Source organism: Propionivibrio pelophilus DSM 12018 (assembly GCF_059569095.1).
On the sequence record NZ_JCANUT010000027.1, the window covers coordinates 1 to 47,630 of the forward strand.

General features: G+C 61.6%; 49 protein-coding genes. 22 read left to right on the forward strand and 27 right to left on the reverse strand.

What is annotated here, in order from left to right:
• The 18 genes from BO74_RS11970 to BO74_RS12055 form a co-directional block, all read right to left on the reverse strand.
• Nucleotides 1-264 (reverse strand): TRAP transporter small permease (locus BO74_RS11970; protein WP_496442600.1); only part of this gene is annotated, 264 nt, incomplete at its 3' end.
• 70 nt (nucleotides 265-334) lie between these two features.
• On the reverse strand, nucleotides 335-1,156 hold the full coding sequence (locus tag BO74_RS11975; protein ID WP_496442601.1) for a sugar phosphate isomerase/epimerase family protein: 822 nt from the start codon (nucleotides 1,154-1,156) through the stop codon (nucleotides 335-337).
• Nucleotides 1,157-1,325: 169 nt separating this feature from the next.
• Nucleotides 1,326-3,089 carry a thiamine pyrophosphate-binding protein gene (locus BO74_RS11980; protein WP_496442602.1) on the reverse strand — a complete coding sequence of 588 codons (1,764 nt, stop codon included), beginning with the start codon at nucleotides 3,087-3,089 and terminating at the stop codon, nucleotides 1,326-1,328.
• Nucleotides 3,090-3,234: 145 nt separating this feature from the next.
• A complete protein-coding gene (aroD, locus tag BO74_RS11985; RefSeq protein WP_496442603.1) occupies nucleotides 3,235-4,008 on the reverse strand; it encodes a type I 3-dehydroquinate dehydratase in 774 nt (257 codons plus the stop codon).
• Between the two features lie 427 nt (nucleotides 4,009-4,435).
• A complete protein-coding gene (locus tag BO74_RS11990) occupies nucleotides 4,436-5,764 on the reverse strand; it encodes a hemolysin family protein (protein WP_496442604.1) in 1,329 nt (442 codons plus the stop codon).
• A 33-nt stretch (nucleotides 5,765-5,797) separates the two neighbouring features.
• Nucleotides 5,798-6,562, reverse strand: coding sequence for a TerC family protein (locus BO74_RS11995; protein WP_496442605.1), 765 nt, complete (start codon nucleotides 6,560-6,562; stop codon nucleotides 5,798-5,800).
• Nucleotides 6,563-6,710: 148 nt separating this feature from the next.
• Complete coding sequence (ybiB, locus tag BO74_RS12000; RefSeq protein ID WP_496442606.1) at nucleotides 6,711-7,694, reverse strand: DNA-binding protein YbiB; 984 nt, start codon at nucleotides 7,692-7,694, stop codon at nucleotides 6,711-6,713.
• A 202-nt stretch (nucleotides 7,695-7,896) separates the two neighbouring features.
• Nucleotides 7,897-8,334: a ClpXP protease specificity-enhancing factor gene (locus BO74_RS12005; RefSeq protein WP_496442607.1), complete on the reverse strand. Its 438-nt coding sequence runs from the start codon at nucleotides 8,332-8,334 to the stop codon at nucleotides 7,897-7,899.
• Nucleotides 8,335-8,413: 79 nt separating this feature from the next.
• Nucleotides 8,414-9,010 (reverse strand): glutathione S-transferase N-terminal domain-containing protein, encoded by a 597-nt coding sequence (locus BO74_RS12010; protein ID WP_496442608.1) that lies wholly within the window; start codon nucleotides 9,008-9,010, stop codon nucleotides 8,414-8,416.
• Between the two features lie 84 nt (nucleotides 9,011-9,094).
• A complete protein-coding gene (locus BO74_RS12015) occupies nucleotides 9,095-9,829 on the reverse strand; it encodes a cytochrome c1 (RefSeq protein WP_496442609.1) in 735 nt (244 codons plus the stop codon).
• Entirely contained in the window at nucleotides 9,826-11,130 is a 1,305-nt protein-coding gene (locus tag BO74_RS12020; protein ID WP_496442610.1) for a cytochrome b, read from the reverse strand. The genes BO74_RS12015 and BO74_RS12020 overlap by 4 nt, the downstream gene beginning before the upstream one ends.
• A 3-nt stretch (nucleotides 11,131-11,133) precedes the next feature.
• Entirely contained in the window at nucleotides 11,134-11,730 is a 597-nt protein-coding gene (gene petA, locus BO74_RS12025) for a ubiquinol-cytochrome c reductase iron-sulfur subunit (protein WP_496442611.1), read from the reverse strand.
• A 96-nt stretch (nucleotides 11,731-11,826) separates the two neighbouring features.
• Nucleotides 11,827-12,429, reverse strand: coding sequence for a recombination mediator RecR (gene recR, locus BO74_RS12030; protein ID WP_496442612.1), 603 nt, complete (start codon nucleotides 12,427-12,429; stop codon nucleotides 11,827-11,829).
• A complete protein-coding gene (locus BO74_RS12035) occupies nucleotides 12,429-12,752 on the reverse strand; it encodes a YbaB/EbfC family nucleoid-associated protein (protein ID WP_496442613.1) in 324 nt (107 codons plus the stop codon). Before BO74_RS12035 ends, recR begins: the two co-directional genes overlap by 1 nt.
• A gap of 26 nt (nucleotides 12,753-12,778) precedes the next feature.
• Nucleotides 12,779-14,500: a DNA polymerase III subunit gamma/tau gene (dnaX, locus tag BO74_RS12040; RefSeq protein ID WP_496442614.1), complete on the reverse strand. Its 1,722-nt coding sequence runs from the start codon at nucleotides 14,498-14,500 to the stop codon at nucleotides 12,779-12,781.
• A 44-nt stretch (nucleotides 14,501-14,544) separates the two neighbouring features.
• Nucleotides 14,545-15,855, reverse strand: a complete 1,311-nt coding sequence (locus tag BO74_RS12045; protein ID WP_496442615.1) for a homoserine dehydrogenase — start codon at nucleotides 15,853-15,855, stop codon at nucleotides 14,545-14,547.
• The gene (locus BO74_RS12050; RefSeq protein WP_496442616.1) at nucleotides 15,855-16,292 is read right to left on the reverse strand and encodes a GNAT family N-acetyltransferase; all 438 of its coding nucleotides are present in this window, start codon (nucleotides 16,290-16,292) and stop codon (nucleotides 15,855-15,857) included. Before BO74_RS12050 ends, BO74_RS12045 begins: the two co-directional genes overlap by 1 nt.
• Before the next feature lies 1 nt (nucleotide 16,293).
• Nucleotides 16,294-17,520, reverse strand: coding sequence for a pyridoxal phosphate-dependent aminotransferase (locus BO74_RS12055; RefSeq protein ID WP_496442617.1), 1,227 nt, complete (start codon nucleotides 17,518-17,520; stop codon nucleotides 16,294-16,296).
• Between the two features lie 141 nt (nucleotides 17,521-17,661).
• Here BO74_RS12055 and BO74_RS12060 point away from each other — a divergent pair, with 141 nt between their 5' ends.
• The 5 genes from BO74_RS12060 to BO74_RS12080 all read left to right on the forward strand — a co-directional run bounded on the left by BO74_RS12060 (nucleotide 17,662) and on the right by BO74_RS12080 (nucleotide 22,311).
• A complete protein-coding gene (locus tag BO74_RS12060; RefSeq protein ID WP_496442618.1) occupies nucleotides 17,662-18,033 on the forward strand; it encodes an Mth938-like domain-containing protein in 372 nt (123 codons plus the stop codon).
• A gap of 53 nt (nucleotides 18,034-18,086) precedes the next feature.
• Nucleotides 18,087-18,965 carry a polysaccharide deacetylase family protein gene (locus tag BO74_RS12065; protein WP_496442619.1) on the forward strand — a complete coding sequence of 293 codons (879 nt, stop codon included), beginning with the start codon at nucleotides 18,087-18,089 and terminating at the stop codon, nucleotides 18,963-18,965.
• Between the two features lie 69 nt (nucleotides 18,966-19,034).
• A complete protein-coding gene (locus tag BO74_RS12070; protein ID WP_496442620.1) occupies nucleotides 19,035-19,490 on the forward strand; it encodes a peroxiredoxin in 456 nt (151 codons plus the stop codon).
• Nucleotides 19,491-19,533: 43 nt separating this feature from the next.
• Nucleotides 19,534-20,967, forward strand: coding sequence for a PhoH family protein (locus BO74_RS12075; protein WP_496442621.1), 1,434 nt, complete (start codon nucleotides 19,534-19,536; stop codon nucleotides 20,965-20,967).
• Between the two features lie 120 nt (nucleotides 20,968-21,087).
• The gene (locus tag BO74_RS12080) at nucleotides 21,088-22,311 is read left to right on the forward strand and encodes a transglutaminase-like domain-containing protein (protein WP_496442622.1); all 1,224 of its coding nucleotides are present in this window, start codon (nucleotides 21,088-21,090) and stop codon (nucleotides 22,309-22,311) included.
• 1 nt (nucleotide 22,312) lies between these two features.
• Here BO74_RS12080 and dnaB read toward each other — a convergent pair whose 3' ends face one another.
• From dnaB to BO74_RS12110, 6 genes are all read right to left on the reverse strand, one after another.
• Nucleotides 22,313-23,719 (reverse strand): replicative DNA helicase, encoded by a 1,407-nt coding sequence (gene dnaB / locus BO74_RS12085; RefSeq protein ID WP_496442623.1) that lies wholly within the window; start codon nucleotides 23,717-23,719, stop codon nucleotides 22,313-22,315.
• Nucleotides 23,720-23,853: 134 nt separating this feature from the next.
• Nucleotides 23,854-24,303, reverse strand: coding sequence for a 50S ribosomal protein L9 (gene rplI, locus BO74_RS12090; protein ID WP_496442624.1), 450 nt, complete (start codon nucleotides 24,301-24,303; stop codon nucleotides 23,854-23,856).
• A 15-nt stretch (nucleotides 24,304-24,318) separates the two neighbouring features.
• On the reverse strand, nucleotides 24,319-24,594 hold the full coding sequence (rpsR, locus tag BO74_RS12095; RefSeq protein ID WP_305073228.1) for a 30S ribosomal protein S18: 276 nt from the start codon (nucleotides 24,592-24,594) through the stop codon (nucleotides 24,319-24,321).
• On the reverse strand, nucleotides 24,587-24,913 hold the full coding sequence (gene priB / locus BO74_RS12100; RefSeq protein ID WP_496442644.1) for a primosomal replication protein N: 327 nt from the start codon (nucleotides 24,911-24,913) through the stop codon (nucleotides 24,587-24,589). Before priB ends, rpsR begins: the two co-directional genes overlap by 8 nt.
• Complete coding sequence (rpsF, locus tag BO74_RS12105) at nucleotides 24,910-25,302, reverse strand: 30S ribosomal protein S6 (protein ID WP_496442625.1); 393 nt, start codon at nucleotides 25,300-25,302, stop codon at nucleotides 24,910-24,912. Before rpsF ends, priB begins: the two co-directional genes overlap by 4 nt.
• Nucleotides 25,303-25,387: 85 nt before the next feature.
• Nucleotides 25,388-26,578 (reverse strand): diguanylate cyclase, encoded by a 1,191-nt coding sequence (locus BO74_RS12110; RefSeq protein ID WP_496442626.1) that lies wholly within the window; start codon nucleotides 26,576-26,578, stop codon nucleotides 25,388-25,390.
• A 253-nt stretch (nucleotides 26,579-26,831) separates the two neighbouring features.
• Here BO74_RS12110 and BO74_RS12115 point away from each other — a divergent pair, with 253 nt between their 5' ends.
• Nucleotides 26,832-27,341: a C40 family peptidase gene (locus BO74_RS12115; RefSeq protein WP_496442645.1), complete on the forward strand. Its 510-nt coding sequence runs from the start codon at nucleotides 26,832-26,834 to the stop codon at nucleotides 27,339-27,341.
• Between the two features lie 147 nt (nucleotides 27,342-27,488).
• The gene (locus BO74_RS12120) at nucleotides 27,489-28,514 is read left to right on the forward strand and encodes a Fe(3+) ABC transporter substrate-binding protein (RefSeq protein ID WP_496442627.1); all 1,026 of its coding nucleotides are present in this window, start codon (nucleotides 27,489-27,491) and stop codon (nucleotides 28,512-28,514) included.
• A 46-nt stretch (nucleotides 28,515-28,560) separates the two neighbouring features.
• On the opposite strand, the gene BO74_RS12125 is transcribed toward BO74_RS12120, so the two are convergent.
• The gene (locus BO74_RS12125) at nucleotides 28,561-30,204 is read right to left on the reverse strand and encodes an ABC transporter permease (protein WP_496442628.1); all 1,644 of its coding nucleotides are present in this window, start codon (nucleotides 30,202-30,204) and stop codon (nucleotides 28,561-28,563) included.
• Nucleotides 30,205-30,219: 15 nt separating this feature from the next.
• Nucleotides 30,220-31,164, reverse strand: coding sequence for a sugar kinase (locus BO74_RS12130; protein WP_496442629.1), 945 nt, complete (start codon nucleotides 31,162-31,164; stop codon nucleotides 30,220-30,222).
• Nucleotides 31,165-31,303: 139 nt separating this feature from the next.
• Here BO74_RS12130 and BO74_RS12135 point away from each other — a divergent pair, with 139 nt between their 5' ends.
• Genes BO74_RS12135 through BO74_RS12145 form a run of 3 tightly spaced genes read left to right on the forward strand, consistent with a single transcriptional unit; the run spans nucleotide 31,304 to nucleotide 33,853 of the window.
• Nucleotides 31,304-32,383: an ABC transporter ATP-binding protein gene (locus tag BO74_RS12135; RefSeq protein ID WP_496442630.1), complete on the forward strand. Its 1,080-nt coding sequence runs from the start codon at nucleotides 31,304-31,306 to the stop codon at nucleotides 32,381-32,383.
• The gene (gene aat / locus BO74_RS12140) at nucleotides 32,380-33,087 is read left to right on the forward strand and encodes a leucyl/phenylalanyl-tRNA--protein transferase (protein WP_496442631.1); all 708 of its coding nucleotides are present in this window, start codon (nucleotides 32,380-32,382) and stop codon (nucleotides 33,085-33,087) included. Before BO74_RS12135 ends, aat begins: the two co-directional genes overlap by 4 nt.
• A gap of 10 nt (nucleotides 33,088-33,097) precedes the next feature.
• Nucleotides 33,098-33,853, forward strand: coding sequence for an arginyltransferase (locus BO74_RS12145; protein ID WP_496442632.1), 756 nt, complete (start codon nucleotides 33,098-33,100; stop codon nucleotides 33,851-33,853).
• On the opposite strand, the gene BO74_RS12150 is transcribed toward BO74_RS12145, so the two are convergent.
• The gene (locus BO74_RS12150) at nucleotides 33,831-34,796 is read right to left on the reverse strand and encodes a magnesium and cobalt transport protein CorA (protein ID WP_496442633.1); all 966 of its coding nucleotides are present in this window, start codon (nucleotides 34,794-34,796) and stop codon (nucleotides 33,831-33,833) included. The two genes, BO74_RS12145 and BO74_RS12150, sit on opposite strands and share 23 nt — an antisense overlap.
• A 128-nt stretch (nucleotides 34,797-34,924) precedes the next feature.
• Here BO74_RS12150 and BO74_RS12155 point away from each other — a divergent pair, with 128 nt between their 5' ends.
• The 12 genes from BO74_RS12155 (at nucleotide 34,925) to BO74_RS12210 (ending at nucleotide 47,122) form a co-directional block, all read left to right on the forward strand.
• The gene (locus BO74_RS12155; protein ID WP_496442634.1) at nucleotides 34,925-38,023 is read left to right on the forward strand and encodes a PAS domain S-box protein; all 3,099 of its coding nucleotides are present in this window, start codon (nucleotides 34,925-34,927) and stop codon (nucleotides 38,021-38,023) included.
• A 17-nt stretch (nucleotides 38,024-38,040) separates the two neighbouring features.
• The gene (locus tag BO74_RS12160) at nucleotides 38,041-39,069 is read left to right on the forward strand and encodes a quinone-dependent dihydroorotate dehydrogenase (protein WP_496442635.1); all 1,029 of its coding nucleotides are present in this window, start codon (nucleotides 38,041-38,043) and stop codon (nucleotides 39,067-39,069) included.
• 100 nt (nucleotides 39,070-39,169) lie between these two features.
• Complete coding sequence (rsxA, locus tag BO74_RS12165; protein ID WP_496442636.1) at nucleotides 39,170-39,754, forward strand: electron transport complex subunit RsxA; 585 nt, start codon at nucleotides 39,170-39,172, stop codon at nucleotides 39,752-39,754.
• Entirely contained in the window at nucleotides 39,754-40,305 is a 552-nt protein-coding gene (gene rsxB / locus BO74_RS12170) for an electron transport complex subunit RsxB (RefSeq protein WP_496442637.1), read from the forward strand. Before rsxA ends, rsxB begins: the two co-directional genes overlap by 1 nt.
• A 16-nt stretch (nucleotides 40,306-40,321) precedes the next feature.
• Nucleotides 40,322-42,028, forward strand: coding sequence for an electron transport complex subunit RsxC (gene rsxC / locus BO74_RS12175; RefSeq protein ID WP_496442646.1), 1,707 nt, complete (start codon nucleotides 40,322-40,324; stop codon nucleotides 42,026-42,028).
• A 124-nt stretch (nucleotides 42,029-42,152) separates the two neighbouring features.
• Nucleotides 42,153-43,181 carry an RnfABCDGE type electron transport complex subunit D gene (locus tag BO74_RS12180; protein ID WP_496442638.1) on the forward strand — a complete coding sequence of 343 codons (1,029 nt, stop codon included), beginning with the start codon at nucleotides 42,153-42,155 and terminating at the stop codon, nucleotides 43,179-43,181.
• Complete coding sequence (rsxG, locus tag BO74_RS12185; RefSeq protein WP_496442639.1) at nucleotides 43,178-43,834, forward strand: electron transport complex subunit RsxG; 657 nt, start codon at nucleotides 43,178-43,180, stop codon at nucleotides 43,832-43,834. The genes BO74_RS12180 and rsxG overlap by 4 nt, the downstream gene beginning before the upstream one ends.
• Nucleotides 43,835-43,864: 30 nt before the next feature.
• Nucleotides 43,865-44,551, forward strand: a complete 687-nt coding sequence (locus BO74_RS12190) for an electron transport complex subunit E (RefSeq protein WP_496442640.1) — start codon at nucleotides 43,865-43,867, stop codon at nucleotides 44,549-44,551.
• 17 nt (nucleotides 44,552-44,568) lie between these two features.
• Nucleotides 44,569-45,210 (forward strand): endonuclease III, encoded by a 642-nt coding sequence (gene nth, locus BO74_RS12195; RefSeq protein WP_496442641.1) that lies wholly within the window; start codon nucleotides 44,569-44,571, stop codon nucleotides 45,208-45,210.
• 24 nt (nucleotides 45,211-45,234) lie between these two features.
• Nucleotides 45,235-46,365: an FIST C-terminal domain-containing protein gene (locus BO74_RS12200; protein ID WP_496442642.1), complete on the forward strand. Its 1,131-nt coding sequence runs from the start codon at nucleotides 45,235-45,237 to the stop codon at nucleotides 46,363-46,365.
• The gene (locus tag BO74_RS12205) at nucleotides 46,358-46,780 is read left to right on the forward strand and encodes a DUF1841 family protein (protein WP_496442647.1); all 423 of its coding nucleotides are present in this window, start codon (nucleotides 46,358-46,360) and stop codon (nucleotides 46,778-46,780) included. Before BO74_RS12200 ends, BO74_RS12205 begins: the two co-directional genes overlap by 8 nt.
• 75 nt (nucleotides 46,781-46,855) lie before the next feature.
• Nucleotides 46,856-47,122, forward strand: a complete 267-nt coding sequence (locus BO74_RS12210) for a YlcI/YnfO family protein (RefSeq protein WP_496442643.1) — start codon at nucleotides 46,856-46,858, stop codon at nucleotides 47,120-47,122.
• Nucleotides 47,123-47,630: the final 508 nt, after the last annotated feature.

Genomic DNA, 47,630 nt, shown 5'->3' on the forward strand with positions numbered 1-47,630 from the left:
CAGCAGGACACGCTGGACGAGCGGCGGGAACTTGGTGAGCACGGCATCGAAGCCCAGATGGCCGTGCTCGCGCAGGGCGATCAGGCCCGCCGTGTAGGTCATCCACGTCAGGCCCCACGAGGACAGCTCTTCCGAGACGGTGATGCCGCTGTTGAAGGCGTAGCGCAACACCACGTTGCCGAACACCATGATGATCATCGCCACCAGACAGCCGGCAGCGAAGAGCTTGAGTACTACGAACAACCAGTCAAACAGTCTTTTCATGATTTTGGGACCCTAACCCTGATTTCCTCTTGAAGTAACACGTAGAACGCAGCGTTGCGACGTCCGGCGCCTACTTGTGAACGCAGTTCTGCGCCATGTAGATCTTGGCCGATTCGAGGCAACGGAAGGCGTGCTCGGCGTAGCCGAATTCCTTCGCCCGCGCCAGGTGCGGCAGTTCGATCGAATAGACGACCTTGGGCAGCTTGTTGAGAATCTCCGCCACCGGCACGCCGCCTTCGCCTACATAAAGCCGCTCTTCGCGCAAGATCCGCGTCATCTCGGCACGATCCGCCGGAATCTCGCCCTGCGCATCGCACAGATGGGCGAAGTGGAACCATTCCTGCGGCAGACCTTCCAGCGCTTCGGGCTTGTCCAGCGCGCGGTGAAAATGGTGCACGTCGATCATCAGGCCGGCATTCGGACGGTTCGCCGTGCGCAGCACATCGACGGCGCCTGCCAGCGTGTTGACCGCGGCGATCGGGACGAACTCCAGGTCAACGGTCATGCCGAACTGCCGAGCCAGATCACAGATCTGCCCGAACTTTTCGATGGCGTATTCACGCTTCGGCGTCCAGATGCTCGACAGCACCGCCTTCGCGCCCAGTTCCGCGGCGACTTCCATGGCCGGCAGGTACTTGGTCGGGTACATGTCGTCGTAGACACGGGCCAGTTCGATATCGTGAACCTTGACCCCGGTATCGGCCAGCGCGCGCTTGGTGGCGCGCAGCATTTCGGGGTTGTCCGCCAGCGCATAGTTGGGCTCGCCAGGCAGCCCCATGTAGATCGGGCGGATGCTGACGTAGTCGTAACCGGCACGCGCCGCGACGTACACCATTTCGGGTGGCGCACAACCGAGAACCGTCAGATGCGCCAGTGAAAACTCCAGAGCCATTCATTTTCTCCAAAACTCGGTAGCCGCCGGTGCGATGCACCGGCGCCACTACCTGAATTACGTTAATTCGTCATCGTTGCGGTCCCGGCTTTCCCCGGAGCCAGCGCTCCGGGGTGCCATAAAGCCGGGACCGGTCCCCCAACGAAGCAATCTTTACTGCCGGGAAAGCTCAGTCGGTCGAGACGTGATGAACCTTCTTGCCCGGGGAGTAGATATCCATGATGTTCCAGTGGCCGGCGGTCGGCGTCGGGATGTTCTTCATGTAAACATCGATGACGACCGGCTTGTTCATGGCAACCGCCTTCTGCAACGCGGGCAGCAGTTCGTCCGCCGCATTGACGGTGATGCCGTCGATGCCGTAGGCGCGGGCGATCGCGGCGTAATCCGGCGAGTAACTCTCTCCGTCAACTTCGAAGACGGTGCCGAACGTCGTGTCGTAGTGCGCCTTTTCCAGACCGGCGATGGTGCCGAAGGCGCGGTTGTTCATGATCACCCAGATCACCGGGATGTTGCTTTCCTTCGCCGTGGCCAGCACCGCCGGGTTCTGGCCCCAGCCGCCGTCGCCGACCAGCGCGACGACAACCTTGTCCTTCAGGGCCACCTTGGCGCCCATCGCCGCCGGCGAACCGAAGCCCATGGTGGCAAAGCCGCCCGGAGTGAAGATGGTGCCGGGCTCATACACCGGATACTGCTGGGCCAGACCGTTCTTGTTCCAGCCGACGTCGGTGCAGATGTAGGAGTCGCGCGGCAGCGCCGTGCGCAGGTCGGCGAGGATGCGTTGCGGCGTCATCGGGAAGTCGTTGCTCTCGACCCATTCCGTGTTGCTGGCCACGAACGACTGGCGGTTGGCTGCCATCTCGGCGACCAGTTCGGGACGCTTGACGCCTTCCGGGCACAGCCGCTTGGCCACGCGCAGCAGGACGGTCAATGCCTGCTTGAGGTCGGCCACGGCGCCGATCGCCACCGGGTAGTTGCGCCCGATTTCGGCCGGATCGATATCGATGTGGATCAACTGCGTCGGCGGGAAATTGAAGGTGTATTCGGCCTCCCAGGAGCTGCAGTCCGCTTCCGAGAAGCGCGTGCCGAGACCGATGATCCAGTCGGCGCCCTTGCATTTCTCGTTGATGAACTTGGTGCCCCAGAAGCCGGTCATGCCGAGGATCAGCGGATGGTCATCGGGCAGAGCGCCCTTGCCCATCAGCGTGTGGGCGACCGGCAGTTGCAGGTGCTCGGCGAACTCGCGCATTTCGGTCATCGCATCGGCGAGCATGATGCCGCCACCGAGGTACATCAGCGGGGTCTTGGCGGCAAGCAACTGCTTGACGATCTTCTCGGCGGTCTCGTCGTCCATTGACGGCTTGGCCAGCGTGCGGGAATTGGTCATGACGCGATCGAACAGCGCAACGTCGATTTCCTTGGAGAAGATGTCCATCGGCACATCGATGAGAACCGGGCCGGGACGGCCGCTTTCCGCCAGGATGAACGCCTTTTCCAGGATTTCCGGGAACAGATGAACAGAATCGACACGCCAGACGCGCTTGCAGAACGGGCGATAAATTTCGCACTGCGACGCGTCGGCATGGAGGTTGACCTCCTGGTGCGGATGCTTGCCGTAGTAGTGCGTCGGCACGTCGCCGGCGATGACGACCATCGGGATCGAATCGAGCGAGGCGTTGGCCACGCCGGTACAGGCGTTGGTCAGGCCCGGACTCAGGTGCGAGAGAAGGACCGACGCCTTCTTCGTGGCGCGGGCGTAGCCGTCGGCCATGTGCGCGGCGATTTGCTCGTGCCGGGTATTGACGAACTTGATCTTCGTGCTCTTCGAGAGCGCCGCCAGCACGGCAATGTTGGTGTGTCCGCAAAGTCCGAAAATATGCTCGACGCCACGCTCTTCAAGATAACGCACCAGTTGATTCGATATCAGGTCTTTCATCTGTCACTCCTTCAATTGTTGAACAACGACGGTGTTTGTCTTGCCACCACGGAAGCCTCCCGAACCGTCTTTCACTGCCGACCCCTCCAGCCTGCAGACGCCTCGTCTGCAAACACCTGCCACTTTGATTTCCCTTATCAGCCCTTTATCCGCCCAGAACCGCGTGCTGCACCGACGCCAGAACGGGCCGCAATTCCTCGATCGACATCTGCCCCGGCGCGGAACAGTGCTTGCCGAAGCCAAACGTCATCGACGAACCGAAAACCCAACCAAAAACCCTGGCCACCGTCCCCAACCCGCCCATCGACATGCTGACCAATGGAATGCCGCATACCTTGCTGGCCTTGAGCGTGGCGGAAAGCAGCGCGAGGACGTCCTCTTCCCCTTTGGGCATGACCACCACCTTGGCGATATCAGCACCAAGTCCTTCCGCCTCGACAAACCGCCCGGACAACTCCTCGTCACTCGGAGTGAATTCGTGGTTGTGATACGACATGATCATCGCCACACCGTTTTCCCTCGACACTGCCCGCAGCATCGCCACGTTGTCTAGCGAGTTGCTCATTTCGTAGTCGATGATGTCGATGCAGCGGCTAACGCACGCAGCCACGTAGAGCTTTAGGACATCCGACTCGTTGAGTGCACTGAAGCCACCGCCCTCGCCGATCGTCCGGCAGGCAAAGATGACCGGGACGCCTTCCGCCGCCGCCTTGATCTCCCGTGCCAAATCGATAACGGCGGCAATGTCGCCGAACCCCTCGAAGAAATCGACACGCCACTCGATCAGATCAGGCGCCTTCGGCAACAGTGCAGCCAGTTCATCGAGCACGGCCGCCCGACTGCGACCGACGACGGGGGTACAAATCAGCGGCTGGCCGGAACGACCAATCGCTTTTCCCCCAATCTGGATCCGTTTCATGACTGTTCGGGGCTCAGGCGACGTCGCCGGACGAAACGCGGAATTGGGTGGGTAGCGGCGCGAACGACAGATATCCTTGCCGGTGTTGAACCGACCTTGGCAAAGAAAACACATCAGTAAAAATAGTCATCCCCTGCTCCCATTCCAGCCAATCAAGCGCGAAACGATGAAGGCACGCGTTATTGTTTTTTGGGAATACTAGGCGCAGTCAAAGAGGGAGTCGATCGAGAAAAGCCGCTTTTGCGCGATAAACAAACGCACGAGCGCGATTATCGCGCCAAATACTCGACCAAAGACCGGGTGGAACTTGGTTTGATGTCCCTGTCTGCTACACCCGGCGAATGGCCGCCGAATAGCCGCCTTCGGCCACCCGAAAACCCGGCGCCGCAAGCGAAACGAAGAAAAACGGGAATTACAACAGGCCGTCTTACGACTCGGGCCGCGGGGAGCCTTTTGCAACCGTGGCGTCGTCCGGCAAGCGGGAAAGCAGCACCTTGTCGACACGGTTCCTGTCCATGTCGACCACCTCGAAGCGGCACCCCGTCGTCTCGAAGTTATCGGCGACAGCGGGAATCCTGCCGAGCACGTACATGACCAGACCGCCCAAGGTGTTATAGGCGTTCTCGTCTTCGCCGGGGAACTCGTCCTCGACGTCGATTGCCGTCTTGAGGCGCTCGATCGAGACACTGCCGTCGATCAGCCATGAGCCGTCGTCTCGCATGACGATATCCTCGTCTACCTCGCCGTCGGACGAGGGAACGTCGCCGACGATCGATGACAACACGTCGGTCAGGGTAACCAGGCCTTGCAATTCGCCGTATTCATCGACGATCAAGGCACATTGCTGACGCGCGCGGCGGAAGCTCTCCAGCAGATGCGTGGTGGTCATCCCCTCGGGCACGAACAGCGGCGAACGCAACGTACGTTCGATATCCAGCGACTCGCCGGCCAAAGCCGCCTTGAGCAGATCCGCCGTACGCAGGATGCCAACAATGTGCTCAAGCCCGTCGCGGCATACCACGACACGCGTATACGGGCTCTCGGAAAGGCGCGACCTGATTTCCTCCGCTGGCGCATCGAGATCGAGCTGGTAAATATCGTTGCGGTGGGTCATGATCGCGCCGATACGCTGCTCGTCGAGTCGCAGCACGTTGGACACGATCGCCTGCTCACTCTCATGGAACACGCCGGCTTCGGCGCCCTGCTCCATCAGCACATTGATCTCGTCGTCCGTTACCGGCGCTCCGCTGCCTTTACGCGCGCCAATAACCTTCAGCACCAGCGTCGATGACGAGGAAAGCAACCACACAAGTGGGCGGGCGGCACGCGCGAGAAAGGTCATCGGGGTTGCAACGATCGCGGCAACCGTTTCGGGGGCCAGCAAGCCAAGGCGCTTGGGTACCAGTTCGCCCACAACCACGGAAAAATAGGTCAGCACGACCACAACCACCGACAGGGCCAAACCATGGGCATAGGGCTGCAGCAACGGAATTTCCCTGAGCCACGCCTTCAGCGGCTCAGCCAGCGCATTGTCGCCGATCGCCCCGCTGAGGATGCCGACGGTGGTAATTCCCACCTGGATCGTCGACAAGAAGGCCGACGGTTCCTCGTTCAACTCCAGAGCGGTTTTCGCGCCGGGAGAACCGTCATCAGCCAGATTCTGCAAGCGCGATCTGCGCGAAGAGACAACGGCGATTTCCGACATGGCCAGAACGCCGTTGAGCAGAATCAGAAAAATCAGCAGGACAAAGTCCATTCAATAACTCCAGGTGCTCCTGGACAATGCCGGTCAATCCAGCAGTTCATGCTCCAGTGACTCATGCAACTTGACCGGCTTGGCGAGATTTTTTCGCATGCGCAGATTAAGCATTTCCACCGCCAGAGAGAACGCCATGGCGAAATAGATGTAGCCCTTCGGCACATGGTGCCCCAACCCCTCGGCAGCCAGCGCCATGCCGACGATCAGAAGGAAAGAAAGGGCGAGCATCTTGATCGATGGATGTGCCGAGACGAACTCCCCGATATAGCGCGCGAAAAGCATCATCAGTCCGACGGAGGCAACAACAGCAGCAATCATGACGGCCACATCCCGGGCCATGCCGACCGCGGTGATGATCGAATCAAGCGAAAACACGAGGTCGATGACCATGATCTGCATGACGACGGCCGCGAAACTCGCCTTGACCTGTTTGCGGGTATGCGTCCCTTCTTCACCTTCGAGCAGCTCATGGATTTCCTGCGTACTCTTCCACAGAAGGAACAACCCGCCGAGGAACAGGATGATCTCTCGTGGCGAAAACGGTTGCCCCAGAAGACTGAACAGAGGCTCGGTTGCACCGACCATCCACGATAGAAGGAGCAACAGGGCGATCCGCATGAACATCGCGAAAAAGAGGCCGATGCGCCGGGTCTTCTCGCGCGACTCCTTGGGCAGGCGATCGACGAGAATCGAGATGAAAATGATGTTGTCGATTCCGAGCACCAACTCCAGCGCGGTCAACGTAAAAAAGGCAATCCAGGCTTCCGGGCTCAACAACAACGACAGCAAATCCATATCGATTCAGTTCCAAGAAAGAAATAGTCCGGCAGGGATTATACCGGTCAGAGATCACTCTCTCCGGAAAAACAGGAAAGTCCGGAACAACGGATGACCGGTGGCGAGGCCTCTCGCCCCCCTGACTGCCTGACGCGAGCCTCCTGCGTCAGAGAACGGATTGCCCAGAGCCTTCCACCGCCACGATGGCCTTGGCCTGATTGAAGTCATCGGCGTAGCCCGATGCATACAAACAGCATGCCAGCTGGTTGGCAATCGGCGAAGGAAGCATCACTTCGCCAGTCAGTACGCGCCGGGTCCAGCCTGCCGAGGTCTTTGCATCGCACGATTCAGGGAGGTTCGGCAGCGTTTTCAGACTGTCGTGTTCGGCATCGAAAAGAATATCGCAGCAGCCCTCATGCAAATACTCGATGCGCGGCCGCCGCTTCGGGTTGGCGTATGGCTCCCCCTCCGTGGCCCGCGCCAGCAACGCATGGCTGCCCAGCGAAGCGATGACTTCGCGCATCGTTTCGATGTAGTCGGGATGGGTCGCCGCGGCCAGCAACAGCCCTTCGCCCCGGAATGGATCAAGCATCTTGACGAGACTGTGCGCGCTGTTGCGCACGCCAAGACGACTGCGCAACAGCAGCAGGTTGTTCAGCCCGGGGGAGATGGCCGATAGCGGCACGAAGGCCATGCCGTTCTCATCCAATGCTTGCTGTGCCTGCAGAATGCTCGCGCATGGCATCAACCCGAATTCACGAAAAACCTGAGCCGTGGTAACCCGCCCGTACCCCTCGATCAAGCCGTGCACCAGCACCGGAATGCCATAGCGTTTTAAAAGGAACGCGAGCAAGGGCGTCAGATTGACCCCTTTTCGTGCGCCGTTGTACGACGGAATCACGACCGGCCTGAAACGGCCAGCCGGGCGCGGCAACGCGTAGTGGCGTTCATTCAGCGCGGTCAGGAAACCGATCATTTCGTCGATGCTTTCGCCTTTGAGGCGCAGAGCGATCGTGATCGCCCCCAGTTCGAGTTCGGGAACACCACCGTCGAGCATGGCACCGTAAAGCTGCTGCGCCTCCTCGAGCGAGAGATCGCGTGCCCCCTCGCTGCCGCGTCCAAGTTCCCGAATAAAGTGCGCGTAGTTCATGCTGGTCCCGAAATGCGTTACGACGTAGTGAAATCAATGGTCAGACGAGCCTGTAAAGGGCGACTCGACCTGCATGGAACTTAGCAACAGTTATGCCAGAAGAGAAACGACGGCACTCAGCGAATGGCCAGGGGGAAACTCCAGTGGAACCGCATTATGTTGGTGCAGCGAAAAGCGAGAAACGCATCAAGACGGAGCAGAACTACTTGATGCGCTGCAGCTTCGGCCGCCCGGCGGGAGGCGTCGGCTCGTGATCGTCGCCCGCTCCTCCCGTTCCTTCTCCGCGCCCAGCCGTCCGCGGCGCCGATTCCGCTTCTTCCGGCGATTCGGCTTCAAACGCCATCCCTGCACCATTCTCCCGTGCATAGATGGCCGTCACGTTTCCCACCGGGAAATAGATGTCACGCGCGACGCCGCCGAATCGGGCCTGGAAGCTGACCGCATCATTGGCGATCTGTAGATTGCCGGTCGCTTCATAGCCGATATTCAGGACGATTTGCCCATCCCTGACGAATTCGCGGGGGACGCGAGCCCATTCATCGGCCTTGACTGCGATGTAAGGCGTGAACCCGTTATCGGTGCACCATTCGTGAATGGCACGGATCATGTACGGTTTGGTCGAAGGCAGATTCTTGGACATGTGCTTGCCGAGGAGTCAAGTCAGAACCCCGGAAACGCAGCACCGGGGATTCCAGAAGAACAATTGTCTACAACGCGCCTCAGCGGCGCATTGCCTTTTCCGACGGGGTCAGCGCATCGATATACCCCTGCCGGCTGAAGATGCGCTCAGCGTACTTCATCAATGGCGCCGCCGACTTCGGCAACTCGATTCCATAGTGGTCGAGACGCCACAGCAAAGGCGCGATGGCCACGTCAAGCATCGAGAAATCGTCACCCAGCATGTGCTTCTGCTTGACGAACACCGGCGCCATTTCCGTCAGTCTGTCGCGAATCGTCTGCCGCGCCTTGTCCGCCGTTTTCAGATTCTTCTCCAGCGCCTCGATATGGGAAAACACTTCGCGCTCCATGGTCACCAGCAACTGGCGGGCGCGGGCGCGCATGATCGGATCGGGCGGCATCAACTGCGGATGGGGGAAGCGCTCGTCGATGTATTCATTGATGATGTTCGGTTCATAGAGGATCAGATCGCGCTCGACCAGCACCGGCACGCGCCCATAGGGATTGACCATGGCAATGTCCTCCTGCTTGGCGAAGAGGTCCACGTCGATCACCTGGAAATCCATCCCCTTTTCGTAGAGGACGATACGGCAACGCTGGCTGAACGGACAGGTCGTGCCCGAGTAGAGATTCATCATGTTCAATACCCCTATAAAACAAAACCGGCACCGGGACGGCGAATGCTCATGCCGACGATGCCGAAGCCTGAATCAGGCGGTTACTCAATTCTTTTTGACGTCTTTCCAGTATTCCTTCTTCAGCGCGTACGACACGCCGAACAGGACCAGCAGGAACACCAGCACCCCTACGCCGAGCTGCTTGCGGTACCCCGCGGCAGGCTCTCCCGCCCAAACCAGAAAGCCGACAAGATCGGCGATCTGCTTGTCGAATTCCGCCGGCGAAAGTTGGCCGGGCGACGCGAGACTCAGCTTGCGGGCTTCCCGGTCGAAAAGTTGCTGCCCCTGCAGCTGCCACAAGACATGCGGCATTCCCACATTCTCGAAAAGCACGTTGTTCCAGCCGGTTGGCCGCTTCTCGTCGATATAGAAGGAACGCAGGTAAGTGTAAAGCCAATCGGCACCGCTGCCGTCCGCAGAGGCACGCGCCCGCGCCACCAGGGATAGGTCGGGAGGCATCACGCCGAACCATTGCTTCTGCTCTCCGGCCCGGGCAGCCACGCGCATCGGCTCGCCGATCTTTTCCGCAGTGAACATCAAGTTATCCTTGATCTGCTGCTCCGTCAGACCAATCTCCATCAGGCGGTTGTAGCGCACGAAACTCATTCCGTGACAGTTCAGGCAGTAATTGACGAAGGTCCGCGCACCGCCCTGCAACGCCGCTTTGTCGCCCTGCACATCGGGCGCCTTGTCAAGCACCACGCCACCGACTGCCGCGAGAACGGTGAGCGGAACGAATAACACGCCCAACAGGAGCTTCTTCACGATGTCCGCTCTCATTTGTAGGTCACCCTTTCCGGCTCCGGCTTGCACTTGTCGATCTTCGAATACCAGGGCATCAACAGGAAAAAGCCGAAGTACACGACGGTACAGATCTGCGAAACAATCTCGCTGACCGGCGAAGGCGGCTGCGTGCCAAGGTAGCCAAGTGTCAGGAAGGCCACGACGAAAACCGAGAGGAAGGTCTTGAAGATCGGCCCGCGATAACGGATCGATTTGACCGGACTGCGATCGAGCCAGGGCAGGAAGGCGATGATCACCACCGATGCGCCCATCGCGACGACCCCCCAGAATTTCGCTTCAAGTCCGAAGATCGGCCAGACGACGGCACGCAGGATCGAGTAGAACGGGGTGAAGTACCACACTGGCGCGATGTGCGGCGGCGTCTTCAACGGGTCAGCCGGGAAGAAGTTGTTGTACTCGAGGAAGTAGCCACCGCCCTCGGGTGCGAAAAAGACCACGGCGAAAAACGCCATCAGAAAAACCACCACGCCGACGATATCCTTCACGGTGTAGTAGGGATGGAAAGGTATTCCGTCCAGGGGAATTCCGTCGGGGCCGAGGTGCTTCTTGATCTCGATGCCGTCGGGATTATTCGACCCGACCTCGTGCAAGGCGATGATGTGCGCCGCAACCAACCCGAGCAACGCCAGCGGAACAGCGATCACATGGAACGAGAAAAAACGGTTGAGCGTCGCATCGCCGATCACATAATCGCCACGTATCCAGATCGACAGCGGCTCACCGATCAACGGGATGGCAGAGAACAGATTGACGATCACCTGCGCGCCCCAGAAGGACATCTGCCCCCATGGCAACAGGTAGCCCATGAACGCTTCAGCCATCAGCACCAGGAAAATCAGCATGCCGAAAACCCAGATAAGTTCGCGCGGCTTGCGATAGGAGCCATAGAGCATCCCGCGGAACATGTGCAGATAGACGACGACGAAGAACGCGGACGCGCCGGTCGAGTGCATGTAGCGGATCAGCCAGCCCCAGTTGACGTCGCGCATGATGTACTCGACGCTGGCGAAAGCCACCGGGACGCCACTGGCGTTGAGCGACGCATCCGGCTTGTAGAACATCACCAGGAAGATGCCGGTGAGGAGTTGAATAGCCAGGACAACGATTGCCAATGAGCCGAAGAAATACCAGAAATTGAAATTCTTCGGTGCGTAATACTCGGAGAGATGCCCCCGCCACAGCGAAGTCGCGGGGAAGCGCGCATCGAACCATTCAAGCAGGTTGCCTTTCAGCGTACCGTCGGACTTGTACTTCTCGTAACCGGAATTCGCAGCCATCGCTTACGCCCCTTTCTTGTCTTCGCCGATCAGGATGCGCGTATCGGACAGGTAAGTGTGCGGGGGCACCTCCAGATTGCTGGGGGCCGGCTTGTTGCGGAAGACACGCCCGGCGAAGTCGAAGGTCGACCCGTGGCACGGACAGAGGAAGCCTCCCTGCCAGTCCGCGGGCATCCCTTCCTCAACGCCCTTCTTGAACTTGGAGGTCGGCGAGCAGCCCAGATGCGTGCAGATACCGACGGCGACCATCAGGTTCGGCTTGATCGAGCGGGTCGGGGTCTTGCAGTACTCAGGCTGTTGCTTGCCGTCCGACTTCGGGTCGGCGACGGCCTCATCGAGTTTGGCGAGGGTGTCGAGCATTTCCTGGCTGCGGTTGATGATCCACACCGGCTTGCCACGCCACTCGACGGTAATCATTTGTCCCGGCGCGAGATTGGACACGTCCACTTCGACCGGCGCTCCGGCCGCCTTGGCACGCTCGGAAGGGAGCATGCTCGATACGAAAGGCACCACCGCGGTCAACGCGCCTGCGCCGCCCACCGCGGCTGTCGCCACAATCAACCGCCGTCTGCCACAATCCACTTTCCCCGCTGTGCTCATCGTGCCGATCCCCGACGGTTAGTCTGATTATTAGGAACAGGGGCGGATTATACGCAAGATTCGCCCCGCAAAAAAGCGTCCAAGGGCGCCAAATACTTAATCTGCAAGCGATTTCCGCTCACGCATGGCTTGCGCCAAGGTGCCGGAATCGACGTACTCAAGCTCCCCTCCGACCGGAACCCCCCGCGCAATGCGTGACACCCGAAGCCCCCGACTCTTGAACATCTCGCTCAGATAATGGGCCGTCACTTCGCCTTCGTTGGTGAAATTGGTCGCCAGGATCACCTCGCGCACGATACCGTCACTCGCACGTGCCAACAGACGTTCGAGTTGCAATTCGCGCGGACCAACCCCGTCGAGGGGCGACACCCGCCCCATCAAAACGTAATAGAGACCCGAATACGCCTGTGTTTGTTCCATCATGTTCATGTCGACCGGCGTCTCGACGACACAAAGCAACCCGGGATCGCGTTTCGTCGATCGGCAGCGCTCGCAGACCTCGCCTTCGGTGAAGGTATTGCAGCGCTGGCAGTGCCTGAGCACCTGCAAGGTCTGGTGCAGCGCATCGACCAGACGCTGCGCGCCAGGACGGTCGCGCTGCAGAAGGTGATACGCCATGCGCTGCGCCGACTTCGGGCCGACGCCCGGCAGGCAACGCAGCGCCTCGATCAGGTTTTCCAGGCTCGATGGCGCAGCCATCAGAAAGGAAGCTTCATCCCGGCCGGCAGGTTCATTCCGGCAGTGAATCCCGCCATGCGCTCGCGCGTCACCTCATCGACACGACGCATCGCGTCGTTGACCGCTGCAGCGACCAGGTCTTCCAGCATCTCCTTGTCGTCCATCACCGAGGTATCGATCGCCACGCGACGCACATCATGCGCGCAGGTCATCGTCACCTTGACCATCCCGGCGCCGGACTGCCCTTCGACCTCGACCTGCGCGAGCTGCTCCTGCGCCTTCTTCATGTTTTCCTGCATCATTTGCGCCTGCTTCATCAGGCCGGCGATTCCGCCTTTCATCATGGTACGTGCCTCAAAATGGTGGGTGATTAAACGGGTTTGATCGACGATTCGATCAGCGTGGCGTCGAAAACATCGATCACCTCGCGAACGAATTCGTCCTGCTCGACGGATGCCACGGCCTGCTCCTGGCGTTCCTGGCGATGCCGCTGGGCGACTGCTGCCGGCGTATCGCCGACGACGTCATCAAGCTCGATCACCACGGTGACCGGCCGACCGAGATGCTCCGACAGCACCTGCTGCAACTTGTCCTGCGCCGATTTCATCTGCAGGTGGCGGTGCGTGGTAGAGAGACGGAGGAAAACGCGATTGCCCTCGAACGCCCTCAGTTCGCAATGCTGCGCCAACTCGCGCGCCATTCCGCCGAGTTTGAGGGAGGACAGGGTTGTGTGCCAATCAAGCGGACCGGTTTCGGACGACGAGACCTGTGGCGCTTTCGCCATTTCCAGTAGTGCGTCCGCCGCAACCGGAGGCTCGCTCGCCGAGCCTTCCGTGACCGGCTTTTTCGCAGCTTGCGCTGGAGCGGCGGCAACATCGAGCGCCGCCTTCTCCGGAACCGGCCTGGACGGCTCAACCAGCGCCACTGGCGCTGCGCCCGACACCTGCGGCGCGACAACGTACTTCGCGGCCCCTTCCTGCGCCTCCTGCGCCACTTGATCGCCCGGCACTGCCGGACGGAACGCATGCAGACGCAACAGCGACATCACGAAGCCATCGCGATCATCGGGAGCGAGATGCAGTTCGCTGCGTCCCTGAATCGCGATCTGGTAGGCCAACTGTACGTATTGCGGATCGAATCGTTCGGCGAAGCCCAGAATCCGGCCGCGCTCGGGGAGATCGTCGGCGATGGCCTGCGGCGCGAACTGGGCGACCTGGATCCGGGTCATCAGGCTCGCGAGCTCCTGCAACGCCACGGCGAACGACAGGCTGCGCGTTGACATGTCATCCACCACGCGCAGCATTGCAGCGACATCCGCCGCCAGCAGCGCGTCGAGGATCGAGAACAGGTAGTCGAGGTCGACCGTTCCCAGCATGTCGCGCACCTGCGCCTCTTCGACCTTGCCGGCACCATGGGCGATGGCCTGATCGAGCAGGGACAAGGCATCGCGCATGCTCCCCGCGGCCGAACGTGACAGCAACGCCAGCGCCCCAGGCTCGGCAGGAATCGACTCGACGTCGAGAATATGCCGGAGATGCGCGGCGATCAGCGGCGGCGTCATCTGCTTCAGGTTGAACTGCAGGCAACGCGACAGCACCGTCACCGGAATCTTCTGCGGATCGGTCGTCGCCAGGATGAACTTCACATGCTCCGGCGGCTCTTCGAGGGTCTTCAACATCGCGTTGAACGCCGAGTTCGAGAGCATGTGTACTTCGTCGATGACGTAGACCTTGAAGCGCCCGCGCGTCGGCGCATAGACCGCATTCTCGAGCAACTGGCGCATCTCGTCGACCTTGGTGTTGGTCGCCGCGTCGACTTCGAGCAGGTCGACGAAGCGCCCCGCGTCAATTTCGGTGCAGGCCGAACAGTCACCACAGGGCGTCGCCGTTATCCCGCTTTCACAGTTGAACGACTTGGCCAGGATGCGGGCGAGCGTCGTCTTGCCGACCCCGCGCGTTCCGGTAAAGAGGTAGGCATGATGCAGCCGCTGCTCGTTCAGGGCATGGGTCAACGCCCTGACCACATGCTCCTGCCCGACCAGGCTCTCGAAAGTTTTCGGGCGCCACTTGCGCGCCAGGACTTGATAGCTCATCGAATGCGTCTACGCCGGTCCGGCAGAACCACTGGACGCTCCGGTCACAGAAGCTCCTCAAGGCGCAGGCGAGTCACGGCCCCCTTAACGACGGCAAGGCTCTCGATCTTGCCAATCGCCGCATCGATGTTCTTTTCACGCGTCTTGTGCGTGAGCATGATGATATCGGTCTGTTCCTCGCCCTCGTCCGGCTCACGCTGGATCATCGCGTCGATCGAAATCTGCTGGTCGGCCAGGATGCGCGTGATATCGGCCAGCACGCCCGGCCGGTCTTCCACACGCATGCGCAGGTAATAACTCGTTTCCACCTCGGCGAGCGGCAGTATCGGCAATTCGACGATGGCATCGGGCTGGAAGGCGAGATGCGGAACACGATGCTCGGGATCGGCAGTATGCATCCGCGCCACGTCGACGAGGTCGGCAATCACCGCCGACGCTGTCGGTTCGGCGCCCGCGCCCTTGCCGTAGTAGAGCGTCGCCCCGACGGCATCGCCCTTGACCAGCACCGCGTTCATCGCGCCTTCGACGTTGGCGATCAAACGCTTGGCCGGGATCAGCGTCGGATGGACGCGCAACTCGACCCCCTCGGGAGTCCGTTTGGTGATCCCCAGCAGCTTGATCCGGTAACCGAGTTGTTCGGCGTATTTGATGTCGGCGGACTCGAGCTTGCTGATCCCTTCGATGTAGGCCTTGTCGAACTGCATCGAGTTGCCGAAGGCGATCGCGCTCATGATGGTCAGCTTGTGCGCCGCGTCGATCCCTTCGATATCGAAGGTCGGGTCGGCCTCGGCATAGCCGAGTTGCTGCGCTTCCTTGAGGACATCCGCGAAGGGCAGCCCTTTGCTGCGCATCTCGGAAAGGATGAAGTTGGTGGTCCCGTTGATGATCCCCGCGATCCACTCGATGCGGTTTGCCGTCAGCCCCTCGCGCAGCGCCTTGATGATCGGGATGCCACCGGCCACCGCGGCCTCGAAAGCCACCGTAACGCCTTTTTTCTGGGCCGCTGCGAAGATCTCGTTGCCGTGCGTCGCCAGCAGCGCCTTGTTGGCAGTAACCACATGCTTGCCGCTCTCGATCGCCTTGAGCACCAGGTCCTTGGCCACGCCATAGCCGCCGATCAACTCGATGACGATATCGACCTCGGGATCATTCACGACGGCAAACGCGTCGTCGGTCAGCCGGCAACTGCCCTCCGTCACCTTTCGCGCCAGGTCGAGATTCTTGTCTGCCACCACGGTAATCTGGATCGGGCGACCGGCACGGCGAGCGATTTCCTCGGCGTTGCGTTTGAGTACGGAAAAGGTGCCGCCACCGACAGTGCCGATGCCGAGCAGTCCAACGTTGATCGGTTTCATTAAAGTGCCTTCTTAAAACAATACGCGGAGATGAACATCCCCTCGCGAAAATAAAATCGGTGCGCCCGGGTTCGCTGCACGCCGGAATCCAGCGCCAGCACATCGCATCCCAAGGCCCGCGCCTTTGCTTCCAGCCAGCCGAGCATCATCCGGCCGGCGCCATGGGAACGCCTGGATTCATCGCTGACCAGGTCATCGACGTACAGGCGACGCCCTTCATAGGTATTCTCGATGATTCGCCAGACTGCGACGGAAACAACATCATCACCTTGCGACACCACCGCCATGCGCGCGCCACCGGCGAGAACCTCATGCAGACGCAACGCATAATCCACCGGCAATTGCGGACGCAACTGCCGATGAACGCGCTCCGAACGCTTCAGCCAGTCCTGCTCGACGACCTCGCCCTGATCATTGGTAATCGCTATTACCCGCATATCAGGTACCGTGACGCTTGCGGTAGCCTTCGAGGAAGCGCCCGAGCCGGGTGATCGCCTCCCGGAGCAGATCCTCGTGTGGCAGGAATACGAGCCGGAAGTGATCCGGATGCGGCCAGTTGAAGCCCGTCCCCTGGACGAGAAGGACCCGCTGGTCACGCAAAAGTTCGGCAATGAATTCCTGATCGTCCTTGATCGGATAAACCTCGGGATCGAGGCGCGGGAACATGTAGAGGGTCGCCTTCGGCTTGACGCAGCTCACACCGGGAATGCTGGTAATCAGTTCGTGCGCCAAATCGCGCTGGCGTGCCAGACGCCCGCTCGGCGCCACCAGGTCGTTGATGCTCTGATACCCCCCCAGCGCGGTCTGGATGCCATACTGCCCGGGCACATTGGCGCACAGTCGCATCGAGGCGAGCATGTCCAGCCCTTCGATATAGTCACGCGCATCGCGCCGGTCGCCGGAAACAACCATCCAGCCGGCACGGTAGCCGCACGAACGGTAGTTCTTGGAAAGACCGTTGAAGCTGATGGTGAGGACGTCTTCCGACAACGAACCAATCGCCGTATGCGTCTCGCCGTCGTAGAGGACCTTGTCGTACACTTCGTCGGCGTAGATGATCAGCCCGTGCTCGCGGGCGATGGCGATGATCTCCATCAGTACGCTTTCCGGGTAGAGCGCACCGGTCGGATTGTTGGGATTGATGATCACGATGGCCCGGGTGCGCGGCGTGATCTTTGCGCGGATATCCGCGAGATCCGGTAGCCACTCGTTCGCCTCGTCGCACAGGTAATGTCTGGGAGTCCCTCCGGAAAGGCTCACCGCCGCGGTCCACAACGGATAATCCGGCGCCGGCACGAGAACTTCGTCGCCCGTGTTGAGCAGCGCGTTCATGGCCATGACGATCAATTCGGAGACGCCATTGCCGATGTAGATATCCTCCAGCGTCACACCCTTGATGCGCTTTTCCTGGGTGTAATGCATCACCGCCTTGCGCGCGGAGAAGATCCCCTTGGAATCGGAATAGCCTGCCGCATTGGGCAGGTTGCGGATCATGTCGAGCTGAATTTCCTCAGGCGAATCGAAGCCGAATGCCGCCAGGTTGCCAATGTTCAGCTTGATGATCTTTTGACCTTCGTCTTCCATTCGCTTGGCCTGCTGCAACACAGGACCGCGAATGTCGTAGCAGACGTTGGCCAGTTTGTTCGACTTATACACCGGCTTCATGGCACCCCCTTCAATGATCGAACGCCTCGCGACCATTCGCCGAAACACGGGAAACGCCTCGCAATTAAGAAGCGCACTCGCCTGCGAACATCGATCAGCAAAAGCTATAATCCTACTTTATCACCTTGAACACCGCAATTTATGAAGCTGCAACCGGTTCAGGCACAAGGATTGAACGTCGTTACGGCCTATGGCGACGACTACGTGAGCGTCAACGCCGTCAGGCACAGCGCCAACCTGATCGTTCTACCGTCGCGCATCATCGAGAACTGGACTCTGTCACGGTTCGAGGACCTCGCGCTCGATGATTGTGCACTGCTGGCTGCCCTGGAGGTGGAAGTACTGCTGCTCGGCACAGGAAACCAGCTCCGTTTCCCCCGCCCGGAACTTCTTCAGCCGCTCATCGCGGTCAACAAGGGCCTTGAGGTCATGGACCTGCAAGCGGCCTGCCGCACCTTCAACATTCTGGCCGGAGAAGGCAGAAGCGTCGCCGCGGCATTGATCTTCTCCTGAACGCCCGCCACCGGGGCAAACCGTTTCCGGCGCGCCCCACTCCAACCACAAGAATGAAACGAATAGCCCTCAAGGTCGACGTCGACACGTATCACGGGACACGAACCGGTGTCCCCCGACTCGTCGATTGCCTTCGGCAGCATGGCGCACGCGCCACCTTCTTTTTTTCCCTCGGTCCGGATCAATCCGGTCGTGGATCGGCGAGTGAATCGCTCAAGCGGTACTACTCCCCAACCACCCGCCTCTATGGGCGCATCCTGCCGGCTCCCGACATTGGCCGTCTTTGCCGGAGCATCATGACCGATGCACGCGACGCCGGATTCGAAACGGGCATCCACGCCTGGAACCGGGTGCGCTGGGAAGGCGCCGGATTCGACACCGAACCGGCGTTGGTCGAGGAAGAAATGCGCCAGGCCGTGAAGTGCCACGAGGAAATCTTCGCGACACCGGCACAGGGATTCGCCGCCCCCGGCTGGCGCATGAGCCGCCATGCGCTGCGCCTGACGCAGCGGCTCGGTTTTTCCTACGCCAGCGACTGTCGCGGAACGCACCCCTTTCTTCCGGTCATCGACGGCGAACTGGTTGACTGCATCCAGATACCGACCACTCTTCCGACACTCGACGAAGTGATGATCCTCGATGCCAACCTGACTCCCGAACAGGCGGCCGAGAGGATTTTTCAGCTGTCACGTGCCATTTCAGGCGACCATGTCTTCACGTTGCGCGCCGAACTGGAAGGAATCCGTTTTGTCAGCGCGCTCGAAACCCTTCTGGAACGCTGGACGAACGGCGGATACGAACTGGTCGCCCTTATCGACCTGCACACGACACTGAAGTCCCAAACGCTGCCGCGATGTTCGGTCGAAACCGGAATCGTGCCCGGGCGGCCGGGCAACAGGCTGATACAGGGGAAGACATTTCCTCTCGCTTGACCCCTGCGGCGGTTTCAAAGACCATCGGGCTGAATTCACGATTTTTCCACCCCGAAAGGTCGCCAGCCAATGATCGACAACATTGTTCCAGACTTTGAAATCCCGGCCACCGGCAACACCGCCTTCCGATTGACAGAGCACCGCGGCAAGATCGTCGTCCTGTACTTCTATCCCAAGGACAGCACCCCAGGGTGCACGACCGAGGCACAGCAATTCCGTGACCTCCACGGGAGTTTCTCAAAGGCGGACTGCGTCATCGCCGGTGTCTCGCGTGACAGCCTGCGCTCGCACGAGAACTTCAAAGCCAAACAGGAACTGCCTTTCGCCCTGCTCTCCGACAGCGACGAGGCACTCTGCACGCAGTTCGGCGTAATCAAGGACAAAAAGCTCTACGGGAAACCGGTGCGCGGAATCGAGCGCAGCACCTTCGTCATTGACCGTCAAGGTATCCTTCGTCATGAATGGCGAAGCGTCAAGGCCGAAGGCCACGCCCAGGAGGTTCTGGACTTCGTCAGAACCCTCTGAACGCCCGGAACACAACGGCACCATCTACGGAGAACCACAGCTCATGGCCCCCAAACCAATCGCTAAAGCCAAGACCAGGAAACCCCCTGCCCGGCAAACCAAGCTCTTCGTACTCGACACCAACGTGCTGCTGCACGATCCGACATCGGTCTATCGCTTCGAGGAACACGACGTGTTCCTGCCGATGAAAACGCTGGAAGAACTCGACAACAACAAGAAAGGCCTCTCCGACGTCTCGCGCAACGCGCGTCAGGTAACCCGCACCCTGGACGAAATCGTCAGCAGCCAGGAAGACGGCATCCAGAACGGCATCCCGCTGGCCGAACTGTCGCACAAACTGGCCAGCGGCCGCCTGCTCCTGCAGACCGAGGCCATCGCCAACGAATTGCCCGCCGGCCTGCCGACCGCCAAGTCGGACAATCAGATCCTCGCCGTCGTCATCCACCTGCAACGCCTGAACCCGACGCGCAACGTCATCCTGGTTTCGAAGGACATCAACATGCGCATCAAAGCCCGGGCGCTCGGGCTGGAAGCGCAGGACTACTTCAACGACCGGGTCCTGGAGGATATCGACCTCCTCTACAGCGGCATCCGCGAGCTGCCGCAGGACTTCTGGGACAAGCACGGCCAGGGCATGGAATCCTGGAAACAGGAAAGCCGCACGCTGTACCGCGTCAAAGGCCCTTTGTGCCCGAAACTGGTGGTCAACGAATTCCTTTTCCAGGAGACTCCCCAACCGTTCTACGCCATCGTCCGCGAAACTGCCGGAAAAACCGCCCATTTCGAGACGCTGACCGACTACACCCACCCGAAAAACAGCGTCTGGGGCATCACGGCACGCAACCGCGAGCAGAATTTCGCGCTCAACCTGCTGATGGACCCGGAAATCGATTTCGTCAGTCTGCTCGGCCAGGCCGGCACCGGCAAGACGCTGCTGACGCTGGCCGCAGGACTGACCCAGGTACTCGACAGCAAGCGCTACTCCGAAATCATCATGACCCGTGTCACCGTTCCGGTTGGCGAGGACATCGGCTTCCTTCCCGGATCGGAAGAGGAAAAAATGGGGCCGTGGATGGGCGCCCTTGAGGACAATCTGGAAGTGCTCAACAAATCCGACGGCCACTACGGCGGCGAATGGGGCCGGGCAGCCACGCAGGACCTGATCCGTAACCGGATCAAGATCAAGTCGCTCAACTTCATGCGCGGACGCACGTTCCTGAACAAGTATCTGATCATCGACGAAGCGCAGAACCTCACGCCGAAGCAGATGAAAACCCTGATCACGCGCGCCGGCCCCGGCACAAAAGTGGTCTGCATGGGCAATATTGCGCAGATCGACACCCCCTACCTGACCGAGGGCAGTTCCGGCCTGACCTACGTGGTAGACCGCCTTAAGGGGTGGCCGCACTCCGGCCACGTCACCCTGCAGCGAGGCGAGCGTTCCCGCCTCGCCGATCACGCCGCCGAAGTGCTATAGTCCGGACCGTCATCGAGCCGTGCCGTCGGGAATTCCCGATCACGGCTCGTTCGTTTCTGGCGCCCGCACCCTCTGCGCACCTTGGCGCATTTCGGATCCTGCCCCCTCCCGGAGAATCGATTGAAACGACGTGATTTCATTGCCGCCTCCGCCGTTCTGGCCATACTGAACGGGACGCAGGCACATGCAGTCAACAAGCAGCCTGTCAAGAAGCCCGCCGCGAAACCGGTGGCGAAGAAAAAGCCGACGAAACGACCAACGAAACAGTCGGCAAAAGCCGCGGCGGCGGCCCAAGCGGCCGAATCCGAGGAAATGCCGCTGACGGAACCGCCACCACGCAACGCCATCAGCCTCTCCGAGGAACCTCTGCCGCAATGGCGCAACTACGACATCCACTCAACCATTACGCTGGCTAGCTATCAGGGCCGCGCCAGAGTGTGGCTACCGCTGGTTCAATACCGCGACACACCTTGGGAGCGTTCCCTCGGCCACCAGTGGCTGGGAAACTTCGAAACCGCTGGCATTTATCGCGATCCGGTCGCAGACATGGAGGTGTTCTACGCCGACTGGCCGGAGGGCGTCGCAGAACCGAAACTGGAACTCGTCAGCCAGATCGCCACGCAGGACCGCCACTTCGACATCACCCGTCGCGGGGCGACCGCCGAAAGAACGGAAATCCTGCGTCGCTGCCTGCGGGCTACGGAACTCGTTCCCAACGACGGCATCGTGCGGCGCACCGCCGAACGCGCGATCGGGCGCGTCAAGGACCCGCTCGCGCAGGGCAAGGCGATTTATGACTGGGTCGTCGAAAACACCACGTACGATCCCCTGATGAAGCAGGTCAGCCACACGAACATCGGCAGTCTGCTCGAAAACGGCCATTTTTCTGGACGCAGCACGGAAATCTCGCTGCTCTTCGTCGGCCTGTGCCGATCCGTCGGCATCCCGGCCCGCCCGGCCTTCGGGCTTCGCATGGATACGTCCCGGCTGTTCTCCAGCCTGGGGGTGACAGGAGACCTGAACGACGCCCAGCATTGCCGTGCGGAATTTTATTCACCCGGTTACGGCTGGATCCCGGTCAACCCGTCCGATGTCCGAAAGGCCATCCAGAGCGAGGGGCTGAGCAGCTTCGACCCGAAATTCAATGTATTCAAGAAGCTATTGTTCGGTTTCTGGGAAATGAACTGGGCCAGTTTCAATGCTGCACAAGACGTCACTCTCCGCGGATCGTCCGGCAGCACCCTACCGTTCCTGGTCCTCCCCGTACTCGAAACCGGCGAAGGCCGGTTCGACACCCCGGCCTCGGAACGCTTCAGCTACAGTGTTACCGCCCAGCGGGTATGAATCAGTACCCGCCTTGCGCGGCAAAATTCTCGAACCGGGTGTATTCGCCGAGGAAGGTCAGGCGCACGGTGCCGATCGGCCCATTCCGCTGCTTGCCGATGATAATCTCCGCCGATCCCTTGTCCGGCGTATCCGGGTTATAGACCTCGTCGCGGTAGATGAACATGATCACGTCGGCGTCCTGCTCGATGGCACCGGATTCGCGCAGATCGGACATGACCGGCCGCTTGTTCGGACGCTGCTCGAGCGAGCGGTTCAACTGCGACAGCGCGATGACGGGAACACTCAGTTCCTTGGCCAGTCCCTTCAGCGACCGGGAAATTTCCGAAATCTCGGTCGCCCGGTTCTCACCGCCCCCATGGGCCGACGACATCAGCTGCAGGTAGTCGATGATGATCAGTCCCAACTTGCCGCACTGCCGGTGCAATCGCCGCGCGCGCGCGCGCAGGTCGATCGGATTGAGCGCCGGCGTCTCGTCGATGTAGAGCGGCGCCTCGTGCATCTTGCCGAGGGCGAAGGACAGGCGCGACCATTCGTCGTCGTTGAGCCGCCCGGTACGCACCCGATGCGCATCAAGCCGCCCCACCGAGGACAGCATCCGCATCGCCAGTTGCGCACCACCCATTTCCATCGAGAACACTGCCACGGGAAGCCCGACCTCGATCGCCACGTGCTCGCCCATGTTCAGGGCAAATGAGGTCTTTCCCATCGACGGACGACCCGCGACGATCAGCAGATCGCCCGGCTGCAGGCCGGACGTGCGCGCATCGAGATCATGATAGCCGGTCGGTACGCCGGTAATCTCCGACGGGTTGTCACGGTCGTGCAACTCCTGGATGCGCTCAACCACCTGCGTCAGCAACGGGTTGATGTGCTGGAATCCGCTCTGGTGACGGAAGCCCGACTCGGCAATGGCAAAGACCTTGGCTTCCGCCTCGTCGAGCAGTTGCTTCGGATCGCGGCCGAGAGGGTTGAAGGCGCTGCCGGCGATCTCGTCGCCAGCGGTCACCAACTGGCGCAGGATCGCCCGTTCACGCACAATCTCCGCATAGCGCCGGATGTTCGACGCCGACGGCGTGTTGACGGCCAACTCCCCGAGGTAGGCCAGTCCGCCGGTTTCATTGCCCTCGCCTGCGAGATCGAGGCTTTCGGCGACCGTCACCGCGTCGGCGGGTTTGGCTCGCTCAAGCAGCTTGCTGATGTGCCGATAGATCCGCTTGTGCTCGTCGCGATAGAAGTCGCCTTCGCTGATGATGTCGGCGATCTTGTCGAACGCCGCGTTATCCAGAAGAAGACCACCCAGCACCGACTGCTCCGCCTCGATCGAATGCGGCGGCACGCGCAAATGGGCCAACGCCGGATCGACGGCAGGTTTCTCCTGGTTACCTCGGGTATACGACTTGGCCATGGAAATGACTCGAAAAAGCGGAAACGCAAGAGCGCGAGTTTACCTTGCGCCAGCCCCTGCAGGAATAAAAAAGCCTTGCTTGCGCAAGGCTTTTCCTGATTCATCGGGCGGCACCGCCGCCCAGGGTGTTGCGCTTACTGCTCGCCGACCACAGTGACGGTGATGTTCGCCAGAACGTCGGTGTGCAGCGCGACTTCCAGCGTCGAATCGCCGATCGCCTTGATCGGTCCGTTCGGCATGCGGATATCGGATTTCTCGACCGTAAAACCAAGCGCGGCGAGACCATCGGCAACATCGTAGTTGGTCACGGAGCCGAACAGACGGCCATCGACGCCGGCCTTGCGGGCGATGGTGACAACCACACCTTCCAGCTTGGTGGCGAACACCTGCGCCTCGGCCAGCTTCTCGGCAGCGGCCTTTTCCAGCTCGGCGCGCTTGGCTTCGAATTCCTTCAGCGCCGCCGGCGTGGCGCGCTTGGCCTTGCCATAGGGGATCAGGAAATTGCGGGCATAGCCGTCCTTGACCTTGACGAGATCGCCAAGGTTGCCGAGATTGACGACCTTTTCCATCAGAATAATTTGCATCGTCTTATCCTCGAATTATTGGTGGTTGTCGGTGTAGGGCAGCAGAGCCAGGAAGCGCGCGCGCTTGATGGCCACCGACAGCATGCGCTGATAGCCCGCCTTGGTCCCGGTCAGACGCGCCGGCATGATCTTGGCGTTTTCAGCGATATATTCCTTGAAGAGATCGACGTCCTTGTAGTCGATCATCTCCATCTTTTCTGCGGTGAAGCGGCAGAACTTGCGACGCTTGAACAGGCCGCTGCCACGCTTCTTGACGTTCTTGTCATCCTTTTTCTTGAAAAACCTAGCCATTTTGATTTCCTTCTTCAAATTCAATCGTGGTCACATGCAGACGCGGTTGCTTGCTGTTTTTGCTCCGGGCCGCCAAAAATCCGACAAGACGGACCGACATCCCCGGTGCAACATCCTGAATCCATCTCGCCGTGTCGCCCAACGCAATAGCCGGGACTTCACATTCGACACGCCGCAGACTTCCTGCCTCGATCTGTTCCGACTGGTGTCCGATCACACATTCGATGACCGGCACGCCAGCAGGGGTATAACGTAACGCCTTGCGCTCGATCAACACCCCGGAAAGTTCGACGCGATTCAGGACAGCCCCGACAATCAGCTCGCCTGTTCCGCTTCCGGCGCTGCCGCAGCAGGCGCTTCCTCACGCGGCTCCATCATCGACTTCGACTTCTCTTCCTTCATCATCGGGGAAGGCGTCGTGATGGCTTTCTTCATCTTGATGGTCAGATGGCGCAACACGGCATCGTTGAACTTGAAGCCATGCTCAAGCTCGGCCAGGACCTCGCCATTGCACTCGATGTTCATGAGTACGTAATGGGCCTTATGCAGCTTCTGGATCGGATAGGCCAGCTGGCGGCGGCCCCAGTCTTCAAGGCGATGGATTTGACCACCCTGGGCGGTGATAATCGACTTGTAGCGATCGATCATCGCCGGGACCTGCTCGCTCTGGTCCGGGTGGACGATAAAGACAATCTCGTAATGGCGCATGAACACTCCTTTTGGCAAAAGCCCCCCGCCATGCGAACGGTGGGGCAAGGTGGAAAAGGCGGCGATTCTACAAGAAAACCGTTTGTCAATCAATGCGTTTCGGAGTGTCCTCAAACGCCTTCAAAGGAGATGCCCCGGAGTCCGAAAGCCCGGTTGCTGATGGGGATTCCAGGCGACGGCGGAGGTCATCCACAGGCAAGCCGAGCGCGAGATCCTGCTCGATCAGTGCCAGCAACGGTAACAACTGCCGGGCGAGTTCCGCCAGATGAGGCCTTAGGACGCTGTCCTCTCCTGCGCGCAGCAACGCCACAGCCCGATCAAGAGAGGGCACCGAACCGCCCGCCGGAGCCTGTTGTGGCGCGCTGCAGGCGATCACCTGGTTCCCTCCCGCCTGCTGCGCGGCCTTCAGGCGGGCACCGGCGAGCTCGATCAACCCACCTGCTGAACTGACGGCATCAACCGGGCTGTTGGCGATACCGACACTAACGGACAGCCTGAGCCGCTGCCCATGCACGGAAATATTGGCGCCCCGGATTGCCTCGCGCAGGCGGTTGCCAAAAGATTCGCAAGCGGCGGACGAGGTTCCCGGCGAAATCACTACCAACTGGCTGCCGATGTAATGCCCAAGGCTGTCTTCCTTGCGGATTTTCCCGGACAGCATCGATATGAAGCGCCGCTGCAACTGCTTCAACGCATCGACTCCATGCTCTTCACGCAGCGCCCCAACGTTGTCGAAGCCCATCACGATGGCACTGACCTCACTGTGGTGGCGCATGGCGTGGGACATTGCCTGAACCGCCTGCAGCTCGATGTACTTGCGGGTAAAAATGCCGGTTTCCGGATTCTGGACATTCTGTTCCAGATTTTCCTTGAGCTGATTACGTGCCTGTGCCAGCTTGAGCAACGAATCGATGCGCGCCAGCAACTCCGCCGAACCGGTATCGCGGTTGATGAAGTCAGAGGCCCCATGCGCCTTGGCCCGTTCGACCGCAACGTTGTCGTCGCCGGAAATCATCAACATCGGCATCTGGCACAGCCTGGACAGGCGTGAAGAGCGCACGCGCACCAGCAATCCGTCGCCGTCAAGCACCGGCAGCGAGAGCGAACAGATGACCAACTCAATGGAATGATCGAGCACCAGAACCTGCCAGGCCGCCTCGCCGTCCGCCTCTTCACGAAAATCGTACTGATCGCGGATGTGCCGGATGAGCATCGCGCGCACCATGCGCGATTCATCGACGATCAGGATGCGCGGCGGTTGATTTCGACTGTCCATCTCAACTCTGCTGGTTCGTTTGACTACAGCTTAGGCACCATTGACGCGAACATCCACCCAGCCGTTCGATCAGCTCGGGCGCGCCCTCTGGCAAGTCCAGAGGACACCATGATAACCATAAACCCCCCTCACAGCACCCCCGCCCATCAGGACGAAAAAGGTCGAATAGAAACAGTATGTTGTGTACATAATTAGCAACGACATCGACAAAAAGCGTTTACAACTCCGTGGTTTTCTTTTAGATTTCCGCCCCATGTTTTGTCACAAATCCATCACAATTTTTCTTTTCGCGACTGTCGCTGCTCTGTGCACCCCGGGCATTGGCTCGGCCGCCGAACAAACAGGCTTTGCGGAAGAAACTTCGTTTTTCGAGCGCTATACAAATAGCGCACAGGATCTGGTCCTGAAAGGTCTGGAACTCGTCGGCATCAACTATCGGCGCGGCGGAACCGATCCGGAGAAGGGGCTCGACTGCAGCGGCTTTGTTCAGGTCGTCTTCCGTGACGCAGTTGGCAAGCTTCTGCCCCGAACCGCCAAGGAGCAGAGTCAGGTCGGTGATGTAGTAGACAAGAAAGAGCTGAAGCCGGGCGATCTGGTTTTTTTCAATACCATGCGCCGGGCCTTTTCGCACGTCGGAATCTATCTGGGCGATAACCGCTTCATGCACGCGCCGCGGACGGGTGCGGAAGTTCGCGTGGAAGACATGAGCCAGAGTTACTGGGTCAAGCGCTACAACGGCGCGAGGCGGATTCTGGAACACTGAATCTGTCTTTTCAGACAAAGAAGGACGCTAACGCGTCCTTTTTTACGATCCGTCCATGATAAAGACTATCATTTACACAGCGCAAAAAAATAGATAACATGGGATTGACAACCAATATCACTCGCAACATAAAAGGAGTCAATTCCGATGAAACACCAGCACGCCACCCCACTCCTCATCGCTCTCGCCATATCGGGAGTAGCGGCGACGGCTTATGCCGAAGAAAAGGTACTCAACCTGTACAGCGCTCGGCACTATCAGACCGATGAGAAACTCTACGGCGAGTTCACCAAGAAGACAGGTATCCGCATCAACCGTATCGAAGGGAAAGAAGAGGAACTCCTCGAACGCCTGCGCAGCGAGGGTGCCAACAGCCCGGCCGATATCTTCATCACTGTTGACGCTGCGCGCCTGTCAGCCGCTCACGAACTGGGATTGTTCGCCCCGGTCCGGTCCCCGGTTCTGGAATCGCGCATTCCCGCTCACCTGCGCACAGAAGACTGGATCTCCTTTTCCACTCGGGCACGCGTCATTGTCTATGCCAAGGACACTCTGAAGGCAAACGACGTGGCGAATTACGCAGACCTTGCCGATCCGAAACTGAAAGACAAGGTCTGCACGCGCTCGGGATCGCACCCGTACAACCTGTCGCTGATGGCTTCGATCATCGCCCATCAGGGCGAACAGAAGGCGGAGGCCTGGGCGCGCGGCGTAGTGGCAAACTTTGCGCGCTCGCCGAAAGGCGGCGACACGGACCAGATCAAGGCCGTCGCGGCTGGCGAATGCGCCGTCGCGATTTCCAACTCCTATTACGTGGCCCGCCTGATGCGTTCAGACAAGGCGGACGACAAGAAAATCGTCGACAAGATCGGCATCGTCTGGCCCGATCAGAAGGCGAACGGTACGCACATCAACGTTTCCGGCGCGGGAATGCTGAAGCATGCGCCGCACAAGGAAACGGCGGTGAAATTCCTCGAATACCTCGCCAGCGACGATGCCCAGCGCTACTTTGCCGACGGCAACAACGAATGGCCGGCCGTGCCGTCGGTCAAGGTCGCCAACCCGGCACTTGAGAAACTTGGTCCGTTCAAGGCAGACACGCTCCCGGTCGGCTCGCTCGGCATGTACCGCGCCAAGGCACAGATGATCTTCGACCGCGTCGGCTATCGCTGATCCGTTTCGGGCTTCGCAGCGCGGCCGGGACATTCCCGGCCGTTTTTTATCGTTTCCTGAGCGAAATCTGCCGCGACAACGCAATCAGCGGCAGCAAACCGACAGCGACGATCGCCAGAGAGGCAGTAGACGCCTCACCCAGACGTTCATCGGACGCCAGGGTATAGGCCTGCGTCGCCAGCGTGTCGAAGTTGAACGGCCGCATCACCAGGGTTGCCGGCAACTCCTTCATCACATCGACGAAAACCAGCAGCGCGGCGGTCAGCAGGCTGCCGCGCAACAGTGGCAGGTGAACGCGGCGCAGGATGCCGCTGGCGCCCTCGCCCAGGCTGCGCGCCGATTCGTCCATGCTCGGCGTGATCTTGGACAGGCTGGCATTGACCGATTGCAGGGCAACGGCAAGGAAGCGCACCAGATAGGCATAGACCAGCGCTGAAATGCCGCCGGTCAGAAGCAAGCCGGGGTTGCTGCCGAACCAGGACAACCACTGCGCCGCCAGCCAGTTGTCCAGCCGCGCGACCGGGATCAGCACACCGACGGCGATTACGGAGCCGGGAACGGCATAGCCCAGACCGACCAGCCGGTTAAGCGCCCGGGCTGCGCCGCCACGGGCCAGACGCTCTCCGTAGGCCAACAACAACGCCAGTGCCACCGCCAGAGCAGCCGTCACGCCGGCGAGAACGAAGCTGTTGCGCGCCAGGCGGAGGAACTGCACGCCGAACTGCGCGTCGCCCTCGACAAAGGCCAGGCGCAGCAGCAAGCCAGCGGGCAACAGGAAGCCGATCACCACCGGCAGCCCACACACGCCGCAAGCCAGCGCGGCTGATAGGCCGCGTAACCTCTGCCCCGGCATCGGGCGGTTACGCCCCGTCGTATTGTGGAAACGGGCGCGCCCACGCGAGGCTTGCTCGACGATCAGCAACAGCGCGACGACGCCGAGCAGCGAGGCCGCGAGCTGTGCGGCAGCGATGCGGTCACCGAGCGAGAACCAGGCGCGATAAATACCCGTGGTGAACGTCTGCACGCCGAAATACGACACGGCGCCATAGTCGGCGAGCGTCTCCATCAGCGCCAGCGCCGTTCCAACAGCCACCGCCGGCCGCGCCAAGGGCAGCGACACGCGGAAGAAACTGCGCCACGGTCCGACGCCCAGCGTGCGCGAGGCTTCCAGCATGCCGCTGGCGCGCTCGAGAAACGCTGTTCGTGCCGTCAGATAGACATACGGATAAAGCACGAAGATGAAAAGGACGACGGCGCCACCAAGGCTGCGCACGTCGGGAAACCAGTAATCGGCGCGCGTCCACCCGAACACCTCGCGCAGAAACGTCTGCACCGGCCCGACGAACTGGAAAAAGTCGGTATAGACGTACGCCAGCACGTATGACGGCATCGCCAGCGGCAACACCAGTGCCCATTCGAAAATCCGCTGACCAGGGAAACGATGCATCGCCGTCAGCCACGCCGTCGCCACACCGACGAGCGTCACCCCGCTACCGACGCCAAGGCACAGCCACAGCGTGTTGCCAATGTATTCCGGCAGCACCGTCGACGCCAGATGCTGCCAGACCTCCGCCGTCCCGCCGCTGAGCAGGTTCGTCAGCACGCTGGCTACCGGCATGCCGATCAGGGCCGCCACCACGACGGCCAGCATGAGGAGGACGTCGGTCAGGACCGGCTTGTTCGTCTGCATACGGCGAAACATCTTTCAGGCAAAGAAAAACACCGGCATGGCCTCGCGCGGAATGATCGCGCCGGCATGCTGGATCACGATCGAGGCGATCTTGTTGCCGGAGCGCGCCGCGATTTCGGGCGACTGGCCCAGCAGACGCGTGGCGAGATAGCCGCCCGCGAAGGAGTCGCCGGCGCCAGTGGTATCGACCACCTTATCCACGCGGAAGGTCGGCACGCTGGTCAGGTCCTGGCCGGGAATGCGCACCAAGGTCGGATCGGCGCCCCGCTTGATTACGACCTCGGCCGGCGGCAACGCGCAGGCATGGCCGATGGCAGTTTCATCGTCGGGCAATTCGTAGAGCGCCCGGTTATCCTCCAGGGTGATCATCGCCAGATCGCAGGAACCAAACGCCTTGTCGTACCACGCGCGCGCATCGTCCAGCCCCGCCGGCCACAGGCGCGCGCGAAAATTGTTGTCGAAGAACACCCGCCCACCGTTGGCGCGCAGACGGTCGACGCAGGCGAACAGGCGTTCGCGCCCGTGCCGGGAGAGCACCGCCAGGCTGATGCCGCTGAAGTACAAGGCATCGAGCGAATCGAGGCTGTCTTCGAGCGGACTGCTCGAGCCGTCGAAATAATGCCGCGCCGCGCTCGAATCGCGCCAGTAATAGAAGGTCCGCTCGCCGGTTTCATCCACCTGGATTGTGTACAACCCCGGCATCCGCCCCGCCTCGCGGATCACCAGGCGGGTATCGATATGATCCTGCGCCCAGGCCCGCAACATCGCGTCGCTGAAGGCGTCAGTGCCGAGCTCGGTGGCGTAGGCGACTTCGATCGGGCTGTCGGCGGCAAGCCGGGCCAGGTAGACTGCCGTATTGAGCGTATCGCCGCCGAAATACTGCTGCATCGTGCCGAAAAGCTGCCCGCGCAGCTCGATCATGCACTCGCCCAACAGGGCGATACGGGTCTTTCGTTCCATCCTTTTCTCCGAATGTTGTTGAGCGCAAACGGCCAAGAACACACCATCGCCCGCATGGTAAGGCATCGCCGGGACACGGCCAAACGCAGCGCGACCGTATAATCGACGCGATCAAACAAGACTTGCCTATCAGACCTCCATGGCCCACCTTGAACTCGACCGCATCGTCCAGCGTTACGGCACCCATACGGTCGTAAACGACGTCAGCTTCCGCATCGAGACCGGCAGTATCGCCTGCCTGCTCGGCCCGTCGGGTTGCGGCAAAACGACCTTGCTACGCTGCATCGCCGGCTTCGAGCCGGTCGTTGCGGGCGAGATCCGTCTCGAAGGCACCTCGGTCAGCCGTCCCGGCTTCAGCCTGGCACCCGAAAAGCGGCGCATCGGCATGGTGTTTCAGGATTACGCGCTGTTCCCGCATCTGACGATAGCCGGCAACGTCGGCTTCGGACTGGCGTCGCAACCGGCATCCGAACGTACCGCGCGCGTCACGGAATTGCTGGAAACGGTCAGGCTCGCCGAGCAGGCCGCAAAATACCCGCATGAGCTCTCCGGGGGCCAGCAACAGCGCGTGGCCCTGGCACGCGCCCTGGCGCCGAAGCCGGAATTGCTGCTGCTCGACGAACCGTTCTCCAACCTCGATGTCGAGTTGCGCGAGCGACTGTCGCTGGAAGTCCGCAGCATCCTGAAAAGCGAGGGCATGACGGCGATTCTGGTAACGCACGACCAGCACGAAGCCTTCGCCATGTGCGACGAGATCGGCCTGATGGCCGAGGGACGGATCCAGCAGTGGGACACGCCCTACAACCTGTATCACCGGCCGGCCAACCGGTTTGTCGCCGACTTCATCGGCCAGGGTGTCTTTCTCCCCGGCACCGTGCGCGACGACCGGCACGTCGACGTCGAGCTGGGCCGGCTGGCACAGCTGGAATGCCATCAGGGCTGCGTGGCCGTCGGCGCTGGAGCGCCGGTACAAGTACTGTTGCGACCGGACGACGTAATCCACGACGACAGCAGCCCGCTGCGCGCCGAAGTCGTCCATCGCGCCTTTCGCGGCGCCGAATTCCTGTACACCCTGCGCTTGCCGAGCGGTGCCGAGGTGATGACCCTGGTTCCCTCGCACCACAATCACGTCATTGGCGAGACGATCGGCATCCGCCTCGCGATCGACCATGTCATCGCCTTTCCCGGCGAGACGCAACGCATCGCCAACCGGTCATGATTCCCTGGCTCGAAAACGCCGAACGCTTTCCACCACTCGAACTGGCACTGCGCGAACCGAACGGTCTACTTTGCGCCGGCGGCGACCTGACGCCGCAGCGCCTCGTCATGGCCTACCTGAAAGGCATCTTTCCGTGGTACTCCCCGGGCGAACCGATCCTCTGGTGGAGCCCCGATCCGCGCATGGTGCTGTTCCCCGCCGAGTTCAAGCTCTCGCGCTCGTTGCGCAAGACCCTGCGCAAAGCCGATTACCGCGTTCGCCTGGACACCCATTTCAAGGCCGTCATCGAGGCGTGCGCCCGGACAAGCCGCAAGGACCAGGCCGGCACCTGGATCACGCCGGAGATCCAGGCGTCCTACGTCAAGCTGCATGAACTCGGTTACGCCCACTCGGTCGAAACATGGGTCGACGACCGCCTCGTCGGCGGCCTTTACGGCATTGCCATCGGCAAGATGTTCTACGGAGAATCAATGTTCGCCCACGCCACCGACGCCTCGAAGATCGCCTTCGCGCACCTCGTGCGCTTTCTCACGGATAACGGTTTCGGCCTGATCGACTGCCAGATGAATACCGCGCACCTGGCCTCGCTCGGTGCGCGGGAAATTCCGCGTGCCGAATTCGCAGACCACCTCCGCCGACTGACCGCGACCCCTCCGCTCTGCGGCCGCTGGCTGGCCGACGCCGCCGTACGCAGCTGGGACTGACCGAACCCCGATGACCCGTCTCAACGACCCCGACCTGCCGCTCGCCTTGCTGCAGTTCTACAACACGGCAACCTATCCGTGCAGCTACCTGCCGGGGAAACAATCCGTCTCGCAGGTCGCCATCCCGCCGCAGCTGATCACGGCGGAAATCTACGGCAGCCTCGTGCGCCGGGGATTCCGGCGCAGCGGCGACTTCACCTACCGTCCGGCCTGCACCGAATGTCGCGAATGCATCCCGGTGCGCGTGTCGGTCGACCGATTCACCCCCGACCGCAGCCAGCGGCGTTGCCTGAGGACCCATGCCGGGCTGCAGGTAGTAGAACGGCCGCTGCGTTTTGACGAAGAACACTACGAGCTCTACCGCCGCTACCAGAGCGGACGCCACGCAGGCGGCGGAATGGATCTCGACGATCGGGCTCAATACACCCAGTTCCTGCTGCACAGCCAGGTCGACAGCCGGCTGGTCGAATTCCACGACGGCGACGCGCTGCGCATGGTCAGCGTCATCGACGTGCTCGATGACGGTCTCTCGTCGGTCTACACCTTCTACGACCCGGAAGTCGCCGGCCTCGGCACCTTCAACATCCTCTGGCAGATCCGCCAGTGCCAGGCCAACGACCTGCCGCATCTCTATCTTGGCTACTGGATCCGCGACTGTCGGAAGATGAATTACAAGACGCGTTTTCGCCCGACCGAGGGACGCATCGACGGCCGCTGGCAGGAACTGAATCCGGACACGACAGCTACAACCACCCCGCCCGCTTGAAGCGCAGGTAAAGAAAGACGCTGGTCGCCGCAATGACTGCGAGTGCCACCGGGTAGCCGTAAACCCAGTCCAGTTCCGGCATCGCCTTGAAGTTCATCCCCCAGATGCCGGCGAATGCGGTGGCGACGGCGAAGATCCCGGCCCAGGCGGCAAGCTTCTTGTTATCCTCGCTCTCTTCGATGGCCACCATCGAAAGATTGACCTGAATTGCCGTGCCAATCGTTTCGCGGACGTTATCGATCGAGGTATTGATCCGCGTCAGATGGTCGAAAACGTCGCGGAAATACTCGCGGCTGCTGGCGCAAACCGCAGGCGCGCGTCCCCCGAACAGTTTTCCGGTTTCCTCCAGCAGCGGCGCGACAGCGTGCTTGAGTTGCAGGACCCGCGTCTTCAGTTCATACAGGCGCTTGATGTTCGCCCGCGCCGTACCCTTGACGAAGATCTGCGCCTCGATCTCCTCCAGTTCGGCCTCGAAGCGCTCGGCGACGGGGAAATAGCGGTCGACCGTGGCGTCCATCAAGGCATAAAGGACGAAACCAGCCCCCTGTCTCAACAGATGCGGCTCCCGCTCGCAGCGCTCGCGCACGGCCAGGAAGTGCTGCCGGCTGCGGTTGCGCAACGACAGCACGTAATTGCGGCCGACAAAAATGTGCACTTCGCCGACATTGAGGCCATCGTCGGCCAGGTCAAGCAGATGCATGACGACGAACAGCGAGTTGCCGTAATCCTCGATTTTTGGCCGCTGGTGACCGTGTTGCGCGTCTTCGACAGCCAGTTCGTGCAACACGAATTCCTGCTTCATCACAGCGAGTTCGTCGGGGGTCGCGTCGCTCAACGCCACCCAGACGAAGCATCCGGGCCGGGCCAGATAGTCGCTGATTTCCTCGATCGGCAAATCGGTCAACCGGGCGCCGTCCTCATAAGCCACGCAATTGATCAGCACGTTTTTCCTCCCATGTTTCGCCCGGCGACCGCCGGAACTGGCGAACCGGCAGCTTTCCGGCATAAAAATACCAGAGTAGTATGCCTGCCGGCACCCCGATTTCCTCTCGACACGGCGCAAGGAACGGCATGGATTCGACAGTCGGCCACCGGCATTCGCTGAAGACACGCATCACGCTCGGCACCCTGGCGATCTTCCTGTTCGGCATCTGGTCCCTCTCGCTGTACGCCAGCCATATCCTCCGCGAGGACATGGAGCGGCTGCTCGGCGAACAGCAATTTTCCACCATCGGTATGGTCGCCGGCGAAATCAACGACGAACTCGAACACCGCTTTGACGCACTTCGAAAAGTCGCTACGTCAGCCGCCACCGCCATGCAGGCAGGCCCGGAAGCACTTCAGGCCGTGCTGGAAAGGCGCCGCGAATTGCACGACCTGTTCAACGTCGGCACCTTCGTCACCGGCACCGACGGCCTGTCGATTGCTTTTCATCCGTACGCCGCCGAGCGCATCGGCGTCAATTATCACGAGCGTGACTACGTGATCGCGGCACTCAGAGATGGGAAGGAATCGATCGGGCAACCGGTGGTAGGCAAAACCACGCGCACGCCGGTCGTAGTCATGGCCGTGCCGATCCGCGATTCCCGCCAGCGGATCATCGGCGTACTGGCCGGATCGATCAACCTCGCCCTCCCGAGTTTCCTCGACCGGATCACCCGTTCCCGCTACGGCAAAACCGGCGGCTACATGCTCGTCTCGCCAGCGCACCGGCTGATCGTCACCGCCACCGAGACTACGCGGATCATGGAAGCGATGCCCGCCCCCGGACGCTTCCCGGCCATCGACCGCTTCATCGAAGGCTTCGAAGGCTCGGCGGTCACCCCGAATCCGCACGGCGTGGAGGTTCTCGCCTCGGCCCGGCGCATCCCGACGGCCAACTGGTACGCCCTGGCGGCACTCCCCACCGAGGAGGCCTTCGCGCCGATCGAGCAGATGCTGCACCGCGTCCTGCTCGCAACGAGCTTACTCACGCTCCTTGCGGCCGGACTGACCTGGTGGATGCTTCGCCGCCAACTCTCGCCGCTGCTGGAGACGACGCGAACACTGATCGAAACGGCGGAATCCGGAAAACCCCTGCCGCCGCTGCCGATCAACCGGAACGACGAAATCGGCAGACTGATCGGCAGCTTCAACCGGCTGATAAAAGCGGCGGAACGGCGTGAAAACGCGTTGCGCGAAAGCGAGGAACGTTTCCGTCTGATCTTCGAGAACAGCGGAGACGCGATCCTCTTCTCCTGGCCGGATGGCCGCATCGAATCCGCCAACGCTGCCGCCTGCCGCCTGAGCGGTTACACCGAAGAGGAACTCCGTGGCCTTGGCCGCAACGGCGTCATGGACAGTGCGGACCCCCGCCTGCACAGCGCGCTCGAGGAGCGTCTGCGCAGCGGCTACTTCCAGGGCGAACTGCGCTGCATCCACAAGAGCGGCCGGGTCTTCCCGGCGGAGATCACCTCCACATACTTTTTCGACTCGAAGGGCAAGACGCGGACGATCACCCAGATTCGCGACATCACCGCCCGGCAGCAAGCAGAAAACGCCCTGCGCGAAAGCCACGCCGCGCTGCGCAGCATCCTGGATACCATGCACGACGGCTTCTGGCACCTCGATCTCAACGGGCGTCTGGTCGATACCAACCCAGCCTATTGCCAACTTTCCGGTTACACGCGCAAGGAACTCCTGCAAAAGCACATCCGCGACCTGGAAGCCCGGGAAACGCCGGCGCAGATCGCCGCACGCATCGACGACACCATCAGACTAGGTGGCGTGCGTTTCGAGACGCAGCACCGGCGGAAGAACGGCACCCTGTGGAACGTCGAGGTCAGCACCACCTATCGCAAGGACTCGGGAAAGGAATACTTCGTTTTTCTGCGCGACATCACTGCCCGCAAGCAGGCCGAACAGGAACTCGAACAGCACCGCCACAACCTGCTGCGCCTCGTTGACCAGCGCACGGCCGAACTGGCGCAAGCCAAGGACGCCGCTGAAGAGGCCAATCGGGCGAAAAGCACCTTCCTGGCCAACATGAGCCACGAGATCCGCACCCCGCTGAACGGGATCCTGGGCCTGGCCAACGTGCTGCGTCGGCAAAACCACTCGCCCGACCAGAACGAACGCCTCGACAAGATCAACACGGCAGCCGCACATCTGCTCGGGGTCATCAACGACATTCTCGACATTTCGAAGATCGAGGCCGGCAAAGTCGTCCTCGAAGAGGTGCCGCTGGACATCGGCGCGCTGCTCCGCAACATCGAGGCCATTCTCTCCGAACGCATCGAGGCCAAGGGACTCTCGCTGCGAATTGAAGCCGACGACTTCCCCGAAGGGCTGCAAGGCGATCCGACCCGTCTGCAGCAGGCGCTGCTCAACTACGCGACCAACGCCATCAAATTCACCGATAAGGGTTCCGTCACGATCCGCGCACGCATGCAACCGGACGAGGCGGGTTACGTCACGGCCCGCTTCGAGGTACGCGACACCGGCATCGGCATCCCGCCCGAAGCAAGGCAACGCCTCTTCGAGCACTTCGAACAGGCCGACAACTCGACCACGCGAAAATATGGCGGCAGCGGTCTCGGGCTGGCAATCACCCGCCGCCTGGCCGAACTGATGGGTGGAAGCGTCGGCGTCGAGAGCACGTCCGGCGAGGGCAGTACATTCTGGTTCACGGTGCGGCTGGTTTGCGGTAGAAGCGACGAATGCGCATTGACCGCATCGAGCATATCGAACATATTCGCCACGCTGACCGACAGAAACCCGGAGTTGTTGCTGCGGCAGCACCATCGCGACCGGCGCATCCTGGTCGTCGATGATGACCTGTTGAACCAGGAAGTCGCGCGTTCGCTGCTCGAAGCAGCCGACTTGGTCATCGACACCGCCGGCGATGGCATGCAGGCCGTCCAGATGGTCGGAGAAAACGACTACGCGGCCATCCTCATGGACATGCAGATGCCGCACCTCGACGGGGTCAACGCCACACGGCAATTGCGTGCCGACCCAAGGCTCGATCGTGTTCCGATCCTCGCCATGACTGCCAACGCTTTCGCCGAGGACCGCCAGCTTTGTCTGGAAGCGGGCATGAACGATTTCATCGCCAAGCCGTTCGACCCGGAACTGCTGTACTCGGTCGTGCTGTACTGGCTCGACTCGCCGCCGGCGCCCCGGGCGTAATGCGGTAAAATCGCCGGATGATTTATCCTCTCCTGCGCAAAATATTCTTTTCTCTTGACCCCGAAACGGCCCACGGTCTGGCCATGTCGGGCATCGAGCTCACGCACCGTGCCGGCATCGCCTGCCTGATGGCCAAGCCGCCGGCGGCGAACCCGGTCGAGATGATGGGTCTGACCTTCCCCAACCCGGTGGGACTGGCGGCAGGTCTGGACAAGAACGGCGAACACGTTGACGCGCTCGCGGCACTCGGCTTCGGCTTCATCGAGATCGGCACCGTCACGCCGCGCCCGCAGCCCGGCAACCCGAAGCCGCGCATGTTCCGCATCACGGAAAAGCAGGCGATCATCAACCGCATGGGTTTCAACAACGACGGCGTGGACAAGTTGCTCGGCAATATCGCCGACTCCCAGTTCGCACGCCGCGGCGGCATCCTCGGCATCAACATCGGCAAGAACTTCGACACGCCGATCGAGAAAGCCGCCGACGACTACCTGATCTGTCTCGAACGCGTTTATGCTGCCGCCAGCTACGTGGCGGTCAATATTTCCAGTCCGAACACCAAGAACCTGCGCGAGTTGCAGAAAGACGACGCGCTCGACGCGCTGCTCGGCAGCCTCAAGGCCGAGCAGGCGCGGCTCGCCGAAAAGCACGGCAAATACGTGCCACTGGTGCTGAAGATCGCCCCCGATCTGGAAGACATCCAGATCCAGTCGATCGCCGACCTGCTCCGGCAGCACCGCATGGACGGCGTCATCGCCACCAACACGACGCTCGCGCGCGACGGTGTCGAAGGCCTGCCCAACGCGCAGGAGACCGGTGGCCTCTCCGGCGCACCGGTATACGAACGTTCGACGGCTGTGCTGGAAAAACTCGCCACCGCGCTTGCCGGTGAAGTGCCGATCATCGGCGTCGGCGGCATCATGGGCGGCGAGCAGGCGGCCGCCAAGATCAAGGCCGGCGCCCGCCTGGTGCAGCTCTATACCGGCTTCATCTACCGCGGTCCCGAACTGATCGGCGAAGCGGCCCGGGCGATCGCCGCCTTATAACCGTTGCAGCTATTCATATACTCCCAACGTGGTTGAATGGAATTAGGCGGAAGAGGATAATTCTCAGCTTACCGCACCAACCCGTCCTTTTGCAGGAACAATGACCCACTACCTGTTCATCGTCATCAGCGCCGTCCTGGTCAACAACGTCGTCCTGGTGAAGATTCTCGGCCTGTGCCCGTTCATGGGCGTCTCCAAGAAGCTAGATACCGCGTTCGGCATGGGCGCGGCAACGACCTTCGTGCTGACCGTGGCCACCGGCGCCAGCTACGTGATCGACCATCTCCTGCTCACGCCATTCGGGCTGGAGTACCTGCGCACGCTGTCGTTCATCGTCACCATCGCGGCCATTGTCCAGTTGACGGAGATGGTCATCCATAAATCGAGCCCGGTACTGCACCAGGTGCTCGGGATCTACCTGCCGCTGATCACCACCAACTGCGCCGTGCTCGGCGTCCCGCTGCTGAACATCGCCAACCGGCACAATTTTCTCGAATCGCTGATCTTCGGCGCCGCCAGCGCCATCGGCTTCTCGCTGGTCATGATCCTCTTCGCCGGCATCCGCGAGCGCGTCGAGGGCGCCGACGTACCCGTGCCGTTCCGCGGCGTCGCCATCTCGATGGTCACGGCCGGCCTGATGAGCCTCGCCTTCATGGGCTTCGCCGGTCTCGACAAGTACCAATAATGCTGTCCGCCATCCTCATCATGGCGCTCGGCGCCGTCATCCTCGGCGCGGCGCTCGGTTACGCCTCGATCAAGTTCAAGGTCCAGGGCAACCCGCTGGTCGAAAAGATCGACGCCATCCTGCCGCAGACGCAATGCGGCCAGTGCGGCTACCCCGGTTGCAAACCCTACGCCGAAGCCATCGCCGAAGGCGAAGCGGAGATCAACCGCTGCCCGCCCGGCGGCATGGAAGGCGTGCGCAAGCTGGCCGACCTGCTCGGTCGCGAAGTAAAGCCGCTCGACGCCGAAGAAAAGCCCAAGCAGGTGGCGATCATCGACGAACAACTGTGCATCGGCTGCACGCTGTGCATCCAGGCCTGCCCGGTCGACGCCATCGTCGGCGCCGCGAAGCAGATGCACACCATCGTCGAATCGCTGTGTACCGGCTGCGAGCTTTGCGTCAAACCGTGTCCGGTCGAATGCATCCGCATGGAGCCGATCCCAGAGAAGATCGACAACTGGAAGTGGAAGTATCCGGTCTTCGAGATCAAACCCGTCAGGCACGCCGCCTGAGCTATTGCCCGAACTCATGCTGCAGCAACTCTTCAAATTCAAAGGCGGCGTCAAGCCGGCGACGAACAAAGCCCCATCGGTACAGGCGCCGATCGGCATCGCCCCGGTTCCGTCGCGGCTGGTCGTGCCGCTGCACCAGAGCATCGGCGGCCAACCGCTGCCGCTCGTCGAAGTCGGCGAGCGTGTGCTCAAGGGCCAGCGGATCGGCGCCGCCGACAAGTGGGTCTCCGCCGCCGTTCATGCGCCGACCTCAGGTACGGTGATCGCGGTCGAAGAGCGCGTCACCGCGCACCCGTCCGGTCTGCCGACCCTCTCAGTGGTCATTGAAGCCGACGGCAAGGACGAATGGATCGAGCGCCATCCGCTCGACTACGCCTCGCTGGAACCGGAACAAGTCCGCGAGATTCTGCGCGACTCGGGGGTCGTCGGCCTCGGCGGTGCGGTATTCCCCAGCCACGTCAAGACCGAAGCGGCCAAGGCCGTGCCGATGGAGGATCTGGTGATCAACGGCGCCGAGTGCGAGCCGTTCATGACCTGCGACGACCTGCTGATGCGCGAGCGCCCCGACGACATCATTCGCGGCGTCGGTATCTTCCGCGACCTGCTGAAGCCGAAGCGGGTCTTGATCGGCATCGAGGACAACAAGCCCGAAGCACTCGACGCGATGCGGCAGGCCGTCGAATCCGTCGGCGAGAACTTCGAGGTTGTCGCCGTACCGACCCGTTACCCGGCCGGGGGTGCCAAGCAACTGATCCGCGTACTCACCGGCAAGGAGATCCCGGCGGCCAAGCGCTCGCCCGAAATGGGCGTGCAGTGCTTCAACGTCGCCACCGCCTACACCGCCTGGCGCGCCATCGCCCTCGGCGAGCCGGTCATTTCGCGCATCGTCACCCTCACCGGCAACGTCGAGCAACCGCGCAACTGGGAAGTGCGGCTCGGCACTCCGCTGCAGGAACTCATCAAGCTCGCCGAACCAAAGGCCGACACCAACCGTTTCCTGATGGGCGGCCCGATGATGGGCTTCGACATCCCCGATCTCGCCGCACCGGTGGTCAAGGCCACCAATTGCCTGATCGCCGGTTCGCCGAAGCTCTTCCCGCCGCCGGCGCCGGAGATGCCGTGCATCCGCTGCGGCGCCTGCGCCCAGGCCTGCCCGCACGAACTGCAGCCGTTCGAACTGTACTGGTTCTCCCGCGCCCGCAATTTCGGCAAGACGCAGGAGTACAACCTGTTCGACTGCATCGAATGCGGCTGCTGCAGCTACGTCTGCCCTTCGCACATCCCCTTGGTGCAGTATTTCCGCTTTGCCAAGAGCGAGATCTGGACGCGCGAACGGGAAAAAAGCCAGGCCGATGCCGCCAAGGCGCGCTTCGAGTTCCGCAACGAGCGCGACGAACGGGAAAAGGCCGAAAAAGCCGAGCGTCTGGCCCGCGCCGCCGCAGCCAAGGCGGCGGAGAAGAAAGCCGCGCCGGCCGAAACCACCGCAAGCGCGGAGCCGGCCCCCGCCGCCCCGGTCGATGCCGAAGCAGCGAAAAAGGCCGCCATCGCCGCGGCGATGGAACGTGCCCGCCAGCAGCGCGAAGCCGTGCAGGCAAAGAACACTGACGGACTGACCGTCGCCCAGCGCAAGGAAATCGCCGAGATCGAGGCCCGCCGGGCGCCGCTGCAGGCGGAACAGGCGGCTGCACCGGCACAAGCGCCAGAAGCGGGAGAACAGCAATGATGCGCAACAAACGCCGTCATTCCGGCGCAGGCCGGAGCAATAACGACGCAGGTTTCCGGAGCACCGCCTGGATCCCGGCTTTCGCCGGGATGACGGAGCGAGCGGCTATCGTCAGGCGTTAACAATGGCTAACCACTCCATGGACTTCATCACTCCGCCCTATCTGACCCAGAACGTCAGCGTCCGCCGCGTCATGCTGCAGGTTCTGACGGCCCTGGTTCCGGGGATTGCCGCGATCCTCTGGCTGATCGGCCCGATCATCCTGATCCAGCTCGCCATCGCCACGGCGACCGCCCTGCTCGCCGAAGCGTTCATGCTCAAGCTGCAGAGCAAGCCGCTCGGGCTGTTTCTCGGCGATGGCAGCGCCGTTGTCACCGCCTGGCTGATCGCCCTCGCCTTCCCGCCGCTGGCGCCCTGGTGGCTGGTCGTCGTCGGTACGGCCTTCGCCATCGTCGTGGCCAAACATCTTTATGGCGGACTCGGCCAGAACCCCTTCAATCCGGCGATGATCGCCTTCGCGGCCTGCATCGTCTCGTTCCCGGCCCTGATGTCGCAATGGCCGCCGGTCAACCTGGACAGCGACTTCGCTGCGCAGGTCGCGATGATCTTCGGCCAGGCGCCACGCCTTGACGCGCTGACCGGAGCCACCCCGCTCGACGCCTTGAAGACCGCCCTGAAGCTCGGCGAAGGCACGACCAGCGTCGCCACCGTCACCGCCGACACCGCGGTCTTCGGCTACGTAGCCGGACGCGGCTGGGAGTGGATCGCCGCGGGCTACCTGCTCGGTGGCATCTGGCTGTGGGGCCGGCGTGTGATCGGCTGCCACGTTTCGCTGAGCTTCCTGGCCGGCATCGCGCTGATGTCCGGCGCGTTGTGGCTTATCAATCCGGCGCAGTACGCCAACCCGTTGTTCCACCTGTTCTCCGGCGGCACGATGCTCGGCGCTTTCTTCATCGTCACCGATCCGGTCTCCGGTGCGACAACACCGAAAGGCAAACTGATCTTCGGCCTCTCCGCCGGCGTGCTCGCCTACCTGATCCGTGTCTTCGGCAACTACCCGGACGGCGTGGCCTTCTCGGTGCTGCTGCTGAACCTCTGTGTTCCCCTCATCGACCTCTACACGCAACCGCCGATCTTCGGCATGAAGAAATGACCCAGCACGCCAAGCCGATTACCGCCAGCAAGATGGCCGCGCGTACGGCGGTCATCCTGTTCCTCTTCGTCACCGTTTTCACCGCCGTTCTCTCCGGCGCCTACCTGCTGACGCGCCCGGCGATCGAGGCCGCTGCTACCGAAGAAAAGATGAAGCTCATCGACGAGGTGCTGCCGCGCGACCGCTACGACAACCAGCTGCTGCAGGATGCCCTCGCCCTGCCGCCCACCCCTGAACTGGGCCTCGACGAAGCCTCGACCGTCTACCGGGCCCGCCGCAACGGCAAGATCGAGGCGCTGGTTCTCGAAGCCGCGGCGCCGGACGGCTACGCCGGCAAGATTCGCCTGCTGCTTGCCCTCGGCGGCGACGGCACGGTCATCGGCGTGCGTGTCACGCAACACCGCGAAACCCCGGGTCTCGGCGATTACATCGAGCCGAAAAAGGACCGCAACAAGGAACGCCCGTGGATCACGCAATTCAACGGACTGGTTCCCACATCCGTCGAAGAGCATGAATGGAAGGTGAAGAAGGACGGTGGCCGCTTCGACTCGATCGCCGGTGCAACTGTATCGCCACGTGCCATCGTCAAAACCGTGCGCCAGACGGCACTCTATGTCGAGGCGAACCGAAAACAGCTTTTCGAGTCCGAATAGCCAAGCAACAGCCTGAAAGCAGGAGGCACCATGACCCGCGACGAACTCCGCCAGATTGCCGCCAACGGCGTGTGGAAGCAGAACACCAGCCTGGTGCAGATCCTCGGCCTGTGTCCGTTGCTGGCTGTTACCACCAACCTCGTCAATGGCGTAATGCTCTCGCTGGCGACGATCATCGTCATGGCCGTTTCCGGCGTCGCCGTGGCCAGCCTGCGCAACCTGATCCCGCACGAGATCCGCATCCCGGTATTCATCCTGATCATCGCCTCGCTGGTCACCGTTGTCGATCTGCTGTTCAACGCCTACTTCCACCAGCTTTACCTCGTCCTCGGCATCTTCATTCCGCTGATCGTCACCAACTGCATCGTGCTCGCCCGCGTCGAAGCCTACGCCAACAAGAATCCGCCGCTGCATTCGCTCGCCGACGGGATCTTCATGGGCACCGGCATGCTGTGGACGCTGGCCCTGCTCGGCGGCCTGCGCGAACTCATCGGCAACGGCACGCTGTTCGCCGGCATCGACATGGTCTTTTCCGGCGCCACCGCACTGCAACTCCTGCCTGCGGAGTACCCTGGCTTCCTGCTGACGATGCTCCCGCCCGGCGCCTTCATCGTCCTCGGCTGCCTGATCGCCTGGAAGAACTGGATCGAAGCCCGCGCCGCCGCCCGCCAGCACCGTCCGGCGCCGGATCCGGTGACGGCCAGCGGCTGCCACTGACGCAGGAGACCCGGGGAATGAATGCCGCCAAGCGCATCGCCCTGTTCGAGCGCCTGCAGGCGGCGAACCCGGCGCCCACCACGGAGCTGGAATACGCCACACCGTTCCAGCTGCTGATCGCCGTCATCCTGTCGGCACAGGCCACCGACAAGAGCGTCAACCTCGCCACGCGCACGCTGTTCGCCGACGCGTCGACGCCTGAGGCGATGCTCGCCCTCGGCGAAGAAGGACTCGCCGGCTACATCAACCGCATCGGCCTCTTCCGCACCAAGGCGAAGAACGTGATCGCCACCTGTCGCCTCCTGATCGAACGGCACGGAGGCGAGGTGCCGCACGACCGCGCGGCGCTCGAAGCGCTTCCCGGTGTCGGCCGCAAGACGGCCAACGTCGTGCTCAACACCGCCTTCGGCGAACCGACGATCGCCGTCGACACGCACATCTTCCGCGTCGCCAACCGCACCCGGCTGGCGCCGGGGAAAACTCCGCTGGCGGTGGAACAACGCCTGCTCAAGGTCGTGCCCGAAGCGTTCCGGCAGGACGCCCACCACTGGCTGATCCTGCACGGGCGTTACGTGTGCAAGGCGCGCAAGCCTGAATGCTGGCGCTGCGCCCTGACCGACCTGTGCGAATACAAGGACAAGACGGCTTATGCCGTCTGACCGGATCAGTTCCCCGCGATCCGCATGACGCTCGCCACCGCCCTCGTCACCGGCAACGACCCGGCGCCCGAACTGGCCGTCGCGGCGGTCGAGCAGGCGCTGGAAAAGTCCGGCCTGAAACACGCCACCGGCGTGCTGTTGTTCCTCACGCCGGAGTTCGCCCGCCATGCCCAGGAGATCGTCACCGCCGCCGCGCGCCACACGCAATGCCTGCAGATCGCCGGCGGCATCGCTTCCGGCGTATTCACCGAAGCGGGCTGGGCGCTCGACCGGCCGGCGGCAGCCGCGATGGTTCTCGGCGGCGGCTTTTCCCTCGGCTATCCCGAAAGCCCGCGAGAGCCGATCATGAGCTACGCCGGCGGTACCGTGCCGGAAATCTGGAGCTACTCCGGACGACGCTTTGGCGGCATCTTCGGCAGTACCTTTGCCGTTCGCGCCGCCGACGCCAACGCCATCGTCTGGCAGCAGGCCCGCCTCGCCGGCGAAGGAGGCTGCAGCGCGCAAGTGCATGGCGCGCATATCGACATCGGCGTTTCACGCGGCTGGCGCCGGCTGAACGAGACACAGGCTGTCGAAAGCTGCCGCGGCTACGAGGTTCTGCAACTGGGCGGAAAGCCCGCTCTGCAAAACCTGACCGACGTCCTTCCAGCCGACTTCCGCCGCGATCCCGCGCGTCACCTGCACCAGATCGTCGCCCTCATTGCCGAATCGGCCGCAACCGGCCGTGAAACCGCCTACCACGCGGCGGCGATCATCTCGGCGAACGCGGACGGCACCCTCACCCTGGCGGAGCGAATCGAACCCGGTCGGCGCCTGGCCTGGGCGATCCGCCTGCCGGAAACCGCCGAAGCCGACATGCACCGTACCGTCGAGACGCTGGCGGAACAACAGCAGACGCACGGCCAGGCTCCGGCCGGCGCGCTGCTGTTCTCCTGCATCGGACGCAGCCCCTTCTTCTACGGCGGCGAAGACCGCGACCTGCAGATCTTCAAAGAACGTTTTCCGCGTCTGCCGCTTATCGGCGTTTACGGCACCGGCCAGATCGCGCCGCTCGGCGAACGCCCCGGCGCAGGCAACGGCCAGTTCCAGAACTCCGTCGTCACCGCGCTCATCACTCCTCAACAGGAAAAACAGGAAAGCAAAAATGTTGTTTGACCCCTCCCGCGAACAGGTCCGAAACTTCTTCTGCGAATCCTGGCGCAAGCACCGCGAACGCCTGATCCTCGAAGGCGCCGAAGCCACCGCCGCCGACCTGATCGCCGAGCACCCGGAGTACCACGCGCTGCTGGAGAATCCCGACGCCGCCATCGAAAAGGAATTCACCCCCGAAGGCGGCCAGATGAACCCCTTTCTGCACCTGTCGCTGCATCTGGCCATCGCCGAGCAGATCAGCATCGACCAGCCACGCGGCATCAAGGCCGCCTACTTCGCCCTTCGGCAAAAGATGGAAGTGCACGACGCCGAGCACGCGATCATGGAATGCCTCGGCGAGACGATCTGGCGCTCGCAGCGTGAGAAGGCGCCGATGGATGGAGAAGCGTATCTGGAGTGCGTGCGGAAGAAGGCGTAACTGAGACTGTCCGGCTTGTTTTGCGAAGGAGCGCAAGCCAAAATCGCATTGCAATTGCAACGCACAGAAACCTCGATGAAAACTGCCACTTTTCCGTCATTGCATGTCGCCGCGGAATTCCGCCAAGCCGCCGAACAGGTGCTGCAGGAAGGCGAGACCCTTTCCAGTTTTGTTGAGGAATCCATCCGCGAGAACATCGCCCGCCGGCAACTACGAAGCGAATTCGTCGCCCGCGGACTTGCCTCGCGCGAACACGCGCACGAGACCGGGAGATATGTCAGCGCGGACGCCGTACTCGGTTGGCTGGAAAAAATGCTGGCAAACGCAAAGGCCGGAAAGTGACGTATCGGGTCCGCTTTACGGAGGAAGCGGAAGACGACCTGATTCGGCTCTACGAATTCGTATTGACTCGGGACGAACCCGATTGGGCATTGGCAGAGTGCGCGCTGGAGACGATCAGGCACGGCATCCGCAACCTGGAACTGGCGCCGTTCTGCTTCCGCAGGGTGACGCCCAACAATCTTTTTTTTCGAGGAATCGTCATCCCGTTTGACGCAAGCGGCTATGTCGCCGTACGAAATCGACAACGAAGAAACCGTCACTATTCTCGCGGTCAGGCATCAGCGGGAGGATGACTACCATTGAGAGAGCGTGAGGATTCCCACCTTACTTGACCGCGCTCAGTTGAACCGGAAAAACCGGGGTCTGCCCCGGGTTTTCCGGTTTTCTTGTCCCCGGTTTTCTCACCGGTTTTTCTGACCTGCTCCCCGCCAGCCGTACCAATCTAAAGTAGAGAAGTCCGTCAAACCATGGAGAATGACGGACATGAAGAAGAGCAGATTCACGGAAG

Excerpts from the sequence above, each read along its gene's own strand:
- BO74_RS11975 (WP_496442601.1), bottom strand. The coding sequence starts at position 1,156 with ATGGCTCTGGAGTTTTCACTGGCGCATCTGACGGTTCTCGGTTGTGCG.
- BO74_RS11980 (WP_496442602.1), bottom strand. The coding sequence starts at position 3,089 with ATGAAAGACCTGATATCGAATCAACTGGTGCGTTATCTTGAAGAGCGT.
- aroD (WP_496442603.1), bottom strand. The coding sequence starts at position 4,008 with ATGAAACGGATCCAGATTGGGGGAAAAGCGATTGGTCGTTCCGGCCAG.
- BO74_RS11990 (WP_496442604.1), bottom strand. The coding sequence starts at position 5,764 with ATGGACTTTGTCCTGCTGATTTTTCTGATTCTGCTCAACGGCGTTCTG.
- BO74_RS11995 (WP_496442605.1), bottom strand. The coding sequence starts at position 6,562 with ATGGATTTGCTGTCGTTGTTGTTGAGCCCGGAAGCCTGGATTGCCTTT.
- ybiB (WP_496442606.1), bottom strand. The coding sequence starts at position 7,694 with ATGAACTACGCGCACTTTATTCGGGAACTTGGACGCGGCAGCGAGGGG.
- BO74_RS12005 (WP_496442607.1), bottom strand. The coding sequence starts at position 8,334 with ATGTCCAAGAATCTGCCTTCGACCAAACCGTACATGATCCGTGCCATT.
- BO74_RS12010 (WP_496442608.1), bottom strand. The coding sequence starts at position 9,010 with ATGATGAATCTCTACTCGGGCACGACCTGTCCGTTCAGCCAGCGTTGC.
- BO74_RS12015 (WP_496442609.1), bottom strand. The coding sequence starts at position 9,829 with ATGAGAGCGGACATCGTGAAGAAGCTCCTGTTGGGCGTGTTATTCGTT.
- BO74_RS12020 (WP_496442610.1), bottom strand. The coding sequence starts at position 11,130 with ATGGCTGCGAATTCCGGTTACGAGAAGTACAAGTCCGACGGTACGCTG.
- petA (WP_496442611.1), bottom strand. The coding sequence starts at position 11,730 with ATGAGCACAGCGGGGAAAGTGGATTGTGGCAGACGGCGGTTGATTGTG.
- recR (WP_496442612.1), bottom strand. The coding sequence starts at position 12,429 with ATGGCTGCGCCATCGAGCCTGGAAAACCTGATCGAGGCGCTGCGTTGC.
- BO74_RS12035 (WP_496442613.1), bottom strand. The coding sequence starts at position 12,752 with ATGATGAAAGGCGGAATCGCCGGCCTGATGAAGCAGGCGCAAATGATG.
- dnaX (WP_496442614.1), bottom strand. The coding sequence starts at position 14,500 with ATGAGCTATCAAGTCCTGGCGCGCAAGTGGCGCCCGAAAACTTTCGAG.
- BO74_RS12045 (WP_496442615.1), bottom strand. The coding sequence starts at position 15,855 with ATGAAACCGATCAACGTTGGACTGCTCGGCATCGGCACTGTCGGTGGC.
- BO74_RS12050 (WP_496442616.1), bottom strand. The coding sequence starts at position 16,292 with ATGCGGGTAATAGCGATTACCAATGATCAGGGCGAGGTCGTCGAGCAG.
- BO74_RS12055 (WP_496442617.1), bottom strand. The coding sequence starts at position 17,520 with ATGAAGCCGGTGTATAAGTCGAACAAACTGGCCAACGTCTGCTACGAC.
- BO74_RS12060 (WP_496442618.1), top strand. The coding sequence starts at position 17,662 with ATGAAGCTGCAACCGGTTCAGGCACAAGGATTGAACGTCGTTACGGCC.
- BO74_RS12065 (WP_496442619.1), top strand. The coding sequence starts at position 18,087 with ATGAAACGAATAGCCCTCAAGGTCGACGTCGACACGTATCACGGGACA.
- BO74_RS12070 (WP_496442620.1), top strand. The coding sequence starts at position 19,035 with ATGATCGACAACATTGTTCCAGACTTTGAAATCCCGGCCACCGGCAAC.
- BO74_RS12075 (WP_496442621.1), top strand. The coding sequence starts at position 19,534 with ATGGCCCCCAAACCAATCGCTAAAGCCAAGACCAGGAAACCCCCTGCC.
- dnaB (WP_496442623.1), bottom strand. The coding sequence starts at position 23,719 with ATGGCCAAGTCGTATACCCGAGGTAACCAGGAGAAACCTGCCGTCGAT.
- rplI (WP_496442624.1), bottom strand. The coding sequence starts at position 24,303 with ATGCAAATTATTCTGATGGAAAAGGTCGTCAATCTCGGCAACCTTGGC.
- rpsR (WP_305073228.1), bottom strand. The coding sequence starts at position 24,594 with ATGGCTAGGTTTTTCAAGAAAAAGGATGACAAGAACGTCAAGAAGCGT.
- rpsF (WP_496442625.1), bottom strand. The coding sequence starts at position 25,302 with ATGCGCCATTACGAGATTGTCTTTATCGTCCACCCGGACCAGAGCGAG.
- BO74_RS12110 (WP_496442626.1), bottom strand. The coding sequence starts at position 26,578 with ATGGACAGTCGAAATCAACCGCCGCGCATCCTGATCGTCGATGAATCG.
- BO74_RS12115 (WP_496442645.1), top strand. The coding sequence starts at position 26,832 with ATGTTTTGTCACAAATCCATCACAATTTTTCTTTTCGCGACTGTCGCT.
- BO74_RS12120 (WP_496442627.1), top strand. The coding sequence starts at position 27,489 with ATGAAACACCAGCACGCCACCCCACTCCTCATCGCTCTCGCCATATCG.
- BO74_RS12125 (WP_496442628.1), bottom strand. The coding sequence starts at position 30,204 with ATGCAGACGAACAAGCCGGTCCTGACCGACGTCCTCCTCATGCTGGCC.
- BO74_RS12130 (WP_496442629.1), bottom strand. The coding sequence starts at position 31,164 with ATGGAACGAAAGACCCGTATCGCCCTGTTGGGCGAGTGCATGATCGAG.
- BO74_RS12135 (WP_496442630.1), top strand. The coding sequence starts at position 31,304 with ATGGCCCACCTTGAACTCGACCGCATCGTCCAGCGTTACGGCACCCAT.
- aat (WP_496442631.1), top strand. The coding sequence starts at position 32,380 with ATGATTCCCTGGCTCGAAAACGCCGAACGCTTTCCACCACTCGAACTG.
- BO74_RS12145 (WP_496442632.1), top strand. The coding sequence starts at position 33,098 with ATGACCCGTCTCAACGACCCCGACCTGCCGCTCGCCTTGCTGCAGTTC.
- BO74_RS12155 (WP_496442634.1), top strand. The coding sequence starts at position 34,925 with ATGGATTCGACAGTCGGCCACCGGCATTCGCTGAAGACACGCATCACG.
- BO74_RS12160 (WP_496442635.1), top strand. The coding sequence starts at position 38,041 with ATGATTTATCCTCTCCTGCGCAAAATATTCTTTTCTCTTGACCCCGAA.
- rsxA (WP_496442636.1), top strand. The coding sequence starts at position 39,170 with ATGACCCACTACCTGTTCATCGTCATCAGCGCCGTCCTGGTCAACAAC.
- rsxB (WP_496442637.1), top strand. The coding sequence starts at position 39,754 with ATGCTGTCCGCCATCCTCATCATGGCGCTCGGCGCCGTCATCCTCGGC.
- rsxC (WP_496442646.1), top strand. The coding sequence starts at position 40,322 with ATGCTGCAGCAACTCTTCAAATTCAAAGGCGGCGTCAAGCCGGCGACG.
- BO74_RS12180 (WP_496442638.1), top strand. The coding sequence starts at position 42,153 with ATGGCTAACCACTCCATGGACTTCATCACTCCGCCCTATCTGACCCAG.
- rsxG (WP_496442639.1), top strand. The coding sequence starts at position 43,178 with ATGACCCAGCACGCCAAGCCGATTACCGCCAGCAAGATGGCCGCGCGT.
- BO74_RS12190 (WP_496442640.1), top strand. The coding sequence starts at position 43,865 with ATGACCCGCGACGAACTCCGCCAGATTGCCGCCAACGGCGTGTGGAAG.
- nth (WP_496442641.1), top strand. The coding sequence starts at position 44,569 with ATGAATGCCGCCAAGCGCATCGCCCTGTTCGAGCGCCTGCAGGCGGCG.
- BO74_RS12200 (WP_496442642.1), top strand. The coding sequence starts at position 45,235 with ATGACGCTCGCCACCGCCCTCGTCACCGGCAACGACCCGGCGCCCGAA.
- BO74_RS12210 (WP_496442643.1), top strand. The coding sequence starts at position 46,856 with ATGAAAACTGCCACTTTTCCGTCATTGCATGTCGCCGCGGAATTCCGC.